Source organism: Saccharothrix australiensis, from assembly GCF_003634935.1.
GTDB lineage: Bacteria > Actinomycetota > Actinomycetes > Mycobacteriales > Pseudonocardiaceae > Actinosynnema > Actinosynnema australiense.
The window spans coordinates 790,631-846,342 of sequence record NZ_RBXO01000001.1; the positions used below are offsets into that span (position 1 = coordinate 790,631).

58 protein-coding genes, 2 pseudogenes and 1 riboswitch (2 of these 61 running past the window's edge) are annotated in these 55,712 nt (G+C 73.3%); of the genes and pseudogenes, 34 read left to right on the plus strand and 26 right to left on the minus strand.

Features of this window, described 5'->3' with window-relative positions:
* Both thiD and thiC read right to left on the minus strand, forming a co-directional pair.
* On the minus strand, positions 1-726 hold the 5' portion of the coding sequence (gene thiD / locus C8E97_RS03830; RefSeq protein ID WP_121001684.1) for a bifunctional hydroxymethylpyrimidine kinase/phosphomethylpyrimidine kinase. 159 nt of this gene lie to the left of the window's left edge; only the first 726 of its 885 coding nucleotides appear in the window; its start codon is at positions 724-726; its stop codon lies off the left edge, out of view.
* Positions 726-2,375 carry a phosphomethylpyrimidine synthase ThiC gene (gene thiC, locus C8E97_RS03835; RefSeq protein WP_121001686.1) on the minus strand — a complete coding sequence of 550 codons (1,650 nt, stop codon included), beginning with the start codon at positions 2,373-2,375 and terminating at the stop codon, positions 726-728. The genes thiD and thiC overlap by 1 nt, the downstream gene beginning before the upstream one ends.
* Positions 2,365-2,487: riboswitch (TPP riboswitch) on the minus strand. (Overlaps the previous gene by 11 nt.)
* A 70-nt stretch (positions 2,488-2,557) precedes the next feature.
* Between thiC and C8E97_RS03840 the strand changes: the two genes are divergently transcribed.
* Positions 2,558-3,310 (plus strand): hypothetical protein, encoded by a 753-nt coding sequence (locus C8E97_RS03840; RefSeq protein WP_211346904.1) that lies wholly within the window; start codon positions 2,558-2,560, stop codon positions 3,308-3,310.
* Here the strand turns inward: C8E97_RS03840 and C8E97_RS35760 are convergent.
* From C8E97_RS35760 to C8E97_RS03850, 3 genes and pseudogenes are all read right to left on the minus strand, one after another.
* Positions 3,269-3,424, minus strand: a pseudogene (locus C8E97_RS35760) (LysE family translocator); the annotation flags it as partial. The gene C8E97_RS03840 and the pseudogene C8E97_RS35760 sit on opposite strands and share 42 nt — an antisense overlap.
* 76 nt (positions 3,425-3,500) lie before the next feature.
* A pseudogene (locus C8E97_RS35765) lies at positions 3,501-3,797 on the minus strand (LysE family translocator); the annotation flags it as partial.
* 117 nt (positions 3,798-3,914) lie between these two features.
* Complete coding sequence (locus C8E97_RS03850) at positions 3,915-4,490, minus strand: peptide deformylase (protein WP_121001688.1); 576 nt, start codon at positions 4,488-4,490, stop codon at positions 3,915-3,917.
* A 112-nt stretch (positions 4,491-4,602) separates the two neighbouring features.
* On the opposite strand from C8E97_RS03850, the gene C8E97_RS03855 reads away from it, so the two are divergent.
* Both C8E97_RS03855 and C8E97_RS03860 read left to right on the plus strand, forming a co-directional pair.
* Positions 4,603-4,899: a DUF3263 domain-containing protein gene (locus C8E97_RS03855; protein ID WP_121001691.1), complete on the plus strand. Its 297-nt coding sequence runs from the start codon at positions 4,603-4,605 to the stop codon at positions 4,897-4,899.
* Positions 4,896-5,540 (plus strand): LytR C-terminal domain-containing protein, encoded by a 645-nt coding sequence (locus tag C8E97_RS03860; RefSeq protein WP_121001693.1) that lies wholly within the window; start codon positions 4,896-4,898, stop codon positions 5,538-5,540. The genes C8E97_RS03855 and C8E97_RS03860 overlap by 4 nt, the downstream gene beginning before the upstream one ends.
* Before the next feature lie 331 nt (positions 5,541-5,871).
* Here the strand turns inward: C8E97_RS03860 and C8E97_RS03865 are convergent, their stop codons facing one another.
* From C8E97_RS03865 to moeA, 4 genes are all read right to left on the minus strand, one after another.
* The gene (locus tag C8E97_RS03865; protein ID WP_121001695.1) at positions 5,872-8,073 is read right to left on the minus strand and encodes an AAA family ATPase; all 2,202 of its coding nucleotides are present in this window, start codon (positions 8,071-8,073) and stop codon (positions 5,872-5,874) included.
* Between the two features lie 347 nt (positions 8,074-8,420).
* Positions 8,421-9,392 carry a CDP-diacylglycerol--serine O-phosphatidyltransferase gene (gene pssA, locus C8E97_RS03870; RefSeq protein ID WP_121001697.1) on the minus strand — a complete coding sequence of 324 codons (972 nt, stop codon included), beginning with the start codon at positions 9,390-9,392 and terminating at the stop codon, positions 8,421-8,423.
* Between the two features lie 4 nt (positions 9,393-9,396).
* Entirely contained in the window at positions 9,397-10,107 is a 711-nt protein-coding gene (locus C8E97_RS03875) for a phosphatidylserine decarboxylase (protein ID WP_121001699.1), read from the minus strand.
* A gap of 225 nt (positions 10,108-10,332) precedes the next feature.
* On the minus strand, positions 10,333-11,541 hold the full coding sequence (gene moeA / locus C8E97_RS03880) for a molybdopterin molybdotransferase MoeA (protein ID WP_121001701.1): 1,209 nt from the start codon (positions 11,539-11,541) through the stop codon (positions 10,333-10,335).
* A 67-nt stretch (positions 11,542-11,608) separates the two neighbouring features.
* Between moeA and C8E97_RS03885 the strand changes: the two genes are divergently transcribed.
* From C8E97_RS03885 to groL, 4 genes are all read left to right on the plus strand, one after another.
* Positions 11,609-12,253 carry an AIM24 family protein gene (locus tag C8E97_RS03885; RefSeq protein ID WP_121001703.1) on the plus strand — a complete coding sequence of 215 codons (645 nt, stop codon included), beginning with the start codon at positions 11,609-11,611 and terminating at the stop codon, positions 12,251-12,253.
* 79 nt (positions 12,254-12,332) lie between these two features.
* Positions 12,333-12,539 carry a cold-shock protein gene (locus C8E97_RS03890; protein WP_121010718.1) on the plus strand — a complete coding sequence of 69 codons (207 nt, stop codon included), beginning with the start codon at positions 12,333-12,335 and terminating at the stop codon, positions 12,537-12,539.
* A gap of 159 nt (positions 12,540-12,698) precedes the next feature.
* Positions 12,699-13,979 carry a serine/threonine-protein kinase gene (locus C8E97_RS03895; protein WP_121001705.1) on the plus strand — a complete coding sequence of 427 codons (1,281 nt, stop codon included), beginning with the start codon at positions 12,699-12,701 and terminating at the stop codon, positions 13,977-13,979.
* Positions 13,980-14,196: 217 nt separating this feature from the next.
* A complete protein-coding gene (gene groL, locus C8E97_RS03900) occupies positions 14,197-15,819 on the plus strand; it encodes a chaperonin GroEL (protein ID WP_121001707.1) in 1,623 nt (540 codons plus the stop codon).
* 561 nt (positions 15,820-16,380) lie between these two features.
* Here groL and C8E97_RS03910 read toward each other — a convergent pair.
* Entirely contained in the window at positions 16,381-16,803 is a 423-nt protein-coding gene (locus tag C8E97_RS03910) for a carboxypeptidase regulatory-like domain-containing protein (protein ID WP_425470656.1), read from the minus strand.
* A 59-nt stretch (positions 16,804-16,862) separates the two neighbouring features.
* A complete protein-coding gene (locus C8E97_RS03915; RefSeq protein WP_121001713.1) occupies positions 16,863-17,468 on the minus strand; it encodes an RNA polymerase sigma factor in 606 nt (201 codons plus the stop codon).
* A 763-nt stretch (positions 17,469-18,231) separates the two neighbouring features.
* Here C8E97_RS03915 and C8E97_RS03920 point away from each other — a divergent pair.
* The 5 genes from C8E97_RS03920 to C8E97_RS03940 all read left to right on the plus strand — a co-directional run bounded on the left by C8E97_RS03920 (position 18,232) and on the right by C8E97_RS03940 (position 23,350).
* A complete protein-coding gene (locus C8E97_RS03920; RefSeq protein WP_246018660.1) occupies positions 18,232-18,885 on the plus strand; it encodes a copper homeostasis protein CutC in 654 nt (217 codons plus the stop codon).
* A gap of 118 nt (positions 18,886-19,003) precedes the next feature.
* A complete protein-coding gene (locus C8E97_RS03925; RefSeq protein ID WP_425470464.1) occupies positions 19,004-20,281 on the plus strand; it encodes an extracellular solute-binding protein in 1,278 nt (425 codons plus the stop codon).
* Positions 20,278-21,168, plus strand: a complete 891-nt coding sequence (locus C8E97_RS03930; protein ID WP_121001718.1) for a carbohydrate ABC transporter permease — start codon at positions 20,278-20,280, stop codon at positions 21,166-21,168. Before C8E97_RS03925 ends, C8E97_RS03930 begins: the two co-directional genes overlap by 4 nt.
* Entirely contained in the window at positions 21,165-21,995 is an 831-nt protein-coding gene (locus tag C8E97_RS03935) for a carbohydrate ABC transporter permease (RefSeq protein WP_121001720.1), read from the plus strand. The genes C8E97_RS03930 and C8E97_RS03935 overlap by 4 nt, the downstream gene beginning before the upstream one ends.
* A complete protein-coding gene (locus C8E97_RS03940) occupies positions 21,995-23,350 on the plus strand; it encodes a beta-N-acetylhexosaminidase (RefSeq protein WP_121001722.1) in 1,356 nt (451 codons plus the stop codon). Before C8E97_RS03935 ends, C8E97_RS03940 begins: the two co-directional genes overlap by 1 nt.
* Positions 23,351-23,384: 34 nt before the next feature.
* Here the strand turns inward: C8E97_RS03940 and C8E97_RS03945 are convergent, their stop codons facing one another.
* Positions 23,385-23,606, minus strand: coding sequence for a PspC domain-containing protein (locus C8E97_RS03945; protein ID WP_121001724.1), 222 nt, complete (start codon positions 23,604-23,606; stop codon positions 23,385-23,387).
* Positions 23,607-23,770: 164 nt separating this feature from the next.
* On the opposite strand from C8E97_RS03945, the gene C8E97_RS03955 reads away from it, so the two are divergent.
* The 5 genes from C8E97_RS03955 (at position 23,771) to C8E97_RS03970 (ending at position 27,604) form a co-directional block, all read left to right on the plus strand.
* Positions 23,771-24,883, plus strand: coding sequence for an XdhC family protein (locus tag C8E97_RS03955; RefSeq protein WP_121001729.1), 1,113 nt, complete (start codon positions 23,771-23,773; stop codon positions 24,881-24,883).
* 178 nt (positions 24,884-25,061) lie between these two features.
* Entirely contained in the window at positions 25,062-25,226 is a 165-nt protein-coding gene (locus tag C8E97_RS34270; RefSeq protein WP_170211608.1) for a hypothetical protein, read from the plus strand.
* Complete coding sequence (locus C8E97_RS03960) at positions 25,223-26,323, plus strand: CapA family protein (protein ID WP_121001731.1); 1,101 nt, start codon at positions 25,223-25,225, stop codon at positions 26,321-26,323. The genes C8E97_RS34270 and C8E97_RS03960 overlap by 4 nt, the downstream gene beginning before the upstream one ends.
* Before the next feature lie 101 nt (positions 26,324-26,424).
* Positions 26,425-26,664: a hypothetical protein gene (locus tag C8E97_RS35770; protein WP_246018661.1), complete on the plus strand. Its 240-nt coding sequence runs from the start codon at positions 26,425-26,427 to the stop codon at positions 26,662-26,664.
* Positions 26,665-26,926: 262 nt separating this feature from the next.
* A complete protein-coding gene (locus C8E97_RS03970; RefSeq protein ID WP_121001733.1) occupies positions 26,927-27,604 on the plus strand; it encodes a type 1 glutamine amidotransferase domain-containing protein in 678 nt (225 codons plus the stop codon).
* 98 nt (positions 27,605-27,702) lie between these two features.
* Here the strand turns inward: C8E97_RS03970 and C8E97_RS03975 are convergent, their stop codons facing one another.
* The 3 genes from C8E97_RS03975 to C8E97_RS03985 form a co-directional block, all read right to left on the minus strand.
* Positions 27,703-28,644, minus strand: a complete 942-nt coding sequence (locus tag C8E97_RS03975; protein ID WP_121001736.1) for an o-succinylbenzoate synthase — start codon at positions 28,642-28,644, stop codon at positions 27,703-27,705.
* A 9-nt stretch (positions 28,645-28,653) separates the two neighbouring features.
* Positions 28,654-29,298, minus strand: a complete 645-nt coding sequence (locus C8E97_RS03980) for a hypothetical protein (RefSeq protein WP_147454989.1) — start codon at positions 29,296-29,298, stop codon at positions 28,654-28,656.
* A 137-nt stretch (positions 29,299-29,435) separates the two neighbouring features.
* Positions 29,436-31,097: a DNA repair helicase XPB gene (locus C8E97_RS03985; protein ID WP_121001739.1), complete on the minus strand. Its 1,662-nt coding sequence runs from the start codon at positions 31,095-31,097 to the stop codon at positions 29,436-29,438.
* 241 nt (positions 31,098-31,338) lie between these two features.
* Between C8E97_RS03985 and C8E97_RS03990 the strand changes: the two genes are divergently transcribed.
* The 3 genes from C8E97_RS03990 (at position 31,339) to C8E97_RS33945 (ending at position 33,811) form a co-directional block, all read left to right on the plus strand.
* Complete coding sequence (locus tag C8E97_RS03990; RefSeq protein ID WP_121001741.1) at positions 31,339-32,274, plus strand: LppU/SCO3897 family protein; 936 nt, start codon at positions 31,339-31,341, stop codon at positions 32,272-32,274.
* 162 nt (positions 32,275-32,436) lie between these two features.
* Positions 32,437-32,901 carry an LppU/SCO3897 family protein gene (locus C8E97_RS03995; RefSeq protein ID WP_121001743.1) on the plus strand — a complete coding sequence of 155 codons (465 nt, stop codon included), beginning with the start codon at positions 32,437-32,439 and terminating at the stop codon, positions 32,899-32,901.
* Between the two features lie 97 nt (positions 32,902-32,998).
* Positions 32,999-33,811: an LppU/SCO3897 family protein gene (locus C8E97_RS33945; RefSeq protein ID WP_147454990.1), complete on the plus strand. Its 813-nt coding sequence runs from the start codon at positions 32,999-33,001 to the stop codon at positions 33,809-33,811.
* 98 nt (positions 33,812-33,909) lie between these two features.
* Here C8E97_RS33945 and C8E97_RS04005 read toward each other — a convergent pair whose 3' ends face one another.
* Positions 33,910-34,848, minus strand: a complete 939-nt coding sequence (locus C8E97_RS04005) for an ABC transporter substrate-binding protein (protein ID WP_246018662.1) — start codon at positions 34,846-34,848, stop codon at positions 33,910-33,912.
* A gap of 484 nt (positions 34,849-35,332) precedes the next feature.
* On the opposite strand from C8E97_RS04005, the gene C8E97_RS04010 reads away from it, so the two are divergent.
* The 4 genes from C8E97_RS04010 to C8E97_RS04025 are packed head-to-tail and all read left to right on the plus strand — an operon-like array spanning position 35,333 to position 40,487.
* The gene (locus C8E97_RS04010; protein ID WP_246018664.1) at positions 35,333-38,704 is read left to right on the plus strand and encodes a sensor histidine kinase; all 3,372 of its coding nucleotides are present in this window, start codon (positions 35,333-35,335) and stop codon (positions 38,702-38,704) included.
* Positions 38,701-39,120, plus strand: a complete 420-nt coding sequence (locus tag C8E97_RS04015) for a roadblock/LC7 domain-containing protein (protein WP_033442969.1) — start codon at positions 38,701-38,703, stop codon at positions 39,118-39,120. Before C8E97_RS04010 ends, C8E97_RS04015 begins: the two co-directional genes overlap by 4 nt.
* 31 nt (positions 39,121-39,151) lie before the next feature.
* On the plus strand, positions 39,152-39,901 hold the full coding sequence (locus C8E97_RS04020) for a DUF742 domain-containing protein (RefSeq protein WP_121001751.1): 750 nt from the start codon (positions 39,152-39,154) through the stop codon (positions 39,899-39,901).
* Positions 39,882-40,487, plus strand: a complete 606-nt coding sequence (locus C8E97_RS04025; RefSeq protein WP_121001753.1) for a GTP-binding protein — start codon at positions 39,882-39,884, stop codon at positions 40,485-40,487. Before C8E97_RS04020 ends, C8E97_RS04025 begins: the two co-directional genes overlap by 20 nt.
* Positions 40,488-40,554: 67 nt before the next feature.
* Here C8E97_RS04025 and C8E97_RS04030 read toward each other — a convergent pair whose 3' ends face one another.
* Positions 40,555-42,798 carry a helicase-associated domain-containing protein gene (locus tag C8E97_RS04030; protein ID WP_121001755.1) on the minus strand — a complete coding sequence of 748 codons (2,244 nt, stop codon included), beginning with the start codon at positions 42,796-42,798 and terminating at the stop codon, positions 40,555-40,557.
* Positions 42,799-42,882: 84 nt separating this feature from the next.
* Here C8E97_RS04030 and C8E97_RS04035 point away from each other — a divergent pair, with 84 nt between their 5' ends.
* The 5 genes from C8E97_RS04035 (at position 42,883) to C8E97_RS04055 (ending at position 46,320) form a co-directional block, all read left to right on the plus strand.
* A complete protein-coding gene (locus C8E97_RS04035; protein ID WP_121001757.1) occupies positions 42,883-43,068 on the plus strand; it encodes a hypothetical protein in 186 nt (61 codons plus the stop codon).
* A gap of 400 nt (positions 43,069-43,468) precedes the next feature.
* On the plus strand, positions 43,469-44,851 hold the full coding sequence (locus tag C8E97_RS04040) for an NAD-dependent malic enzyme (protein WP_121001759.1): 1,383 nt from the start codon (positions 43,469-43,471) through the stop codon (positions 44,849-44,851).
* 88 nt (positions 44,852-44,939) lie between these two features.
* On the plus strand, positions 44,940-45,413 hold the full coding sequence (moaC, locus tag C8E97_RS04045; RefSeq protein ID WP_121001761.1) for a cyclic pyranopterin monophosphate synthase MoaC: 474 nt from the start codon (positions 44,940-44,942) through the stop codon (positions 45,411-45,413).
* Entirely contained in the window at positions 45,410-45,883 is a 474-nt protein-coding gene (locus C8E97_RS04050) for a MogA/MoaB family molybdenum cofactor biosynthesis protein (protein WP_121010727.1), read from the plus strand. Before moaC ends, C8E97_RS04050 begins: the two co-directional genes overlap by 4 nt.
* Positions 45,880-46,320 (plus strand): molybdenum cofactor biosynthesis protein MoaE, encoded by a 441-nt coding sequence (locus tag C8E97_RS04055; protein WP_281275309.1) that lies wholly within the window; start codon positions 45,880-45,882, stop codon positions 46,318-46,320. The genes C8E97_RS04050 and C8E97_RS04055 overlap by 4 nt, the downstream gene beginning before the upstream one ends.
* Before the next feature lie 546 nt (positions 46,321-46,866).
* On the opposite strand, the gene C8E97_RS04060 is transcribed toward C8E97_RS04055, so the two are convergent.
* From C8E97_RS04060 to moaA, 3 genes are all read right to left on the minus strand, one after another.
* A complete protein-coding gene (locus C8E97_RS04060; protein WP_121001763.1) occupies positions 46,867-47,556 on the minus strand; it encodes a LysM peptidoglycan-binding domain-containing protein in 690 nt (229 codons plus the stop codon).
* Between the two features lie 531 nt (positions 47,557-48,087).
* Entirely contained in the window at positions 48,088-48,342 is a 255-nt protein-coding gene (locus C8E97_RS04065; protein ID WP_121001765.1) for a MoaD/ThiS family protein, read from the minus strand.
* 1 nt (position 48,343) lies between these two features.
* Positions 48,344-49,402 (minus strand): GTP 3',8-cyclase MoaA, encoded by a 1,059-nt coding sequence (gene moaA, locus C8E97_RS04070; protein WP_170211610.1) that lies wholly within the window; start codon positions 49,400-49,402, stop codon positions 48,344-48,346.
* Between the two features lie 153 nt (positions 49,403-49,555).
* Here moaA and C8E97_RS04075 point away from each other — a divergent pair, with 153 nt between their 5' ends.
* Positions 49,556-50,017, plus strand: a complete 462-nt coding sequence (locus C8E97_RS04075) for a MarR family winged helix-turn-helix transcriptional regulator (RefSeq protein WP_121001769.1) — start codon at positions 49,556-49,558, stop codon at positions 50,015-50,017.
* Positions 50,018-50,035: 18 nt separating this feature from the next.
* Positions 50,036-50,830 (plus strand): HAD-IIA family hydrolase, encoded by a 795-nt coding sequence (locus C8E97_RS04080; RefSeq protein WP_425470469.1) that lies wholly within the window; start codon positions 50,036-50,038, stop codon positions 50,828-50,830.
* A gap of 46 nt (positions 50,831-50,876) precedes the next feature.
* On the opposite strand, the gene C8E97_RS04085 is transcribed toward C8E97_RS04080, so the two are convergent.
* Complete coding sequence (locus C8E97_RS04085) at positions 50,877-51,215, minus strand: hypothetical protein (protein WP_147454991.1); 339 nt, start codon at positions 51,213-51,215, stop codon at positions 50,877-50,879.
* 166 nt (positions 51,216-51,381) lie between these two features.
* Between C8E97_RS04085 and C8E97_RS04090 the strand changes: the two genes are divergently transcribed.
* Positions 51,382-52,164, plus strand: coding sequence for a metallophosphoesterase (locus C8E97_RS04090; protein WP_121001775.1), 783 nt, complete (start codon positions 51,382-51,384; stop codon positions 52,162-52,164).
* A 21-nt stretch (positions 52,165-52,185) separates the two neighbouring features.
* Here C8E97_RS04090 and C8E97_RS04095 read toward each other — a convergent pair whose 3' ends face one another.
* Positions 52,186-52,560 (minus strand): YccF domain-containing protein, encoded by a 375-nt coding sequence (locus tag C8E97_RS04095; RefSeq protein WP_121001777.1) that lies wholly within the window; start codon positions 52,558-52,560, stop codon positions 52,186-52,188.
* Between the two features lie 95 nt (positions 52,561-52,655).
* Positions 52,656-53,198, minus strand: a complete 543-nt coding sequence (locus tag C8E97_RS04100; RefSeq protein ID WP_170211612.1) for a TetR/AcrR family transcriptional regulator — start codon at positions 53,196-53,198, stop codon at positions 52,656-52,658.
* Between the two features lie 52 nt (positions 53,199-53,250).
* Here C8E97_RS04100 and C8E97_RS04105 point away from each other — a divergent pair, with 52 nt between their 5' ends.
* A complete protein-coding gene (locus C8E97_RS04105; protein WP_121001781.1) occupies positions 53,251-53,889 on the plus strand; it encodes an HAD family hydrolase in 639 nt (212 codons plus the stop codon).
* On the opposite strand, the gene C8E97_RS33950 is transcribed toward C8E97_RS04105, so the two are convergent.
* Positions 53,855-54,046: a hypothetical protein gene (locus tag C8E97_RS33950; RefSeq protein WP_147454992.1), complete on the minus strand. Its 192-nt coding sequence runs from the start codon at positions 54,044-54,046 to the stop codon at positions 53,855-53,857. The genes C8E97_RS04105 and C8E97_RS33950 overlap by 35 nt on opposite strands.
* 137 nt (positions 54,047-54,183) lie before the next feature.
* Here C8E97_RS33950 and C8E97_RS04110 point away from each other — a divergent pair, with 137 nt between their 5' ends.
* Complete coding sequence (locus C8E97_RS04110) at positions 54,184-54,570, plus strand: cold-shock protein (RefSeq protein WP_121010730.1); 387 nt, start codon at positions 54,184-54,186, stop codon at positions 54,568-54,570.
* A gap of 190 nt (positions 54,571-54,760) precedes the next feature.
* On the opposite strand, the gene C8E97_RS04115 is transcribed toward C8E97_RS04110, so the two are convergent.
* Both C8E97_RS04115 and C8E97_RS04120 read right to left on the minus strand, forming a co-directional pair.
* The gene (locus C8E97_RS04115; RefSeq protein ID WP_121001783.1) at positions 54,761-55,234 is read right to left on the minus strand and encodes a DUF2771 family protein; all 474 of its coding nucleotides are present in this window, start codon (positions 55,232-55,234) and stop codon (positions 54,761-54,763) included.
* 11 nt (positions 55,235-55,245) lie between these two features.
* On the minus strand, positions 55,246-55,712 hold the end of the coding sequence (locus tag C8E97_RS04120) for an MFS transporter (RefSeq protein WP_121001786.1). The gene runs 1,015 nt beyond the window's last position; the window shows 467 of its 1,482 coding nt (coding positions 1,016-1,482); its start codon lies beyond the right edge, outside the window; its stop codon occupies positions 55,246-55,248.

Consider the following 55,712-nt stretch of genomic DNA (forward strand, 5'->3'; position numbering starts at 1 on the left):
CTTCCCGAACCGGACCGCCGTGGGCACGTCCTCCCCGCGCGCGAGCCGGGAGGCGATCGCCGACGCCAGCGTGTCACCGCTGCCGTGCGTGTCCTTCACGTCGTACCGAGGGCCGGGGTACTCGATGAACTCCGAGCCGTTGTAGAGCACGTCCAGGCACCCCGGGTCGTCCCACAGGTGCCCGCCCTTGACCAGCACCCACTCCGGGCCGTACTCGTGCAGCGCCTCGGCGGCCTTCCGCTGGTCCGCGTGGTCGCGCACGTCGATCCCGGTGAGCAGCCGCACCTCGTCCAGGTTCGGCGTGATCAGCGTCGCGCGCGGGAAGAGCAGGCCCCGCAACGCGTCCAGCGCCGAATCGGCCAGCAGTTGCTGGCCGTGCATCGACGCCGCCACCGGGTCCACCACGAACGGGATCGCCCGTCCGATGTGGACCCGGTCGCAGGCGAGCGCCACGGCCTCGATGATCGCCGCCGACGCGAGCATCCCGGTCTTCGCCGCGTCCACGCCGATGTCGGTCGCGACCGCCTCGATCTGGCCGGCCACGACCTCGGGCGGGATCTCGGTGTACCCCGTGACGCCCAGCGAGTTCTGCACGGTCACCGCGGTCACGGCGGTCATCCCGTGCACGCCGCAGGCGAACAGCGCGCGCAGGTCGGCCTGGAGGCCCGCACCACCGCCGGAGTCCGATCCGGCGATGGTGAGGACCTTGGGTGGTGCGACGGCCATCAGTCGACCACCGGGAGGTAGACCTTGTTGCCGTGGTCGCTGAACTCGTGCGACTTCTCCGACATGCCGGCCTCGATCGCCTCCACGGTCGACAGCCCGCGCTCCTCCGCGTACCGGCGCACGTCCTGGGTGATCTTCATGGAGCAGAACTTCGGCCCGCACATGGAGCAGAAGTGCGCGGTCTTGGCCGGTTCCGCGGGCAGCGTCTCGTCGTGGAACGACCGGGCCGTGTCCGGGTCGAGCGACAGGTTGAACTGGTCCTCCCACCGGAACTCGAAGCGCGCCTTGGACAGCGCGTCGTCCCAGTCCTGCGCGCCGGGGTGGCCCTTGGCCAGGTCGGCCGAGTGCGCCGCGATCTTGTACGTGATCACGCCGGTCTTCACGTCGTCCCGGTTCGGCAGGCCCAGGTGCTCCTTCGGCGTGACGTAGCACAGCATCGCGGTGCCCAGCCAGCCGATCTGCGCCGCGCCGATCGCCGACGTGATGTGGTCGTACGCGGGCGCGATGTCCGTCGCCAGCGGCCCGAGGGTGTAGAACGGCGCCTCGCCGCACCACTCCTCCTCCAGCCGCACGTTCTCCGCGATCTTGTGCATCGGCACGTGGCCGGGCCCCTCGATCATCACCTGCACGTCGTGCGACCGGGCGATGTGCGTCAGCTCGCCCAGCGTCCGCAGCTCGGCGAACTGGGCCTCGTCGTTGGCGTCCGCGATGGAACCCGGCCGCAGGCCGTCACCCAGCGAGAACGTCACGTCGTACGCGCGCAGGATCTCGCACAGCTCCTCGAAGTGCGTGTAGAGGAAGCTCTCCTTGTGGTGCGCGAGGCACCACGCCGCCATGATCGACCCACCGCGCGAGACGATGCCCGTGACGCGGCGCGCGGTCAGCGGCACGTACCGCAGCAGCACGCCCGCGTGCACCGTCATGTAGTCGACGCCCTGCTCGGCCTGCTCGACCACGGTGTCCCGGTAGACCTCCCAGGACAGCCTGGCCGGGTCGCCGTTCACCTTCTCCAGCGCCTGGTAGATCGGCACGGTGCCGACCGGGACCGGCGAGTTGCGCATGATCCACTCGCGCGTCTCGTGGATCCGCTTGCCGGTCGACAGGTCCATGATCGTGTCGGCGCCCCAGCGCGACGCCCACACCATCTTCTCCACCTCCTCCTCGATCGAGGAGGACACCGCCGAGTTGCCGATGTTCGCGTTGATCTTCACGAGGAACTTCTTGCCGATGATCATCGGCTCGGCCTCGGGGTGCCGCCGGTTCAGCGGGATGACGGCGCGGCCGACGGCGACCTCGTCCCGCACGAACTCGGGGCTCATGTTCTCGCGCGCCGCGATGAAGGCCATCTCGGGCGTGACGATCCCGGCCTTGGCGTACGCGAGCTGGGTCACCGCGCCGTTGATCGGCTCCCGCGCGGCGATCCAGTCCGCCCGCAGCGCGGGAAGTCCACTGTGGACGTCGATGGTCGCGTCGGTGTCGGTATACGGACCGGAAGTGTCGTAGAGGTCGACGTGCTCGCCGTTGGTCAGCTCCACCCTGCGGAAGGGCACGCGCACACCGTCGGCCACCTCGCGGTAGACCTTGCGCGAGCCGGAGATCGGCCCGGTGGTGACGCTGGGCTTCACCGAACGGTCGTCAAGTGCCGTCACGACATTCCTCCCTACGCCGGCATTACCCGGTCAGGTTCAGGCGGTCGGCGGCGCCGGATCGCTCCAGCCGCCCTCTCAGCCCGCTGTGGCGCGAGCTCCCGCGATGTTGAGTTGTCCGACCGACCATAGCCAGGCGGCGCCGTGGATGCCAAGGGGACCGGTTTGCGCGTACCTTTCTCCGCGTGGCTGATCACCAGCCGTTCCCGCCCGGCGCGCGGCGCGTGGCCCGCCCCGCTGCCGTCTCGCCGTGCCCGTCGTGCGGCGACCTCGCGGGACGGGGCTATCCGGGCTGCCGCTTCTGCGCCGAGCTGGTGGACCAGTACTGGCTGTTCGACTGGCAGGAGCTGCTGGCCGCCGAGCAGCTCGCCGAGGGCGGCGCGGGCGAGCGCGAGCTGGCCGAGCTGGTCCTCGCCGACGAGGTGGGCAGGCACCCGTGGACGTGCACCGACTGGGCGATGACGCTGGTCCCGTGCTCGGAGTGCGGCGCGGAGCCGGGCGCCGGACCGCTGGACTGCGTCCGGTGCGCGGCGGCCGAGGAGTTGCGCTGGTCGTGGGACCACGCGGCCTACCCGGACACCATGACGGCGGGCGAGCACGCGCTGCGGGTGGCGCGGGCCGTGCTGCGCGCACCCCACCGACGACGGCCGGCCGTGGTGCGGGCGTGGCGGCTGCTGCTGCCGTTCCTGCTGGTCGGCGAGCTGCCGACGGTGGGCCAGGTGCAGCGCATCCGCGCCCACGTCCTCGCGGGCGGGTACGCCGACCTGGCCGCCTGCACGTCGCACGTCGAGCTGACCGGGCTGCCCGAGCTGCCGTGGCGGCGGTCAGCGCGGGTCGAACACCAGCCGAAGGCCCAGCGCGACCAGGACGCCGCCGGACACGCGCTCCAGCGCCCGGCGCACCCGCGGCCGGGCCAGCCGGCCGCGGACCCGGTCTAGGGCACCCACCACGACGAGGTACCACAGCGCGTCCACGGCCACCCAGACCAGCGCGAACAGCAGCAGCGCGCCCCGACCCGCGCCCGCCGGCGGGAACTGCGGCAGGAACGAGATCGCGAAGACCCCCGAGCGTCGGGTTGGCCAGGTTGACCAACAGGCCCGCGCGGAACGCGCGCCCCGCCGGCGGCGGTGCCTCCGGGAGCGGTGCGCTCGCCGAGCGGATCGCCCGCACGCCCAGGTGGACCAGGAACAGCGCGCCCGCGACGCGGAGCGCGTGGTAGGCCACCTCGGACGCGGTGAGCAGCACCGACAGGCCGAGCGCGGCGGCCACCGCCCAGACCGCGACGGCGACCTCCATGCCGAACACCGCGGCCAGCGCGCTCGCGCGTCCCCGGACCGACTGCCGCAGCACCAGCGCCGTGCCGGGCCCGGGTGACAGCGCGACCAGGAAGGACGCCGCGACGCACGCGGCGAGGTTGCTCGACATGTGGCCATCGTCACCCGGTCGTCCAGCGGGTTTCCCCGCCGGGCGGGTCACCGCGGCGACGCCCTCCCCGGAGCGGCGGGTGCGGGGCCACCCGGCACGCGATCGGCCCCTGGCCGGTCAGTCGTCCGCGAACGGGTCCTCGGAGTTCGCCGGGTCCCAGGTCAGCCCCGGCACGCCCCAGCCGTTCGCCTTGAGCATCTTCTTCGCCGCGCGCTTGTGCCGCCCCACCAGCCGGTCGAGGTAGAGGTACCCGTCCAGGTGATCGGTCTCGTGCTGGAGGCAGCGCGCGAAGAAGCCGGTGCCCTCGACCTCGACGGGCTTGCCGTCGCCGTCGAACCCGGTCACCTTGGCCCACGACGCGCGGCCCGTCGGGTAGGTCTCGCCGGGCGCGGACAGGCAGCCCTCGAAGTCGTCGTCCGGGTCCGGCATGCCCAGCGGCACCTCGGAGGTCTCCAGCACCGGGTTCACCACGACGCCGCGGAAGCGGTTGCCCTCGTCGTCGGGGCAGTCGTACACGAACAGGCGCTGGTCGACGCCGATCTGGTTGGCCGCGAGGCCGACGCCGTGGGCCGCCGCCATCGTCTCGAACATGTCGTCGATCAGCGCGCGCAACGCGTCGTCGAACACCTCGACCGGGCGGGTCGGGCGGTGGAGCACGGGTTCGCCGGCGATGACGATGGGGTGAACTGCCATGTCACCAAGCCTATCCGGCGAACCGCGGGTGACGCGCCGACCGATGAACCGACCCGGACCAAGATCACGTGATGTAATGGCCTCCACGCACAGGCACGGCTGAGGAGCCAGAGTGGACGCCGCAGAGGCACTGGTGCCCGCGGAGGGGCCGGACGACGGTTTGCACGACCGGGAGCGCGAGATCCTCGCCTTCGAACGCCAGTGGTGGAAGTACGCGGGCGCCAAGGAGCAGGCGATCAAGGAGCTGTTCGACCTGTCGCCCACCCGGTACTACCAATTGCTCAACGCGTTGCTGGAGAAGGAAGAGGCGTTGGCTGCCGATCCCATGCTGGTCAAGCGGCTGAGGCGGTCGCGCTCGGGCAGGGCGAGGGCCAGGGCGGCGAAGCGGCTGGGTGTCGAGCGCCGATGACCAACCCCGAGCCCCCAGGTACCGCGCGCCCGGCCCGCGCCGCGGGTTACGCGCTGCTCGGCGTCGCCGTCGTGGCGCTGGTGATCGGCGTGGTGAGCCTCTTCACCGGCGGCGACGGCGGTGACGTCGGCGCGCAGACCGGCACGCCGACGTCCGGCGAGTCGGCCGCGCCACCGTCCGGCCAGTCGCCGAACCCCCCGTCCGACCAGTCGCAGGCCACCACGGGGACGTCACCGGACCCCGGTTCGACGACGACCCGGAGCTCGACGGCGCCGACCACGTCCACCGCACCGGCCGGCTCGCCCTCGACGACGGGCGCGCCCCCGCCGGTGACGGTGCCCGCCAGACCGCAGGTGCGCGTCTACAACAACAGCACCATCGGCGGGCTGGCGGCCAAGGCGTCGGACGACGTCCGCCGGGCGGGCTGGGAGGTGGCCGAGGTCGGGAACTACCCGCAGGGCCAGATCCCGACGACCACCGTCTACTTCCGCCCCGGCACGGAGGAGGAGGCGTCCGCGCAGCTGTTGGCGCAGGCGTTGAGGGCCGAGGTCAAGCCCCGGTTCGAGGGGATCGAGGACGCCCACGCGGGCATCATCGTGATCGTGACGAACGACTACCGGGGGCCCGGCGGCAAGGTGTGACCCGCCGGTCGGCTCGACGGCCGCCGGGCGTGGCGGGTCGGGCGTGGCGGGTCGGGCGTGACCCACCGGTCGGCTTGGCGACCGGCGCCACGGGCCGGCTGCCGGCGTCGGCCACGGCCTCCCGCCCCGCCCGTCGGCCGCGCTGATCACGGCCGCACGCGCCCCCGATCACCCGTCCGGGCAGCGCCGCCACCGCTCGCCCCGCGCCCCGACGGTCCATCGGCCGCGTGCAGGGGGTGCCCCGGAGCCCGCCGGGACCTCGCGCTCCCGACCGGGTGCCGGCGCGGCCGGTCAAGACCTCGCGCCACGACCGGGGGCCACGGCGCGCCCCTCAGGAGCGCCGCGTCTCCGCGTACGCGGCCAGGGCCGCCAGTTGCGCCGGGTCGAGGGAGGGGCGCACCGCCTTCCGCGCCGCCGCCAGGTGGGCGCTCGTCACCTCGGCCGCCGCGAGCGACTCCCGCATCGCCGTCAACGCCGCCTCGCGCACGAGCGCCGCGCAGTCCGCCGCCGAGTAGCCCTCCAGCTCGCCCGCGAGCGCCGTCAGGTCGACGTCCTCGCCCAGCGGCGTGTTCCGCGCCGCCGCCCGCAGGATCTCCGCCCGCGCCGCGCCGTCCGGCGGCGGCACGTAGACCAGGCGCTCCAGGCGGCCGGGGCGCAGCAGGGCCGGGTCGACGAGTTCCGGGCGGTTGGTGGCGCCCAGGACGACCACGTCCCGCAGGGGTTCCACGCCGTCCAGCTCGGTGAGCAGCGCCGCCACCACCCGGTCGGCCACGCCCGAGTCGGCGGACTGGCCTCGGCGGGGCGCGAGGGCGTCCACCTCGTCCAGGAAGACCAGCGCCGGCGCGGCCTCCGCGGCGCGGCGGAACAGCTCGCGGACCGCGCGCTCGGACTCGCCGACGAACTTGTCCATCAGCTCCGCGCCCTTGACCGAGAGCACGTTCAGCCGCCCGCTGCCCGCCAGCGCGCGCACGAGGAACGTCTTGCCGCACCCCGGCGGCCCGTACAGCAGCAGGCCGCGCGGCGGGGCGACCCCGAGCCGCGCGAACGAGTCCGGGTACTGCAACGGCCACAGCGCGGCCTCGGTGAGCGCCTGCTTCACCTCGGCCATGTCGCCGACGTCGTCCAGCGTCAGGCCGCCCGTGCGCAGGGTGTCCGAAGTGGACATCGAGATCGGGCGCACGGTCTCCAGCGCGCCGAGCAGGTCCTGCTGCGCCACGCGCGGCTCGGCCGCGTCCCGCTGCCGCAGCGCCGACCGCACGGCCGCCTCGCGGCGCAGCGCGACCAGGTCGGCCGCGACGAAACCGGGCGTCCGCTCGGCGACCGCGCCCAGGTCGACGTCCGGCTCCAGCGGCACGTCGCGCAGCAGCACGCGCAGCAGGTCGGTCCGCGCCGCGCCGTCCGGCAGCGGCAGCACCAGCTCGCGGTCCACCAGCTCGGGCGCGCGCAGGCGCGGGTCGATCGCCTCCGGGTGCGCGCTGGTCACGACGAGCGCGAAACCGGGGCGTCGCGCCGCCGCCCGCAGCGCGTCGAGCACCACCGTCGCGACCGGCGGCGGGTCGCTCGCGGGCAGCAGCGCCTCGACGTCGGTCAGCAGCAGCACGGTGGGCGAGTCGGTGGCCGCGAGGGCGTCGGCCAGCCGCTCGGCCGCCGCGTTGGCCTCCAGCGCCGCGACGCTCGGCGCGGCGAGTTCGACCACCCGCGCGCCCGCGTGGTGCGCGACGGCCCGGACCAGCGTCGCCTTGCCGACCCCTTCCGGGCCGCTGACCAGCGCGGCGAGCCGGGGCGCCGCACCGAGGCGGCTCAGCAGCTCCGGGTGGCTGAAGGTGAGGTCGAACCACTCGCCGAGGCGGCGGGCGGCGTCCTTCCGGCCCACCAGGTCGGCGATCGGCACCGGTTCCGCCGCCGTCGCCCCGGCGGCGGTCGGCGCGTCGGGCTCGGCACGGGTGCCCGGCGCGACCTGCGCGGGCGCGTCACCGGTGCGCGCGCCGTCCCGCCAGCCCACGACCGTGGACGGCTGGACGGCGACCGGACCGCCACCCGGCTCGACGTGGGTGACCGTCAGCAGTTCGTTGGTCCACGTCATGCCGATCGCGTTGGACAGCTTCCGGCGGGTGGCGCTGACGTCCGCGCCCGGCGGCGGCGCGAGGTCCTGGGGCAGCAGCGACACCGCGTCGCCGACGGTGAGCACCTTGCCGGTCAGCGCCATGCGCAGCGTCTCGGGCGTCAGCGAGGTGGCGGCCAGCCGCGACCCGGCGACGGTGACCGTCCGCGCGCCGGACACCTCGACCGGCGCGACGACGACCTCCGAGCCCTCGGTGACGCCGAGGTTGGACAGCGTGACGTCGTCCACGAGGACCACGCCGGGCGGGCCGTCGCCGGCGGCGGCCAGCGCGGAGCTGACCCTGGCGCCGGTCATCCGCACCGCGTCCCACGCCCGGAGCCCCAGCGCGTCCAACACCTCGGGGTGCAGCCGGACGACGCCGCGACGGGTGTCGAGGGCCGAGGGGGAGAGGCGGGCGGTCAGCGTGATCACAAGGCGAGCCTAGGCCACGGCGGCGGCCACCCGCCGCGTCCCGGCCACCGCCCCGTCGGGGCGGTGACGACGGGGACGCGCGCGGCACCGGGCCACGGGGCGGCCGACCGCCCGTGCCACCCGCACCACCGGGGTGCGGGTGGCACGGGCGGGCGCGCACCACCGGTGGAGCGGATCGCCGAGGCGCGCTGGTCGCCGGGCTGCTGGTCGCCCTGGCGCGAGTCGGCGGGCTGCGGATCAGCGGGGTGCGCGCGTGCCGGTGGCACGGGGCTCCGGGTCCGCGGGTCGGGCACGTGCGGGGGCAGGGCGGGGGCAGGGTCGCCGGGCCGCGAGCCGCCCCGCACGGGTCACGGCCGGTGGTGCCGGCGCAGCCCGATCTGCCGCCACCCGCGGCGCTTGCCCGCACCCGGCTGGCCGTTCGCCTCGGCGGCCACCTGGGTCGGGTCGACGGTGCGGCGCGGCCGGCGGACGGCCCGCATCGCCGCGCCCGCCACGCGCCCGCCCAGCGGACGCCGCAGGCCCAGCCGCCGCGCGGCCACCCCGTGCGCGCGCTTGATGGCGCGTCGGTCGGCGGCCGGCACGGACCACGCCTCCGGGTGCTTCGCCAGCCACCGGTAGCGGCGGACCGAGTACGGCAGGTGCGCCAGGTACAGGATCATCGCCGAGCTGAGCGCCACCAGCGGGAACGTGATGACCGCCGCCGCCAGCAGGCCCACCAGGACCAGCAGCGGCGCGACGGCGCGCGGCGACACCTTGATCGTCTTCACGGACAGCGTCGGCACCCGGCTGACCAGCAGGAGCGCGATGCCCACCGTCCAGACCGCCACCACCCACGGCGCGGACCACCAGCCGGACCGGCCCATCTGCTCGTCCAGGATCAGCGGCAGGAGCAGCAGCAGGCCGCCCGCGGGCGCGGGCACGCCGACGAAGAACTCCTTGGCGAACGGCGGCTGCTCGACGTCCAGCAGGGTGTTGAAGCGGGCCAGGCGGAGCACCATGCAGACGGCGAAGATCAGCGCCACCACCCAGCCCTCGCGGTCCGGCTGGAACTTCCACACGTAGACGACCAGGGCGGGCGCGACGCCGAACGACACCGCGTCGGCGAGCGAGTCCAGTTCCGCGCCCATCTTGCTGGTCGCGTCGAGCAGCCGCGCGATGCGGCCGTCCAGGCCGTCGAACACCGCCGCCATCGCGATGGACGCGATCGCCGCGCCGTAGCGCCCGCTGACCGCGAAGTGCACGGCGGACAGGCCCGCGCACATCGCCAGCACGGTGATCGCGTTGGGCAGCAGCCGGACGCCTGGCCCGCTGGGCGCCATCGGGTCAGACCTCCGGCAGCTCGGCGAGGACGGTCTCCGCGCCGATCGTGCGCTGGCCCGCCTCGACCAGCACGCGGCTCGCGCGCGGCACGTACAGGTCGACCCGCGAGCCGAACCGGATCAGGCCGTAGGTCTGCCCGGCGGCCACCTCGTCGCCCTCGGCCACGTCGCACACGATGCGCCGCGCCACCAGGCCGGCGATCTGCACGACGACGACGTCGTGGCCCTCGGACGAGGTCAGCCACACGGCGTTGCGCTCGTTGTCGTCGCTGGCCTTGTCCAGGTCGGCGGACAGGAACTTGCCCGGCCGGTACGCCACGCGGCGGACCGCGCCGGTCACCGGCACGCGCTGCACGTGCACGTCGAACACCGACAGGAACACGCTGATCCGGGTCATCGGCACGTCGCCGAGGCCCAGCTCGGCGGGCGGCACGGCCTCCACGACGTGGGACACGGTGCCGTCGGCGGGCGCCACAGCGACGCCGCGCCGGGCGGGGGTGGTGCGCTTGGGTTCCCGGAAGAACCACGCCACCCACGCGGTCAGCAGGCCGCCGACCACACCGCCGCGCCGGGAGAACCGGCGCAGCAGGAGGGTCGCGACGGCCGCGCCCGCCACGAAGGGGCGGCCGGCGGGGTGCATCGGGGGGACGATCCCCCGCGCCAGGTCCAGGAAGTGGGCTACGACACCACTGTGCTTGTCGCGATCGACGCTCATGGCTCTTCCGTGTCGGGGCGGTGCTTCGGCCGGCCACACGCTACGCCGGCGGCGCGCCCGACCCCGCCCGGTGTGCCCGTGCGTCCCCCGACGAACGCACGGGCACACCGGGCGAGGGGTACCGGCAGTGTAATCCAGGTCACATGGCGTAATCAATGGCGGTGCGTGAGTACCGAATGACGCTGTGTGCTCAACCGATTCCGGACGTCGGATTGTTCAACGATCCTACTGGAGGAACCGCACGGTGACCTCCGCGCCCGCCGCGAGTTCCGTCACGTCCTCGGGCACCTCGATCAGGCAGTCGCTCACCGCCAGCGCCGACAGCAGGTGCGAGCCCGGACCGCCGACCGGCGTCACCACGCGGCCCGACGCCGGGTCGTACCGGCCGCGGCGGAACTGCGTGCGGCCCGCCGGCGACGTGAGCGGCGCGCTCAGCCGGGCCCGAGCCGTCCGGCGCTCGACGTCCGGCAGGCCCATCGCCGCCCGCAGCGCGGGCCGGATGAACACCTCGAACGACACGTGCGCGCTCACCGGGTTGCCCGGCAGCGTCGCCACCGGCACCCCCAGGTACCGGCCCGCGCCCTGCGGTCCGCCGGGCTGCATGGCGACCCTGGTGAACTCCACGCCCCGCCCGGTGAAGGCGTCCTTCACCACCTCGTACGCGCCCGCGCTCACCCCGCCGGAGGTCAGCAGCAGGTCGAACCCGGCCAGCCGCGCGCCGACCGCCGCGTGGAACGCGGCCACGTCGTCGGGCACGAACCGCAGCAGCTCCGCCTCGCCGCCCGCCTCCCGCACGGCCGCCGCCAGCATCACGCCGTTCGACTCGTAGATCCGGCCCGGCCCCAGCGGCTCGCCCGGCCCGACCAGCTCCGACCCCGTCGACAGCACCAGCACGCGCGGTCGCCTGCGCACCGGCAGCGCGCCGAGGCCGAGCGCCGCCGCCAGCCCCAGCTGCGCGGGCCCGAGCAGCGTGCCCGAGGGCAGCACCGTCGCGCCCACCGCCACGTCTTCCGCCGCCCGCCGCACGTTCGCGCCCGCCGCGACACCGCGGTCCACCCGCACCGCCGACGTGCCGCCGTCGGTCCACTCCACCTGCACCACCGCGTCCGCGCCCGCGGGCAGCGGCGCGCCGGTCATGATCCGCTGCGCCGTGCCGGGCCGGAACAGCGTCGACGACGTGCTGCCCGCCGGGATGTCGTCGACCACCGGCAGCACCACCGGCGTGGTCGCCACGTCCGCCGCCCGCACCGCGTACCCGTCCATCGCCGAGTTGTCGAACGGGGGCAGCGCGACCGGGGCGACGAGGTCCTCCGCGAGCGCGAGGCCGAGGCAGTCCGCCGTCGGCAGCGGCACCACCGGCATCGCGCCGACCAGCCCGGCGATCCGCTCCCGGTGGTCCGCCACGCGGGTCATGGGGTTCGACACGGCCACCATCCTGCCGCGCGCGTGCGAAACTGCTGCGACCGGCCGCCACGCGCGACACCAGAGGGGGACTCGTCCGGTGCAGGTCCGCACGCGACACACGCCGACGTTCGGGGTGGCCAGGCTGGTCCTCGCGCCCGCCGAACCCGTCCTCGTCGAACGCTCCTCGCTGTTCGCGACCAGCTACGGGGTCAACCACGACACCAAGGGCAAGGCGCCCGGCGTCAAGGCCGCGCTGTGCACGGCGGGACCCGAGGGCGGGTGGGTCGACGTCGCGCCGCCGCTGCCCGGCGACCTGCACGTGCTGGAACTCGACGGCGCGACCGGCTGGTGCGTCGCCCGCAACAGCTGGCTCGCCGCGTCCGGCTCGGTCGTCCTGGACCCCGCCGCGCGGCCGGTGCGCGCCCTGCACGGCGGCGACAGCGGCTTCCTGACCTACGTCTACGGCGCCGGCTCGGTCGTGCTGGCCTGCTACGGCACCCTGGACGTCGTCACGCTCGACGCGGGCGAACTGGTCACCCTGGACAGCGGCCACGTCATCGGATTCGCCGACACCCTCCAGTGCCGGTTGCGCGCCGTTTCCCCCGAAGCGCCCCAATCGGTCCGCAATGGCGAGGGCCTGGTCCTCGACTTCGCCGGTCCCGGCCTCGTGCTGACCCGGACGCGCAGTCCGCGCGGACTGGTCAGTTGGTTGCGCGACAACGGATTCAGCGTGCGCGCATGACTCCATAAGGAGGTATCGGCGGACCCCCTCGTGCCTCTAGCGTGGCGGTTTGCTCAGGTATTTCTCAAAGGAGGACGTCTTGACTGTCGGCACGGTCAAGTGGTTCAACTCGGAGAAGGGGTACGGCTTCATCGCCGCCGACGGCGGGCCCGATGTCTTCGTGCACTACTCGGCCATCCAAATGGAAGGCTTCCGCACGTTGGCGGAAGGGGACCGCGTGGAGTTCGAGATCCAGGCCGGTCGGGACGGCCGCAACCAGGCGTCGGACGTCCGGAAGGCATCGTGAACCCCGCCCGGCCCGCCGGCCCGGCGGGTCGGGCCGCCCCACCGGGGACCGCGCGGTCGCCGGAACGGCCCGGCCGGGCCGCGCCACCTGCGGTCGCGCCGCCCGCTCTTACCCGGAACCCGGCGCGCACCGGTCCGCGCGGGCGTTAGGCTGCGCTGCGTGTCGGAGGACCTGAGCGGGCGACGGCTGGGCCACTACCGGATCGACGGGGTGCTCGGCCGCGGTGGCATGAGCGTGACCTACAAGGCCACGGACGTCCGGCTCGGCCGCAAGGTGGCGCTCAAGGTCATCGGCGAGCACCTCACCGCCGACGCCGAGTTCCGCGAGCGGTTCGTCGACGAGGCGCGCAACACCTCGGCGATCGACCACGCGAACATCGTGCCGCTGTACGACTTCGACGAGGTCGACGGCCTGCTCTACATCGCCATGCGGCTGGTCGACGGGCAGGACCTGGCCGGCCACATCAAGGACGGCCCGATCTCGCCCGCCCGCACCCTCACGCTGCTCGGCCAGGTCGCCGAGGCGCTGGACATGCTGCACGGCAAGGGCCTGGTGCACCTGGACGTGAAACCGGCGAACGTGCTGGTCACCACCAAGGAAGCGGCCCGCGAGCACGTCTACCTCGCCGACTTCGGCCTGACCAGGCGCGGCGCGACCGGGCACCGCACCCGCACCGGGGACTTCCTCGGCTCGCCCACCTACGCCGCGCCCGAGCACCTGCGCGGCGAGCCGCTCGACGGCCGCACCGACCAGTACGCGCTCGCGTGCATGGTGTTCGCGTGCCTGTCGGGCCGCCCGCCGTTCCAGGGCGGCGTGCAGGACGTCATCCAGGGCCACCTCGCCTCCGAGATCCCCGCGCTGACGTCGCTGGTCGCACTCCCGCCGGGCATCGACGACGTGCTGCGCAAGGGCACCGCGAAGGACCCCGACCAGCGGTTCGGCTCGTGCCAGGAGCTGATCTCCGCAGCGCGCACCGCGCTGGGCGGCGCGGCCACCGTGACCACGCCGCCGCGCCGCACCGACGCGCCCGTGACGGGACCGACGCCCGCGCCCGGACCGCAGACCGGCGGGGTGGCCGCGCAGCAGCCGGGGCGCTTCCCGCCGTCCGCGCAGGGCAGGCCGCAGGGCACCCCGTCCGGCGGGTTCGCCCAGCAGCCGGGCTTCCTCGCCGACCCGGTGCGGCTGCGCCCGCCCGCGCAGGTGGGCGGCGCGTCGGCGTTCACCGCCACCGCGAAGACCCGGCCCGCCTGGGTCGCGCCGGTCGCCGTCGGCGTGGTGGCGATCATCGCGGTCGTCGTCCTCGTCCTGATCCTCACGCCCAAGTCCGAGGAGCCGCGCCCGCCCGCCACCACCTCATCGGGTCAATCCATCAAGGTCGGCGACGGCGACGACGGCCGGAAACCGCTGCCCACCAGCATCCCCGTGAAGTCGACGCGCTGACCTGGGGTTCTTGCACTCGCCGGGCTTGAGTGCTAAACACGGTGTTGGCACTCGGACCCCCTGAGTGCCAGCACGCAGGCTGGGACGGTGAGGCAGGCCCCGGTTCGGGGCAGGTCGTCCGTCGCGGGCACCGAGCCTGGCCAAGCACCGTGTTCCGCTGCGGGCGCGAGTCCGCAGTGGCCCCATAAGTCGTTCACAGGCGGAGGAACACACCGCAATGGCCAAGATGATCGCGTTCGACGAGGACGCCCGCCGTGGTCTTGAGCGCGGCATGAACACCCTCGCGGATGCCGTCAAGGTGACGCTCGGCCCGAAGGGCCGCAACGTCGTGCTCGAGAAGAAGTGGGGCGCGCCGACCATCACCAACGACGGCGTCTCCATCGCCAAGGAGATCGAGCTCGAGGACCCGTGGGAGAAGATCGGGGCCGAGCTGGTCAAGGAAGTCGCGAAGAAGACCGACGACGTCGCCGGTGACGGCACGACGACCGCCACCGTGCTCGCCCAGGCCCTGGTCCGCGAGGGCCTCCGCAACGTGGCCGCGGGCGCGAACCCGCTCGGCCTCAAGCGCGGCATCGAGCAGGCCGTCGAGGCCGTGACCGAGCAGCTGCTGAAGACCGCCAAGGAGGTCGAGACCAAGGAGCAGATCGCCGCCACGGCGTCCATCTCCGCGGGCGACTCGACCATCGGCGAGCTGATCGCCGAGGCGATGGACAAGGTCGGCAAGGAAGGCGTCATCACCGTCGAGGAGAGCAACGCGCTCGGCCTCGAACTCGAGCTGACCGAGGGCATGCGCTTCGACAAGGGCTACATCTCGGGCTACTTCGTGACCGACCCGGAGCGTCAGGAAGCGGTCCTGGAGGACCCCTACATCCTGCTCTACGGCTCCAAGATCTCGTCGGTGAAGGACCTGCTCCCGCTGCTGGAGAAGGTCATGCAGGGCGGCAAGCCGCTGCTGATCATCTCCGAGGACGTCGAGGGCGAGGCCCTGGCGACCCTGGTGGTCAACAAGATCCGCGGCACGTTCAAGTCGGTCGCGGTCAAGGCCCCCGGCTTCGGTGACCGCCGCAAGGCGATCCTCCAGGACATCGCGATCCTGACCGGCGGCCAGGTCATCACCGAGGACGTCGGCCTCAAGCTGGAGAACGCCGACCTGTCGCTGCTGGGCAAGGCGCGCAAGGTCGTCGTCACCAAGGACGAGACCACGGTCGTCGAGGGCGCGGGCGACGCGGAGCAGATCCAGGGCCGCGTCAACCAGATCCGGGCCGAGATCGAGAAGTCCGACTCCGACTACGACCGCGAGAAGCTCCAGGAGCGCCTGGCCAAGCTCGCGGGTGGTGTCGCGGTCATCAAGGCCGGCGCGGCCACCGAGGTCGAGCTGAAGGAGCGCAAGCACCGCATCGAGGACGCGGTGCGCAACGCCAAGGCCGCCGTGGAAGAGGGCATCGTCGCCGGCGGTGGCGTGGCCCTGCTCCAGGCCGCCGAGGCCGCGTTCGCGGGCCTGAAGCTGGAGGGTGACGAGGCGACCGGCGCGAACATCGTCAAGGTCGCCGTCGAGGCCCCGCTGAAGCAGATCGCCGTCAACGCCGGCCTTGAGGGCGGCGTCGTGGTGGAGAAGGTCAAGGGCCTGCCCGTCGGCCACGGCCTCAACGCCGCGACCGGCGCCTACGAGGACCTGCTCGCCGCCGGCGTGCCGGACCCGACCAAGGTGACCCGCTCGGCGCTCCAGAACGCCGCGTCGATCGCCGCCCTGTTCCTGACCACCGAGGCCGTCGTGGCCGACAAGCCGGAGAAGGCGGGCGCTGCTCCCGCCGTCCCGGACGCCGGTGGCATGGACTTCTGACAGTCGCACCACCACACCTGGAGGCCCGGTCCGCTGCGGACCGGGCCTTCCGGCTGTCCGGGGTCCTCCCGGACCTCGTGGCCGCGCCTCCGGGCCCGGTGTTCCGGGTGGCCTGGTGGGGCCGGGCGGCCAGGTCGAACGGCTCGGCCGGGCCAGGCCGGGCGGCTTGATCGGGTGGCTCGGTCGGGCCGGGCCGGGCGGCTCGGTCGGGCGGCTTGGCCGGACTCGGCCGGGCGGCCCGCTCATCAGGGCTGTGCGCACTGGCGGGCCGGCGTGACCCGGTCGGTTGGAACCGCTCGGTCGCGCCGGGAGGGCAAGAGCGGTTCACCCGACGGGCGGACCGGGCGGTCGGTGGCCGCCGCGGGCGGGGTCCGCGAACGGAAGCGAGGCCCCGCGCCCCCTCGACCGGCCTGCGGAGTGGCCGGAACGGGAGGGCTCGGGGCCTCGCCTCGGGTACGTGCCGCGGTGCGGATCACCGGTGGGCGCGCGAGCCTGGGTCAGCGCGGTCGGGCGCTGGTCGGTCGGCGTCGGACGGTCCACGGTCGGACGCCGGGGTGCGCGCTACAGCATGATCGTCGGTGTCACCACGGTGCGTCCGGGTTCGCCGCGGGAGTTCACCAGGTGCACCACGATCTGCGTGGTGCCCGTGGGCACGTCCGCCAGCACGAACCGACCGCCGTCGTCGGCCTTCGTGGTGCTCGACTCGTGCTCGGCCACCCGCACCTCGACGGTGTGCTCGCCGGCGGGCACCAGCCAGCCGTCGATGCGGTGCCGCGCGCCGCTCGGGGTGAAGTTGACCATCAGGGTCAGGTTGTCCACCGTGAACGTGATGGTGCCGGGGTTGCCGCCGCGCACGCCGGCGAACGAGCCCGCCCGTTCCCAGCGGGCCACCTCCACGTCCAGGTTCTCCAGGGCCACCGCGAACTGGATGCGTTCGACCAGCCCCACCGGCGGCGCGTCCAGTTCGTACACCAACCGGTTCAGCTCGGTGAGGACAGCGGTGTCCTCTTGGCCTCTGCGGTCATCGCGCGGGTCGATGTCGTTCACCGCGATCCTCCTTCCGCGTCGAGATGCGTGCGCAGCATGGTCAGGCACCGGCCCCTGGTCGGGCCGATGCTGCCGCGTGGCATGGACAGTGCTTCGGCGACCGCGCGGTACTCCGCCCGCCCGGCCAGCACGGTGAGTCGCAGGAGCTCCTGGCACTTCTGCGACAGGCGGCCGAAGGCCCGCCACAACCGGTGGTCCCGGTCGTCGACCAGGGCGGCGTCCTCGGGCAACCCGTACTCGCTCTCCAACTGCTCCGCCAGTTCGTCGGACAGCGCTGCTTCCCGACGGGCGGGTGTCCAGGTGCGCTGGGCTTCGCGGCGCGTCGCCACGACGAGCCACCCCGCCAGCGCGCGGGGTTCGATCAGGCGGTCGAGGTGGCGCAGCAGGGCGAGCCAGACCGTCTGCACCACGTCCTCCGCGGTGCTGCGGTCCAGCCCGTGCCCCCTGGCCACGTGCCACACCAGGGGCGTCAGATCCGCCACCAGCACGTCCAGCGCCCTGCGGTCGCCGTCGCGGGCGGCGACGACGCAGGCCGCGTGCCGATCCGTCCCGTCCAGGCCCTCCCACGGTGGGCGCTCACCGGCCGTGCGCAGATCTCCCACGTCGTCACCTCCTCCTCGACTTCCCCCAGCCGTAGCTGATCGTCACACACCATCGTCCGCCCCGCGGCGGCGGTCCGCGATGCCCCCCTCGCATCGCGGACCGCCCTTCCTTCACCACGGGCGGCGACCGATCGACACCCCTCGAAGCCGACCGGGCACCGCCCCCTCCCCCGAAGTGGTCAGTGGGACGACGGTGTGCGGTGGTCGTCGGTGTGCTCCGGCTCGGCTCTCACGAGTCCTCCTGGGTCGAGGTCCGGTCATGAGTTAAGGAGCGGGTAGTTCCGCGGTGGATACACACCCCGTCGTTAACAGTTCACCGTCCGCGAAGAAGTGGGGTGTTCCCGCAGCTCACGGTGCCTGTTGTGGATCACGTTCACAGAGGTCGGCGGTGTCGCGCGAGCGGGTGGGCGAGGTCGCTCGCCCGGTTCCCGGCCGGCCGCTCGGCCGTGCGGTCGCCCGGCACCGCGCCGGTCGAGCCACGGCCGGGTCCGGTCGCCGGCGTCGTCGGGTCCGGCCCGCGACCGCTCGCCGACCCGGTGCACCGCCGTCCGCCGGTGTCGCGGCGCGTGGTCGATCGAGCGCGCCACGTGCGGTGCCCGTGTCGCCGCGCGACCGGCCGATCGAGGGGCGTCGGGTGGCGGCCGGGCCCGCCGGTGGGCGCACCGCGAGGTTCGTCGCGTTCGCGGCGGGTCCCGCGCGGGACGCCGGGGCGTGGGCACGTGGCCGGCGGACCGGGACGAGCCGGGCCGTTATGGTCCGGGCCATGCTTGAGGTCATCGCTCTCGACGCGGACGACGCCGTCGCCGCCCAGGCCGGTGGAGCGCACCGGCTCGAACTCGTCACCGACATGGCCGCCGACGGCCTGACGCCCCCGCCCGCGCTCGTGCGCGACGTGCTGGGCGCCACCGACCTGCCGGTCCGCGTGATGCTGCGCGACGCGCCGGGGTTCGCGCCCGGCTCGCTCGACGGCCTGCGCCGGGACGCGGCGGCGCTGCGCGAGGCGGGCGCGTCGGAGTTCGTGCTGGGCTTCCTGGACGCGGACGACTGGGTCGACGAGGCCGCGTGCCGCGCCGTGCTGGCCGAGCTGGACGGCTGCCGCTGGACCTTCCACCGCGCGCTGGACCACTCCGCCGACCCCGAAGCGGCGTGGGGCGTGGTCGCGGGGCTGGGCTGCGACACGGTGCTCGCGTCCGGCTCACCGCGCGGTGTCGCGGACGGCTTCGCCGTGCTGGAGCGGCTCGCGGCCCGGCAGGACGAGGTGGCGCTCCTGGTCGGCGGCGGCCTGAAGCCGGAGCAGGTGGCACCGCTGAAGGCCGTCGGGGTGACCGGCTTCCACGTCGGGAGCGCGGTTCGACCCGGCGGGTGGGACGCTCCACTCTCCGTCGAAGCGGTCCAGACCTGGGCGAATCTGGTCTAGACCGGTTGGCGATTCGGACACTAGCATCCCCGTTGCTTCCCATGAAATAGCCGTTGCATAAGACGCAACATTGCTGGAGGGGGTTCGGAAGATGCGGGTATCCAAGAGGGTGGCCTCCGTGGCGGCTGGCCTTGCCGTCACGGTGGTCGCCGGGGCCGGGCTTTCCGGGTGCGCCCCGGTCCAGTCCGGTCCCGCCGCGACCGGTGCCGATCAGCAGACCGGGCAATTGCGGGTCTGGCTGTTCGACGAGGTCAACCGGGGCCCCAAGGAAGCCGTCGTCAAGGAAGCGGTCACCGAGTTCGAGAAGGCCCACCAGGGCGTGACGGTGGACGTGCAGTACATCCAGGTGCAGACGCGCGCGGAGCGGTTCAAGGCCGCCTTCAGCGACCCGAAGAGCGCGCCGGACGTCGCCGAGTTCGGCAACACCGACCTCGCGGGCTACGTCGCGGGCGGCGGGTTCGCCGAGCTGGACCTCGGCTCGTGGGCCGAGGGGAAGGACCTGCTGCCGAGCGTGCTGGACACCGCCAAGGTGGACGGCAAGACCTACGGCGTGCCGTGGTACGTCGGCATCCGCGCGCTCTACTACCGCACGGACGTGTTCGCCGAACTCGGCCTGAAGCCCCCGACGACGCTCGACGAGATCGCGCCGCTCGCGCGGCAGATCCGCGCCGCCAAGCCGGACCTCCTCGGCATCTCCGCCGGCGGCAAGTACACCTACGGCGCGCTGCCGTTCGTGTGGGCCAACGGCGGCGACATCGCGCGCAAGGACGGCGACAAGTACGTCTCCGCCATCGAGACCGCCGAGGCGAAGAACGGCCTGCGCCAGTACACGGAACTGATCGCGGACGACATCTGCCCGCCGGCGCAGTGCGCGGCCAACGGCGGTGACGCGAGCGTCGAGGCGTTCCGCGCGGGCAAGGCCGCGATGACCATCGGCGGCGACTTCAACCGCAAGTCGGTCGACGCCTCCACGGCCGCCGGCAAGTACGGCATCGTCCCGCTGCCCGGCAAGACCGCCGGCTCGGTCGCGCCCGCGTTCGCCGGCGGCAACCTGCTCGGCGTGCTGAAGGGCACGGAGCGCAAGACGCTGGCCAACGACTTCCTCAAGCTGCTCGGCGGCAAGCAGTACCAGCGCAAGATGTTCGACGCGATGGGCAACATGCCGGTCTTCAGCGACGTGCAGGCCGACGTCGCCAAGTCCACCCCGGCCGTCGAGCCGTTCATCAAGACGCTCGAAGCGGGCACCAAGTTCGTGCCGGTGACGCCGAACTGGGCGAAGGTCGACGCGCAGGGCGTGCTGCCGAACCTCCTCCAGGAGGTCGCGGCGGGCGGCAGCGACCTGGACGCCGCGGCCAAGAAGGCGGCCGATGCGATGAATGCGGCGTTCGCTTCATGATGCGTGCCACCAAGGGTGACGGGCGGATCGCCTACGCCTACCTCGCCCCGGCGCTGCTGGTGCTCGTCGGCCTCATGGGCTACCCGATCTACCAGCTCGTGCTGATCTCCCTGTACGACTACGGCCAGGAGCAGGTCAGCGGCGGCGCGCCGCTGACCTTCCTGGGTTTGCAGAACTACGCGACCCTGCTGTCGGACGCCAAGTTCTGGACGGTGCTCGGGCAGACCGTCGGGTTCGCCGCGGTGTGCGTGCTCGGGACCCTGCTGGTCGGCGGCGCGCTCGCCGTGCTGGCCACCAGGGTCCGCACCTGGGCGCGGACGCTGCTGTTCCTGGCCGCGCTCGGCGCCTGGGCCACCCCGACGGTCGCCGGGTCCACCATCTGGCTGTTCCTGTTCGACGCGAACTTCGGGTTCGTCAACGAGCTGCTCGGCAGCACCGGGTTCTCCTGGACCTACGACCGGTGGCTGGCGTTCGGGCTCGTGGCGGCGCAGGTGATCTGGTGCTCGTTCCCGTTCGTCATGGTGACGCTCTACGCGGGCATCAAGGCGATTCCGGGCGAGGTGCTGGAGGCCGCCGCGCTGGACGGCGCGTCCGCGCTGCGCACCGCGCGGTCGGTGATCCTGCCGCTGCTGCGGCCCCTGCTGATCGTCGTGACCATCCAGTCGATCATCTGGGACTTCAAGGTGTTCACCCAGATCTACATCATGACCAACGGCGGCGGCATCGCCGGGCGGAACCTCGTGCTGAACGTCTACGCGTACCAGCAGGCGTTCGCCGCCTCGGAGTACGGGTTGGGCGCGACGATCGGCGTGGTGATGACGGCGCTGCTGCTGGTCATCACGCTCGGGTACCTCCGCGCGCTGCGCAAGTCGGGGGAGGCGCTGTGAGGCGGCGTATCGCCGAGGTCGTCACCGTGCTGATCGCCGGTGTGGTGGCGTTCCCGCTGTACTGGATGGTGCTGACGGCGCTGAAGCCCGAGTCCGAGGTCATCTCCGCGGATCCCCGGCCCTGGACGCTCGCGCCGACGCTCGACAGCTTCGTGCGCGCGCTGACCGTGCAGAGCTTCGGCCGGTACCTGGTGAACAGCCTCGTGGTGGCGGTCATCGTGGTGCTGTTCAGCATGGTGATCTCGTTCCTGGCGGCCACCGCGCTGACCAGGTTCCGGTTCCGCAGCCGGACCACGCTGCTGATCATGCTGCTGATCGTGCAGATGGTGCCGGTGGAGGCGCTGACGATCCCGCTGTTCTTCATGATGAAGTCGGTGCGGGACGTCGTGCCGGTGTTCGGCCTGAACCACCTGGGCTCGCTGGTGCTGGTGCACCTGGCGTTCAGCCTGCCGTTCGCCATCTGGATGCTGCGCGGGTTCGTCGCCGCCGTGCCGGTGGAGCTGGAGGAGGCCGCGACGCTCGACGGCGCGTCCCGCTTCCGGTTCCTGTGGCAGGTGCTGTTCCCGCTCGTGGCGCCCGGCCTGGTGGCGACCAGCGTCCTGTCGTTCATCCACGCGTGGAACGACTTCCTGTTCGCCAAGACGTTCATCATCTCGGCGGCGGAGAACCAGACGCTGCCCCTGGCGCTACAGGTGTTCGTCAAGCCCGACCAGAACGACTGGGGCGCGATCATGGCGGGGTCGACGCTGATGACGATCCCGGTGCTGGTGTTCTTCATCCTGGTACAGCGGCGTCTCGTCGCGGGACTTGCGGGAGCGGTGAAGTAGTGATTCTGCCCAAGCCGGTGTCGTTCACCCGGGGTGACGGCGAGATCGAGTGGGACGGCGCGGTGGACGGCCGGCTGACGCTGGACGGCCCCCCGGGGTCGTACCGGCTGACCGTCGGCCCCGGCGTGACCGTCGAGGCCGCCGACGAGGCGGGCCTGTTCTACGCCCGCCAGACGGTGCGCCAGCTGGCCGGCCCGGACGCGTTCCGGGCCGCGCCCATCCACGACGGACCGGTGCGGCTGCCGGTGTGCGTGGTCGAGGACGCGCCCAGGTTCGCCTGGCGCGGCCTGATGCTGGACGTGGCGCGGCACTTCCTGCCCAAGCACGAGGTGCTGCGGTACGTCGACCTGCTGGCCGCGCACAAGCTCAACGTGCTGCACCTGCACCTGACCGACGACCAGGGCTGGCGGTTCGAGTCCCGCAGGTTCCCCCGCCTGCACGAGGTCGGCGGGTGGCGGCCGTCGTCGCGGTACGGCGACCGGCGCAGCGGCGGCCAGACCGGGCGACCGCACGGCGGCTACTACACGCAGGACGACCTGCGAGAGGTGGTGGCGTACGCGGCGGCCCGGCACGTCACGGTCGTGCCGGAGATCGACATCCCCGGCCACAGCCAGGCGGCGATCGCGGCCTACCCGGAGCTCGGGGTGTCCGGCGGCGGCGTGTGGACCGACTGGGGCGTGAACCCCAACGTCCTCAAGGCCGACGAGGTCACCGTCGACTTCTACCGGCAGGTGTTCGACGAGCTGCTCGACGTCTTCCCGTCCGAGGTCATCGGCCTGGGCGGGGACGAGGCGGAGAACGGCGACGGGCGGTTCGTGCGGCGGATCGCGCAGCACCTGGTGGACCGGGGCCGGCGACCGCACGGCTGGGACGAGGTCCTGGCCGCCGGACCGCTGCCGAGCAGCACGGTCATCGCGTCCTGGCGCGGCGAGGAGGGCGGCCTGGCCGCCCTGGACCGCGGCCACGACGTCGTCATGTGCCCGGACCGGCACGTCTACCTGGACTACCGCCAGGCCGACGGCCCGGACGAGCCCATCCCGGTCGGGACCGTGCTCAGGTGGGAGGACGTCTACGCCTACGAGCCGGCGGCGGCGGACCGGGTGCTCGGCGCGCAGGCCAACCTGTGGTCGGAGCACCTCGACTCGCCGCGGCGGGTGGACTACGCGGTCTTCCCCCGGCTGTGCGCCTTGGCCGAGGTGGCCTGGAGCACCGGCCCCCGTGACGTCGAGGAGTTCCGGACCCGGCTGACCGAGCACCACCTGCCGAGGCTGGACGCCCTGGGCGTCGAGTACCGGCCCCTGTCCGGTCCCCACCCCTGGCAGAAGCTACCCGGCGTGCCCGGTTTCCCCCGCTAGGCCGGACAGCGCGGGACGCGGCCCGGTGCGGGCCTCAGTCCTCCTCGGGCATGAGGATCCACGCCGCGAGGTAGAGGAGCGCACCGGCGCCGAACCCGAACAGGGTCGCGGCGACCAGCAGGATGCGCAGCAGCGCGGCGTCCACGCCGAGGAGCTTGGCGACGCCGCCGCACACGCCCGCGACCATCCGGTCGTCCCGGCTGCGGCGGAGCTTCTTGACCTTGTCGGTGGCCTGGTTGAGCACGTCGTTCGTCATGGCTCAATGGTGCTGGTCAGGGCGGCGCGGCACATCGGGGACCGACCCTGAAACCGCCCTCAGGGTCCGTCCCCGAGGCGCCGCCGTCCCACCGGGGCCGGCCGGCGCGGTGCACAATCGCGGGACGACCGGCGTGGGCCGGCGCCGGACCGAGGGGGTGCGCGGTGCGCGACGTGCTCGCCGAACTCGCCCGCCGCGTCGCGTCCGGTGAGACGGTCGGCGTCGGCACGGTCGTCGCGACGTTCCGCTCCGCGCCCCGGCCGCCCGGCGCGGCGATGCTCGTCGGCGCGGACGGCGCGGTGGTGGGCTCGGTGTCCGGCGGTTGCGTGGAGGGCGCGGTCCACGACCTCGCGCGGCAGGTCGTCGCGTCCGGCGCGCCGGTGCTCCAGCGGTACGGCGTGAGCGACGACGACGCGTTCGCGATCGGCCTCACCTGCGGCGGGATCATCGACGTCTTCGTGGAGGCGGTGGACCGGGCGTCCTTCCCCGAGCTGCCCGACGTGCTGGCGGCGGTGCGGGCGGGCGAACCGGTCGCGGTCGCCACGGTCGTCGAGCACCCCGCGTGGGTCGGCAGGCGGCTCGTGGTGTGGCCGGACCGGGTGGCCGGCGGCGTGCCGTCGGCGCGGGCGCGGGACGCGATCACCGACGACGCGCGTGGCCTGCTGGCCGCCGGGCGGAGCGCGACGCTGCACTACGGCCCGGACGGGCAGCGGCGGGGCGAGGGCATGGCGGTGTTCGTGCACTCCTTCGAGCCGCCGCCCCGGCTGCTGGTGTTCGGCGCGATCGACTTCGCGGCGGCGATGGCGCGGCTGGGCGCGTTCCTCGGCTACCGCGTGACGGTGTGCGACGCGCGGCCGGTGTTCGCGACCCGCGCCCGGTTCCCGGAGGCGGACGAGGTGGTCGTGGACTGGCCCCACCGGTACCTCCGGGCGCAGGCCGAGGCCGGGCGGGTGGACGGGCGCACGGCCGTCGCGGTGCTCACCCACGACCCGAAGTTCGACGTGCCGCTGCTGGAGGTCGCGCTGCGGCTCGACCTCGGCTACGTCGGCGCGATGGGCTCGCGCCGCACGCACGCCGACCGGCTGCGCAGGCTGCGCGAGGCGGGGCTGACCGAGGCGGAGCTCGCGCGGCTCGCCTCGCCGATCGGCCTGGACCTCGGCGCGCGCACGCCCGAGGAGACCGCCGTGTCGATCGCCGCGGAGATCATCGCGTTGCGCTGGGGTGGTGGCGGTGAGCGCCTCACGCGCACGGACGGCGCCATCCACCGCGACGGCTGAGCCGCCGGACCGTGCCGTCCGCCGCGTCCGCCGTGCCCGCTGTCGTGCGCGTCGCCGTGTCCGTCGTCACGGTGCGGACGGGGTGGGCCGCCCGACCAGCGCGTGATCACCGGCCCGTCCGCGCGCGAGTACGCCGGATCACTTGGCGACCGCGCCCGCGACGGGGGAGGCTGAGGAGGTGACTTCTCCCGAACCCTCGGCCCGCCCGCGGCTGCGGGCCGTGCCCGACGAGCCGATCGACCAGGTGGAGCCGGCGCGCCCGCCGGTGCTCAAGCGCGTGCTGCCGATCGCGGTGGTGCTGATCGCGCTGGTGCTGCTGCTGCGCCGCAGGCGGCACCGCTGAACAGGCGTGGCGGGCGGTGGGCGTGCCTCGCGCTGGCCGCCTGCCTCACCGCGGCCTGCACCGGGTCGCCCGTGGTGATCACGTCGTCCCGGCTGCCGCCGCCACCGCCGTCGTCCGCTCCGCCGCCACCGCCGTCGTTCACGCTCGCGGCGGGCGGCGACATCCTCGTCCACCCGGCGCTGACCGAGCAGGCGGACCAGGACGGCGACCGCGACTTCGGCCCGCTGCTGGAGGGCCTGCGGCCGGCGATCGACGCGGACCTGTCGATCTGCCACCTGGAGACGCCGCTGTCCGCGCCGGGCGCGCCGACCTACGGCTACCCGGCGTTCAGCGCGCCGCCCGAGGTCGCGACCGCGCTGAAGAACCTCGGGTACGACAGCTGCTCGACGGCGTCCAACCACACGCTGGACCGCGGTTCCGGTGCGATCAGGACGACGCTGGACGTGCTGGACGCGGCCGGCCTGCGCCACACCGGCTCGTTCCGCTCGCCGGAGGAGTCCTCGACACCGCTGCTGCTGGACGCGAACGGCGTGAAGGTGGGGCACATCGCGTTCACGTACGGGTTCAACGGCATCCCGTTGCCACAGCCGTGGATGGCGAACGAGCTGTCGGTCGAGGGCGTGCTGGCGGCGGCCCGCGCGGCGAAGGCGGCGGGCGCGGAGGTCGTGGTGGCCAGCCTGCACTGGGGGGCCGAGTACCGGCACGAGCCGACGGCCGAGCAGCGCGAGATGGCGGCGGCGGTGCTCGCCGACCCGGCCGTGGACCTGATCATCGGGACGCACGTGCACGCCGTGCAGCCGATCGACCGGGTGAACGGCAAGTGGGTGGTGTACGGGATGGGCAACGAGGTGGCGCGCCACTCCGAGCCGCAGGGGATCACGGAGGAGGGCATCGTCACGCGGTTCAAGTTCGTCAAGGGCGACGGCGGCTGGGCGGTGGAGCGCGCGGAGTACGTGCCGACCCTGGTCGAGTTCGGCCCGCCGATCCGGGTGGTCGACCTGACCCGGTCCCCGGCGACGCCGCGCCGGACCGAGGCGCTGGAGCGGACGGACGGGGTGGTGCGCAGCCTGGGTGTCGAAGGGCTGGGTCGACCATGATCACCGGTTCGAGTGATGAATTCGAACGTGTGGACGTGGGAGGATCGAATTCGACGTGAGGAGGTGACCGCTGTTTCTTGAAGATGCTTCATGCTCTCGGATTGTCGGCGCATCTGCTGACGGTGTCCGAGTGCGCGGAAATCGGCGAGATCGAGTCCGGGTGCTCGGAGTCGCGGGAAGGCCGTGTGCTGACGTCGCCGAGCCCGACGACCGAGCACGACCTGGCGTCCCTGGAGCCGGCGGTCCCGCTGCGCGCCCAGCGAGCGGCGGAGCTGCTGGTGACCCGGCCGTCGACGTGGACCTGGAGCCGGCGGGCTCGCGTCGGACCGACTACGTCGTGAAGCGCGAGGAATACGCCGACGCCGGTATCCCGCACTGCTGGATCGGCGACCTCGCCGAGCCGGTGTCCCTGGTCGACCGCCACCTCGCGGGGAATTCGGTTATCAGGAGTCCTCGGCGGTGACGGACGAATCCGTGACCACCGTGCCGTGCCCGATAACCGTGGTGGTGGACGCGCTGTCCTGACCCTTTCCCCGTCGCTCCCGGTGGGTCGCCGCCAAGACCATTGGGCGGGTCGTGAAATGGCGGCCTAGGGTCGGTGGCATGGCGAAGATCCTGATGGTGCTGTCCGGCGCGGACCACTGGACCCTGAACGACGGCTCCCGGCACCCGACCGGGTACTGGGCCGAGGAGTTCACCGCCCCGTACGAGCTGTTCAAGGCCGCCGGGCACGAGGTCGTCGTCGCCACGCCCGGCGGCGTGGAGCCGACCGTCGACCGGGGCAGCCTGACCGCGGACGCCAACGGCGGCCAGGAGCGGGCGGACGCCGTCGCCGCCGTGCTGCGGGACGCGGCCGAACTGCGGTCGCCCGTCGAGCTGGCGCGGGTCGACCCGGCCGACTACGCCGCCGTGTTCTACCCCGGCGGCCACGGTCCGATGGAGGACCTGGCGGTGGACGCCGACTCGGGGCGGCTGCTGGCGCGGGTGCTGGCGTCCGGCGCGCCGCTGGGCGTGGTGTGCCACGCGCCGGCCGCGCTGCTGGCGGCCGGTGACGCGTTCGCGGGCTACCGGCTGACCGGGTTCACCAACGAGGAGGAGCGCCAGGCGGGCCTCGCCGACAAGGCGCCGTGGCTGCTCCAGGACCGGCTGGTGGCGCTCGGGGCGGACTTCGTCGAGGGCGCGCCGTGGCAACCGCACGTCGTCGTGGACCGCAACCTCCACACGGGACAGAACCCGGCGTCCTCCGGGCCGCTGGCCGCCGAACTGCTCAAGGCGCTCTGACGTCCGCGCACCACGGGCGGTCGACCCGATCCGGCCCGCCGGGCGCGGCGGTCACGCGGGCGAGGCGGCGGTTACGCGGGACGGCTCGGGCGCGATGGTCACGCGGGCGAGGCGGCGGTCACGCGGGCGACGCGCTGCTCCCACCGGAGCCTCGTCGCCGGGGCCGCCGCGAACTCCGCGAACCGGTCCGGCTCCGGTGCCCGCGCGGGCACCGGCAGCCAGCCGTCCACCGGTCGCAGCGACGCGCCCGCCACGTCACCGTCCAGCAGCGACAGCGTCCCGAGCCCGCACGCGAAGTCCAGCTCGGGCAGCGCGCCGGCCAGCGCCAGGCCCGCCGCCATGCCGACGGACGTCTCCACCGCCGACGACACGACGCACGGCAGCCCGCACGCCTCGGCGACCTCCAGCGCGCGCCGCACGCCGCCCAGCGGCGCGACCTTGATCACCGCCACGTCCGCCGCGCCCGCGACCGCCACCGCCAGCGGGTCCTCGGCCCGCCGGATCGACTCGTCGGCTGCGATCCGCACGTCCACCCGCCGCCGCACGGCCGCCAGCTCCGGGATCGTCGGGCACGGCTGCTCCACGTACTCCAGCCCGCCCGCCGCCCGGTCCAGCTCGCGGATCGCCCGCACCGCCGTGTCGACGTCCCACGCGGTGTTCGCGTCCACCCGCACCGCGCCGGACGGCCCGAGGGCGTCGCGCACCGCCGCGACCCGGTCGAGGTCGTCCGACAGCGCGGAGCCGGGGTCGGCCACCTTCACCTTCGCCGTCGAGCACCCGGACTCGGCGACGATCCGGTAAGCCCGCTCGGGCGACACCACGGGCACCGTGCAGTTGACCGGGACGCGGTCGCGCACCGGCGCGGGCCACCCCTCGGTCGCCGACTCCAGCGCGCACGCCAGCCACGGCACGCACTCGGCGTCGGAGTAGTCGAGGAACGCGCAGAACTCACCCCACCCGCGCGGCCCCTCCACCAGCACGCCCTCCCGGACGGTGATGCCGCGGAACCGGTTGCGCATCGGGATCGAGTAGACGAACACGCCGGAAGCCTAGATCGGGTCCAGCGCGGCGACGCGGCGGAGCGCGCTCGCCGCGAGTCGCGGCTCCTCCTCCTCGACCGCGATGCGCAGCGCGGCGGCGAACCCGTCCACCCGCCGGTCCAGCTCGGCCAGGCCCCGGGTCGACTCGGCCAGGTCGGCGGCCAGGCCGGGTCGGTTGCCCGCCGCGCCCAGCGCGTCCCGCAGCGCCAGGCTGTCCCGCAGCGCGACCAGCGCCTGCCACAGCAGCGCCTCGACGCGGTCGCGCCGCGCCGGGTCGACGTCCACCCGCAGCGCCAGGAAGTCCTCGCAGAGCCGCCGCGCCCGCCGCCGCTGCCCGACGTCCGCGAACCGCTCGCTGTGCACGACGTCCCGCTCGGCCGCGGCCGACACCACGTCCCACTCCGCGACCCGCGGCGGCAGCAGCGCGAGCGCCCCGGCGACCAGGAACGGCACGGGCGCGAACGCCACCGCCGACCACAGCGCGGGCGCGAGCAGCACCACCGCGCACGCCACCGGCACGGCGACGACGAGCAGCACCCGCGACCGGGCCCGCCGTGCCCGCCGCCGGGCCAGGCGCACCGCGGGCACCCGGTCGGCCCCTGGGCGCCACACCCACCAGCGCGGTGCCGGCCGGAGCCGCACGACCACAGTCATGTCCCACCCGATCGTCGGGCCGAAGTCCGGCGATCAACCTAGCGCGGTGGGCGAGCGGGTCGAAATCAGCCGATCCAGGGGACTTCCGGCTCCACCCGTCCCCCGGCCGCGTTCACCCACCGCTCCGGGGGATCGCTTCAGCCGACCTCGGGCAGCTCGGGTCCGAGCAGGTCGTCGGCGTCGACGATGCGGTAGGCGTAGCCCTGCTCGGCGAGGAAGCGTTGCCGGTGGGCGGCGTAGTCGGTGTCGAGGGTGTCGCGCGAGACCACGGAGTAGAAGTGCGCCTGGCGGCCGTCGCCCTTGGGGCGCAGGAGCCGGCCCAGGCGCTGCGCCTCCTCCTGCCGCGACCCGAACGTCCCCGACACCTGCACCGCGACCGACGCCTCGGGCAGGTCGATGGAGAAGTTCGCCACCTTCGACACCACCAGGGTGCGCAGCTCGCCGCGCCGGAACGCGTCGAACAGCTGCTCGCGCTCCTTGTTCTTCGTCGAGCCCTGGATGACCGGGGCGTCCAACGCCTCGCCCAGCGACTCCAACTGGTCGAGGTACGCGCCGATCACCAGCGTCGGCTCGCCGGCGTGGCGGTCCAGGATCGCGCGCACCACCGGCAGCTTGGTCCGCGCCGTGGAGCACAGCTTGTAGCGCTCCTCCGGCTCGGCGGTCGCGTACTCCAGGCGCTCGTTGTCGGTCAGCGTCACCCGGACCTCGGTGCAGTCCGCAGGCGCGATCCACCCCTGCGCCTCGATGTCGCGCCACGGCACGTCGTACCGCTTGGGCCCGATCAACGAGAAGACGTCGCCCTCCTGGCCGTCCTCGCGCACGAGCGTCGCGGTCAGGCCCAGCCTCCGCCGGGACTGGAGGTCGGCCGTCATCCGGAACACCGGCGCGGGCAGCAGGTGCACCTCGTCGTACACGATGAGGCCCCAGTCGCGGGAGTCGAACAGCTCCAGGTGCTTGTACTCGCCCTTCGACTTGCGGGTGATCACCTGGTAGGTGGCGATGGTGACCGGGCGGATCTCCTTGCGCTCGCCCGAGTACTCGCCGACCTCCTCCTCGGTCAGCGACGTGCGCGCCACCAGCTCGCGCTTCCACTGCCTGCCCGCGACGGTGTTCGTCACCAGGATCAGCGTCGTCGCGCCCGCCTCGGCCATCGCCGCCGCGCCGACCAGCGTCTTGCCCGCGCCGCACGGCAGCACGACGACGCCCGAGCCGCCCGCCCGGAACGCCTGCGCCGCGAGCCGCTGGTAGTCGCGCAGCTGCCAGCCGTCCTCCACCAGCTCGATGGGGTGGGCCTCGCCGTCGACGTAGCCGGCGAGGTCCTCGGCGGGCCACCCGATCTTGAGCAGCAGCTGCTTGAGCCGGCCGCGCTCGCTCGGGTGGACGACCACCGTGTCGTCGTCGATGCGGGCGCCCAGCATCGGCTTGACCTTCTTGTGCCGCAGCACCTCCTCCAGCACCGCGCGGTCCGACGAGCCGAGCACCAGGCCGTGCGCGGGGTGGTTGGCGAGCTGGAGCCGGCCGAACCTGCCCATCGTGTCCACCACGTCGACCAGCAGCGGCTGCGGCACGGGGTAGCGGGAGAACCGGACCAGCGCGTCGACCACCTGCTCGGCGTCGTGCCCGGCGGCTCGCGCGTTCCACAGGGCGAGCGGCGTGACGCGGTAGGTGTGGACGTGCTCGGGGGCGCGCTCCAGCTCGGCGAACGGCGCGATGGCGGTGCGCGCCTCGTCCGCCAGCGGGTGGTCGACCTCCAGCAGCAGGGTCTTGTCCGACTGGACGATCAAAGGGCCGTCGGTCACGAGAACGCACTCCTGTCGTTGGCGTACTCCCAGTGTTCCAACCGGGTGCAAGTCGGTCGCGGCCGGTGGCAGGCCGCGCACGGACCGCGCACGGACGCCGCCGCGCGGGCCGCCGGGCGCGGCGGAAGGCGGGGCGTTCCCCGGTCCGGGGGCGTTCCGCCGTGAGCGCCTCAGCGTGGTGACGGGTGTGCGGGCCGCTACCTTCTGGGACGTCACGCGCACCCGTCCAGCGAGGATGATGATGAGCAACGAGCCGAGCAAGCCCGCTTCCGACGTGCCCCGGACCAGCGCGGACGCACCGCAAGCCGCCGACGATGCGCCCAAGCCCGACACCGCGGCACCCGAACCCGGCACCGCACCGGAACCCGGCACCGCGGCCGAACCCGGCACCGCGGCCGAACCCAGGGCCGACGAGCCCGCGACGGGGAAGCCCGCGACCGACCCGGCCGCCGCCGGCGAACCCGCCGCCGAGCCCGCCGAGCCCGGCGCGTCCGCCGAGCCCGCCGAGGGCGGCGCGACGCTCGCGACGCCGACCGCAGAGGAGTCCGACCCGCCCGCCGCACCGCCCGCGCCGACGCCCGGCGACGGCGCACCGGTCGGCCTCACCGACCAGGTCGAGCCGCAGCGCTACCTGGTCACCCCCGACGACGAGGAGCGCGACGAGCCGGCGCGGCCGGGCGGCCCGGCCAAGAAGATCCTGATCGCCGCCCTGGCCGTGCTCGTCGCCGTCGGCGGTTTCTTCGCCGTCCGCTACTTCGTGACCGCCAACTCGGCCGCGGCGGCGGGCGACTGCGTGAGCCTCAGCGGCGAGGCCGAGGACCGCGCCGACGTGAAGACGCTCGACTGCGACGACGACAAGGCCGGGTACAAGGTCGGCAAGGTGCTGACCAAGGGCGAGGACCTGTGCCCCGAGGAAGGTCTCTACACGGACGTGACCGCGAAGTCGGGCGCCAACGAGGGCGACCGGCTGTGCCTGCTGCCGAACATGGTCGAGGGCAGCTGCTACCAGCCGGGCGAGGGCACCGGGTTCGTGAAGGGCGAGTGCGTCGGCCCCGACGCGATCAGGGTGACCAAGGTCATCAAGGACGTCGCCGACCTGGACCGGTGCCCGGACAGCTCCGGCGTGGCCTACCCGGAGCCCGCCCTCACGTACTGCCTGGAACCGGCCGAGCTGTGACCCGCGAGCCGGCGACCGCCCGTCCGGTGGTCACGCCCCGTGACCACCGTCGGTGATCACCGCCCGTGACCGGCGCGCCCGGGGCCGCCGGCGACGACCGGTCCATCACCACATGCGGTGAAATCGCTCGATCCGGCGCGCGGCCGTGCCGATGACCCGTCCATGCGGAAGTTGGTGTGGGTCATCGGCGCGGCCGTCGTCGTGCTGGGCGGTGTCGTGCCGGGCGCGGTGGGCGGCGGCGCGCAGCCCGCGCCGGGCGAGTGCGCCAGCGTCTCCAGGCAGGCCGAACTGGCCCGCTACGAGCCCCTGCCCTGCGCGGCGGAGGAGGCCAACGTGAAGGTCGCCAAGGTGGTGGCGGAGACGGAACCGTGCCCGAGGGGCGGTTCGCCGTACACGACCTACACGTCGTCGGCGCGGGTGTGCCTGATCCCGAACTTCGTCGAGGGCGTCTGCTACCGGCACGACCGCCAGTCCGGGATGCGCCGGGTGGATTGCGCCACCACCGAGTCGCTCAAGGTGCGCAAGGTCGCGCGGGGCGCGGCGGAGTGCGGTGACGACCGGAAGGTCGCCTACCCGGAGCCGCCGGTGACGTTCTGCCTCGTCTCCCACGCCCCCTGGCTCCGCTGACGCCGGTCCCGACTGGTCGCCGGGATGCGTCGAATCGACTGCGCCCGCCCGCTCCGCGGCGGTACGTTCCGCTCGTCCGACCCGAGAGGAACGCAGCGTGACCACGCCTCCCGACCCGTCGCCCCACCACCCCCCGCCCGGTGGCCAACCGCCACCGCAGCCGGGGTGGGGCCAAGCCTCCCCGCCGCACGGCCACCCGGCCCAGCCCGGACCGCGGCAGGGCCACCCGCCGCCCTACCAGGGGCCGGACCAGGGTTACCCCCAGCAACCGGGCTACCCGCCGCAAGCCGGCCAGGGCTACCCGCAGCAGGGCTACCCGCAGGCAGGCCACCCGCCCCCCGCCGGGCCGCCCGGCTTCCCCGGTCCGCAGCCGGGCTACCCGGCCCCGCCGGCGAAGAAGAGGACACCCGGCGGCGCGAAGGCGCTGATCGGCGTCGTCGGCCTACTCATCGTGGGCATAGTCGTGGCCGGGCTGATCGCGGGCGTCGGCAGCCCGGGGCGCGCGGCGGTCGGCGACTGCATCAAGGTGAAGTCGGCGAGCAGCACCAACGCGGACGTGGAGACGGTCGACTGCGCGTCGCCCGACGCGGCGTTCAAGGTGGCCGCCAACCTCGGCAGCAGCACCGACGCGTGCCCCTCCGGCGACTACTCCGAGTACCGGGACCGGGGTGGCCGGCGCAGCAACGGCTTCAAGCTCTGCCTCGTGTTCAACGCGAAGGAGGGCGACTGCTTCAAGCAGGAGGGCACGATTGTCGCGGGCAAAACCACCAAGGTGACCTGCGATTCGTCGGCCACCCACAAGGTGACCAAGGTGGTGGGGACCCAGGACGAGAACGCGTGCGCGGCAGGCGAGACCGTGTTCGTTTACTCACAGCCCGCCACCACCATCTGCATGGTCAAGACCGAATGACAAAACAGGGGTCTTCCGCGGCCACCGCGGAAGACCCCTGGAAACAATCACCGCCGGCGACGAACCGGTCGCGCACCGTTCGTTCCGGGCGCGCCCCGCTAGTTCGTCGTGCCGGGCGGGAGCAGCGCCTGGACGTCCAATCGACCCGGCAGCACGTCCTCGGTGTCCATCATGTCCGCGACCCGCTGGAGCCGGACCTGGTTGAGCGACAGCGGGAACGTGCCCACCGACACCAGCGCGGCGGTCTGCTGGTCCACGTCGACGTAGCCGGTCAGCGCGTCCTGGACGGACAGCTTGTCGTTCGTCGCGGCCTGCTGCGCGTCCCGCAGGACGTCCCGGAACAGGGCCAGCGCCTTGGGGTTGGCGTCGGCGAACTTCTTGCTCGACGCGTACCCCGACATGGGGAAGTCCTTGGTCGGGCCGATCGCCGTGTCGGTGACGATGCGGGCGCCGAGGTCCTTCTGCGCCCTGGTGATGAACGGCTCGGTCATCCACGCCGCGTCGACGTCCTTGGCCTTCATCGCGTCCATCATCTGCTCGAACGGCATCACCCGCAGGCCGATCCGCTGCTTCTCGACGCCCGCGGTGTCCAGCACGGCCTTGGTGGTCAGCGCGCCGACGTCGGTCTCGCTGTTCACGGCGATGCGCGGCGAGGACAGCTTGGCCGGCCCGTCGTAGTTGGCGTCGGTCGTGACCAGCGCCATCGTGTTCACGCCCGCCTGGTACGCCTCGCCCTGGAGCTGGAGCTGGGTGCCGTCGGCGACCGCGCGGAACAGGTTGACGTGGCTCGCCCAGGTGATGTCCAGCGTGGTGTCGAGCTGCTTGATGCCCTCGGCCTCGCTGCTCAGCGTCACGAGCTGCACGGACAGCCCGGACTTCTCGAACAGCTTCTGGTTGATGGCCAGCTTGAGCGGCGCGACGTCGACCACCGGCAGGACGCCGATGCGGAGCGTGCTGCGCTCCACATCCGGCCGGTCCGCGTCCTTGGTGCCCGGCAGCAGGCCGCACGCCGTGAGGGTCGCGGCACACGCGAACAACGCTGCCGCACGTCGCAGAACACGCGCTGGGGTTGGCATGGCACCTCTCGCCGCGTCGACCTCTTGAGCGGGGTCTTTTTGATCAACCTAATTCTCGACCTAGTTGTCGATGCCGGGATGGTAACCACCCGGAGGTGTGAAACGACAGCCCCGGCCGATACTGTGAGTGCTTCCAGAGGCTTCCCCGCGGCCGGGGTGCGGCACTACGCTCCCGGCCGGGTGGCACAAGGTCCGAGTGGAGGCGTTGTGTCCCTGCGCGGAGGTGGGGTGCCTAGCCGGCGCTACCACCCCTGTGCTGCAATTCGGCCCGATTTTCCAGTCCATGCTTCGGTCCGGGGGAGAGGCCGGGGAACACTGCTGCCGGAAGAGGAAGCCCAGGGTGGCCCGACGAGAGAGAGGTCCCAGCCAGTCAGGGGTGGGGAATCCACCGCGCTCCGAGAGCCCCGATTCGGGTGACGGACTGGCTGCGCTGCGTGATGGAACTGTGACCGAGTCAACGGGCGCCGGGCCGACAACCGAGGTGCGCACCAAGCAGGACGCCGGTACCGCCGCGTGGCGGCTCCGCAACTGGCGCCTGCCCGCGAAGCTGGCCGCCGTGCTGCTGATCCCGGCCGTGGCGGCGCTCGCCCTCGGCGGGTTGCGCGTGCAGTCCGACCTCGGTGACGCGACCGAGTTCAACCGGCTCGCGAACCAGATCCAGCTGGAGGCCGCGGTCGCGGACCTCGTGCAGCAACTGCAACGCGAGCGAGACCTGAGCGCGAGCCACGTGGCGTCGGGCAAGACGCTCGACCGCGTCGTGCTCGACCGCCAGCTGCGCCGCGTCAACGACATGATCGACGCGCTGAACACCAAGATCGGCGAGCTGCGCGGCGACCTCGACGACGACGTCGTCGCCCGGTTCGTCCGCGCGGCCGAGCAGCTCAAGCGGCTCAACAGCCTCCGCAACGCCGTCCGGGACACCGCGTACCCGTCGGACGCCGTGCTGCGCACCTACTCCGAGTCCGTGGAGAGCCTCCTCGACCTCGGTGAGCAGGCCATCGCGGGCATCAACCACCCGGAGCTGGTGCGGCTGCACCTGGCCACCAACGCGATCGGCCGCATCAAGGAGCAGGAGTCGCAGAAGCGCGGCATCCTGCTCGACGTCTTCCAGCGCGGCGGTTTCGGCCCCGGCCAGCAACGCGCGCTGCTCGCCGCGAACGCGGAGCTGGACGCGGCCCGCAACGACTTCCGCAAGTCCGCGACGCCCGACCAGGCCAAGATCTACGACGACACCGTCACCGGTCTGATCGTCGACACCGCGAACGACATGCAGGAGTCGGCGCTGAACCTGGCCGCCGCGAACAAGGGCCTGTCGACGCTGCGGCCGGAGAAGTGGGACATCGCGGCCACGCTGACCGTGAACCTCACGCGCGACGTGGAGAACCTGCTGCTGGAGCAGCTCCAGAACCGCACCGACGAGCTGACCGGCCAGGCCCGCACGTCGGCGCTGCGCGACTCGGGCATCGTGCTCGGCGCGCTGCTGCTGGCGTTCCTGATGGCGGCGATCGTGTCGCGGTCGATCCTCACCCCGCTGCGCACGCTGCGCCGCACCGCCCTGGAGGTCGCGGACCACGGCCTGCCGGACGCGGTCAGCCGCATCCTGGTGGACCCGAACCCGCAGGAGGCGGCGAAGACCGCCATCGAACCGGTGCCGATCACCACCAAGGAGGAGGTCGGCCAGGTCGCGCGGGCCTTCGACGCGGTGCACGGCGAGGCGGTCCGGCTGGCCGCCGAGCAGGCGCTGCTGCGGGACAACGTCAACGCGATGTTCGTCAACCTGTCCCGCCGGTCGCAGGCGCTGGTCGAGCGCCAGCTGAACCTGATCGACCGGCTGGAGCAGGACGAGCAGGACCCGGACCAGCTGGCCAGCCTGTTCGAGCTGGACCACCTGGCGACCCGGATGCGCCGCAACTCGGAGAACCTGCTGGTCCTCTCCGGCACCGACCTGTCCCGCCGGCTCACCCGCCCGGTGCCGGCCGCCGAGGTGCTCGGCGCGGCGGTGTCCGAGGTCGAGCAGTACGCCCGCGTGCAGGTGGGCCCGACGCCGGAGCTGACCGTCCAGGGCCGCGCGGTCAACGACCTCGTGCACCTGATCGCGGAGCTGCTGGACAACGCCACGGCGTTCTCCGACCCGGTCACCAAGGTCACCGTGCGCACGGCGCGCACCCGCAAGGGCGAGCTGGCGATCGAGATCCAGGACCGCGGCGTGGGCATGACCGAGCAGGAGGTCGCCGACGCCAACGAGCGGCTGGCCGAGCCGCCGGACGTGGACGTCGCCGTGTCGCGCCGCATGGGCCTGTACGTGGTCGCGCGGCTGGCCAAGCGGCACGACATCAAGGTCCGGCTGCGCTCCAACGAGGACATCGAGGGCGGCACCACCGCGGTCGTCGTCGTGCCCGAGACGCTGGTCGCCTCGTCCGGCGGGGTGGGCGCGCCGGCCGCCGCCGAGTCGGTGTTCGGCACCCCGGCCGGCTACCAGGCGTCGAGCCAGGCGCCCAACCAGGCGGAGCGCGCGAGCGGCATCGCGGGCGCGTTCACCGGCTCCATGCCGCGCCTGGAGGAGGAGCCGGGCCACGGCAGCTCGCCGCGCCTGGAGGACGAGCCGGGCTTCCCGGTGAGCTTCGTGCGCAGCGACGGCGAGCCGGACGCGGCGGGGCTGCCGATGTTCGGCGAGGTGCCCGCGGAGCGCTCCGGCGAGATCTCGCAGCCGTGGCTGCCGGTGGCCGACGAGAGCGCGCGGGACGTCGAGCACGAACCCTCGGGCTCGTTCGGCGAGCCGACGCTGTTCACCGCCTACGAGGACCGGCACGGCGACGACGACCCGGACCAGCACGGTTTCCAGACGACCCAGTTCGCGCCCGCGATCGAGAGCAGGCTCGCGGGTGAGCCGTTCGCCGACCCGGCGCCGTTCGCGGAGCCCGCGCCGTTCGCCGACTCCGCGTCGGCCGCGGAGCACGAGCGGGCCGCCGAGCCGGACCCGTTCGCCGACCCGTTCGCGGCACCGCCGTCGGACGAGCCGGAACCGGTGCGGCGCAACGGCTTCACGCCGCACGTGCCGTCCGCCGCGCGGGCGGCCGACCCCGACCTGGACGCGCCGACCGAGCGGCTGCCGATCTACGAGGCGGTCCTGTCCCAGTGGTTCCAGGCCGTGGGCAGCGAGACCTCGGCGGCGTCCGCCCAGGCGGTGCCACCCGCGCCCGAGGCCCGACCGGAGCCCGCCGCGCGCGAGGAGGCGGTCCTGCCGACCCGCAGGCGCCAGCCCGTGCCACCGGCGGAGGACGGCCCGGCGAGCGCGCCGCGCGAGGCGGACGGCGGTTTCACGTCGGCGCCGCACCGCGAGGTCGACGAGGGCCGGCCGGTCACCGAGGGCGGCCTGCCCAAGCGGCGGCCCGGCTCGCCCGACAACCTGCCCAAGCGCGCTCCGGAGGTGCACCGCGTGACCGAGCCCGAGCCGGTCGCCGAGGCTCGGCCCGGCGCGCACGGCGACCTGGAACCGCCCGCCGAGCCCGCCTGGCACTCGCCCGCCGACGAAGGTTGGCAGGCGGCCCAGTCGCTGCTCGGCAAGGCGCCCGAGACCACGACACAGGCGGGGTTGCCCAAGCGGGTGCCCAAGGCTCAGCTTGTGCCGGGATCCGCCGCTCCCAAGCCGCAGGCGGCGGAGCGGCAACCGCAGCGGCCCCCGCTGCCACCACGATCGGCTGACGCGATCCGTGGACGCATGTCGAGTCTTCAGCAGGGCGTCCGCCGAGGGCGACACGCTTTGATCGACGCTTACGCTGGTGACATGTCGAGCCGGCAAGACGAGGAGCAGGAGTGACGACCGCAGCTCAGCCAGGCAGCTTTGGTTGGCTTATCACCGACTTCGTGCGCAGGGTTCCCGGTGTGGCACATTCCGTGGTCGTGTCGGCGGACGGGCTGTTGCTCGCCGGCTCGCAGGGGCTGCCCCGCGACCGTGCCGAACAGCTCTCCGCGGTGGCGTCCGGCCTGGTGAGCCTCACGGCCGGCGCCGCGCGGTGCTTCGAGGCGGGCACCGTGAACCAGACCGTGGTCGAGATGGAGCGGGGCTACCTGTTCCTGATGTCGATCAGCGACGGGTCGTGCCTCGCGGTGCTCGCGGCCCCGAACTGCGACATCGGCCTCGTCGCGTACGAGATGACCCTCCTGGTCGAGCGCGTCGGCCAGCAGCTGACCCCGGAGCTGCGCGCGCAGCTCCAGGGCGTGGTCCGGCGGTAGATCCTCATGAGATCGTGGGGGTGAGCGGTAAATGGCTGAACGATCTGGCGCCGGCGGTCGTCGCTTCGGTAGGAACTTCAACTACCAGGAGTGGGCGGTCGGGGGCTTCCGGTTCGCGGAGCCGGATGCCGACCCCTCAGCAGACGAGGAAGCCGAGGACGCACCCAACTCGTGGGCCGGTCGGGCGGCCGGGCCTCCACGAGTCGAAGGCACAGGGCAGGGGCTAGGCGATATGTCTCAGCGTGAGGTTGACGACTCGTCGTACGACTACGACGACGTCCCCAACCGGTTCGACATCGACGGGTACGGCAGCGGGCTGTTCGGGGGTCCGGGCGCAGACCTGTTCGGGGCCCACGGCTTGCCCGACGCCGTGCCGGAGCAGCTCCCGTACACGACCGGTCCGCAGCCGGTCGTCCGGCGGGAGGAGAACCCGGCGGCCGAATCCGGCTCGCTGGTCCGCCCGTACACCCGGACCGGCGGTCGCACCCGGCCGGACTACGACCTCGCGATCGAGGCGCTGGTGTCCACCAGCGAGCGCGGGCAGGAGCGGGACGCGGCGGTGCTGCCCGAGCACCGGTCGATCTGCGGGCTGTGCCGCGACACGAGGTCGGTGGCGGAGGTGGCCGCGCACCTGCGGCTGCCGCTGGGCGTCGTCCGGGTGCTGATCGGCGACATGGCGAGCATGGGTTTGGTTTTGATTCACCAGGGCGGCTTGGTCGTGGGGGACCGGCCTTCCATTGAATTCCTTGAGAGGGTGCTCAGTGGGCTTCGCAGGCTCTAGCCCCAGCGCGGACGAAGGCGCACGGAAGCCGACGACCTCCGCCAAGATCGTGGTGGCCGGTGGGTTCGGCGTGGGCAAGACGACGTTCGTCGGCTCCGTGTCGGAGATCGTGCCGCTGACCACCGAAGCGGTGATGACCGAGGCGAGCGCGGGGGTCGACGACCTCTCCGCGACGCCGAACAAGGTCACGACCACGGTGGCGATGGACTTCGGCCGGGTCTCGCTCGACCAGGACCTGATCCTGTACCTGTTCGGTACGCCGGGTCAGCACCGGTTCTGGTTCATGTGGGACGACCTGGTGCGCGGCGCGATCGGCGCGATCGTGCTGGTGGACACCCGGCGGTTGGCGGACGCGTTCGCGTCCATCGACTTCTTCGACGACCGGCAGCTGCCGTACGTCGTGGGCGTGAACTGCTTCGACGGTCTGCTGCACCACCGGATCGAGGACGTCCGCGAGGCGTTGACGATCGACCAGTCGGTGCCGATCGTCACGTGCGACGCCCGGAACCGCCAGTCGACCAAGCAGACCCTGATCACACTGGTGGAGCACGCGATGCGCCAGTGGATGTCGGTCCGCGCGGGCTGAGCGGTCCCACCACGCCGAAGAGGGCGGCCACCCACCGGGAGGCCGCCCTTCGAGCCGCGCACCGGGATCAGCCGGCGTCGTGCTCGACCAGCGCGGCCGACGTGATGCGGTGCAGCGGGAACCGGCGCACCTCGCCGTAGCTGACGTCCACGCCCTCCAGCACCCCGCCGCCGACGACCTGCGGCGTGATGACGCGCCGCGCCGCCGTGCCGTGCCCGTCGACGAAGTCCACGAGCACGCTGCGCCCCTCCCGCGCCGCCCGCTGCAACAGGGCCAGCGTCGCCGACGGCCCCGCGCCGAGGTTGCCCGGCACCGACACCCGCGCCCCGCCGGCGGTCGTCGCCGCCTGGTCGCCCGCGCGGACCAGCCGCACCAGCTCGCCCAGCTGTTCGTCCGACGGCGGTGCCGGCGCCGGTGACCTGCGCCGACCCTTGGGCGCGATCCGCCGACCACCGGCCCGCAGGTCCAGCACCCGCCCGTCGGGGCCCTCGGCGGCGGGCGCGAACCCGGCGGCCCGCAAGCCGTCCAGCACCTCGGCCAGCGGGTACGGGCTGACCAGGACGGTGGGCGCGATCTTGCGCAGCTCCAGCCGCTCGGCGGCGGGGTGCACGGCGACCTCGGTGACCAGCACGGGGTCGTCGCACCGCAGGAACGACCCGGCCGCGCCGCCGCGCAGGCGGCCGTGCTTGCGCGCCGCGTCGTCGATCAGGTACGCCAGGGACTGCGGCACGGGCGTCCGCGACCGCGCGCGGAACAGCTCGTGCAGGTCGGCGGCGGTGCGCCCGGCGTCGAACGCCCGCCGGACCGAGCCCTCGTGCACCCGGTACACGGTCGCGCCGCCCGCGGACTCGACGTCCGCGACCAGGGCGATGTCCTCGGCGAGGTCGGGCTCCAGGCGTCCCGGCGCGACCACCGTCAGGTCCGCCTGCACCAGCACGTGGTCGACCGGCGGTGGCAGCGCGTCACCGAGCCGCTTGGCCGCCGGGCCGGGCCCCTCGCTCAGCAGCGTCCGGCCCTGCGCGGTGAGGGCGTCCAACGCCAGCACACCGACCGCCGTGCCCTCCTGGAGCGTCCAGCGGACCAACTGGTCCCGCAGCCGTCCGCCGCGGCGGGGAGCCCGCCACGCCAGCACCGCGGCCAGCTCGTCGACGTCGGGCACGGCCGTCCCGTGCGGGAGGGCGGCGAACGCCTCCAGGACGCGCCGGCGGTCCCGCGGCGCGCCGGGCCGGTTCAGCTCCGGCGCGAGCGGGTTCAGCAGCCGGTCGCGGTCGTCGCGCTGCCCGATCAGGCCCGGCAGCCGGGGCAGCTCCACCCACGCCTGGGCGAGCGTCGCCCAGCGGTGCTCGGGCGCGGCGGCGAGCCACGTGTCGGCCTGGGTGGTCGGCACCCACTCCGGTTCGGCGCCCTCGCTGTCGGCCACCAGCCCGGCGTTGACGACCAGCTCGACCAGCAGGGCGGCGCGCCGCTCGTCGACGTCCAGCTCCTTCGCGAGCCTGCGCAGCTCGCGCACACCGACCCCGCCCGACCGGAGCACGGCGGGCGGCTCCTCCGACCAGCCGGTCAGCAGCGCCTCGACGTGGCGGGACAGCTCCAGCGCCTCGCCCGCGCCCGTGCTGTCGACCGTGGCCGGATCGCGGTCGAGGATCGACAGGGCCGGCTCGGACGTCCGCACGTCGCCCAGCGGTCGGTCGCCGCGCACCTTGAGGCCGACCTCGCGCGGCAGCTCGACGGTCGACGAGTCCCGTCGCACCAGCAGGCCCCTGGCGAGCAGCTTCTGGATCGGCGTGCGGGCGTTGGCCGACGACACGACGTGCGCGGCGTCCTTGGTCTGGCCGATCGGAGGTCCCACGGCCAACGCCCCGAGCACCCGCCGCTCGTCCTCGCCGAGCGCACCGAGGTCGACGTCGGCCAACCCCGGCACGGACCGCCCGAGGCCGCAGGGGAACGGGCTGACGGCGTCCCGCGCGGCGGGCGGCGTCGACAGGGCGGCGTCGTCGCCCCACACGAGCGCGCGGGCGCGCAGGACGTCGACCGCCGGCCGGACGTCGACGTCGAACAACCGCCGGACCTCCTCGACCGCGACCGGGCGCTGATCGGCGTCGAGGACCAGCAACGCCTCCAGCACGGTCAACGTCAGCGTGTCGAGGTCCTCGCAGGCCCGAGCCACCGACGCCCGCGAGCCGACCCGCGTCGCCAGCACCGCCGTGTCGGCGGGCGGCGGGGTCGCCAGGTCGGGACGCGCACGCAACAACGCCACGAGCGCGGCGTCGTCCCGCGCGCGCAGCCACTCGGCCAATGTGGTGCCGGACATCCCCACCACGGTATAGGGCCGCACGCGGGCACGACCCGGTGAGGCACACTTGACGACGACGTGCAGCACCACCGAGGAGGAATCGTGGCCAAGGCCCGCCCCGAGCGCATCGACCCCCACTGGCCGGAGCCGCCCGCGGACGGCAAGTACGCGGTGAGCGAACTCGCCAGCGACGTCCAGGGCGCCCTGTCCCCGTTCGGCAAGGTCACCTTCCCCCTGCCGGTGGAAGACCTCGGTTACTACCACCCGGTGACCGAGATCAACCGCTGATCCGGCGACCCACGCGCAAGGCACCGCGCCACGCGCACACCTCACCCGAGCGTGTCATCCCCGTATGGCCTGCCCGCAGGGCAACCACGCCGGTCAGGCCAGGTCAAGCACGCTTCACCGCTTGACCTGGCCTGACCGGCGTGGTGGTCTTTGACCAGGCCATACGGGGATGACACGCTCAGCACTGCTTCAAGCGAAGCTTGGAGCAGTGCCCCATCCTCGGTGGCCGGCCCGTCCGGCGAGGACGCTTTTCAAGCTTTGATCTTTCAGCTTCGACCCGAACCCCGCACCGCACCACCTCGCGACCCAGCACCAACCCGCACCCCCGAGCCGCCCGCGTTCCGCTAATCCGACCGGACTAGGCTCGTACCCGCGAGAGCGTGCCGTTCTGGGAGGTTCGATGCCGGTCCCCGGCCCTGGTTACTCCATCACCGTCCGCCTTGAGGCGCCGCCGTCGGCGAGCGCGGCAGGCGACCTGACCTCGGCCGTGGGCCGGGCGGGCGGCGTGATCACGGCCTTCGACGTGGTCGAGTCGCACACCGACCGGGTGATCATCGACCTCACCTGCAACGCGCTCTCCGCGAACCACGCGAAGGACATCACCGACACCCTGGGCCTGCTGCCGGGGATCGTGGTCCGCAAGGTCTCCGACCGCACCTTCCTGGTCCACTTGGGCGGCAAGATCGAGATCTCCTCCAAGGTGCCGCTGCGCAACCGCGACGACCTGTCCCGCGCGTACACGCCGGGCGTGGCGCGGGTCTGCCAGGCCATCGCGGAGAACCCGGACGACGCGCGGCGGCTGACGATCAAGCGCAACACCGTCGCCGTGGTCACCGACGGGTCGGCCGTGCTCGGCCTCGGCAACCTGGGCCCCGCGGCGGCGTTGCCGGTGATGGAGGGCAAGGCGGCGCTGTTCAAGAAGTTCGCCGGCGTCGACGCGTGGCCGGTGTGCCTGGACACCCAGGACACCGAGGAGATCATCCGCGCGGTGGAGCTGATCGCGCCCGTGTACGGCGGCATCAACCTGGAGGACATCGCCGCGCCGCGCTGCTTCGAGATCGAGGCGCGCCTGCGGGAGAAGCTGGACATCCCGGTCTTCCACGACGACCAGCACGGCACCGCCATCGTCGTCGTCGGCGCGCTGCGCAACGCCCTCCGGGTCGTGGGCAAGAAGCCGGAGGACTGCAAGATCGTGGTCTGCGGCGTGGGCGCGGCCGGTTCGGCCATCATCCGGCTGCTGCTCAAGCAGTCGCCGGCGGACGTGATCGCGGTCGACGTGGACGGCATCGTGCACCGCGACCGGCCCGGCCTGGACGACAACCTCAGGTCGATCGCCGCCGCCACCAACCGCGACAACGTGAGCGGGCGGCTCCACGACGCGCTGGTCGGCGCGGACGTGTTCATCGGGGTGTCGGCGCCGAACCTGTTCGGGGCGGAGCAGGTCGCCACCATGAACTCCGACGCGATCGTGTTCGCGCTGGCCAACCCCGACCCGGAGATCGACCCGATGGAGGCGCAGAAGCACGCCGCCGTCGTCGCGACCGGGCGGTCGGACTTCCCGAACCAGATCAACAACGTGCTGGCGTTCCCCGGCGTCTTCCGCGGCCTGCTCGACGCGCACGCGCGGACCATCACCGACTCGATGCTGCTCGCCGCGGCCAACGCCATCGCGGACGTGGTCGACGGGGAGAAGCTGAACGCGTCCTTCATCGTGCCGAGCGTGTTCGACACGTCCGTCGCGCCCGCCGTGGCCGAAGCGGTGCGCAAAGCCGCCCAAAACTGACCTGCACCGAACTGACCCGCACCGCACCGACCTGGACCGCCGCGCTGCTCGACTCGGTCGTGCTTCCGCACGGGCCTAGCATCGCGGTATGACCAAGCAGTTCACGCACTTGGACGGCCGTGGCGCGGCCCGCATGGTGGACGTGTCCGCCAAGGACCCGACCACGCGGACCGCGACCGCGTCCGGGGTGCTGCGCACCACCGAGGAGGTCGTGCGGTTGCTGGGCAGCGACGGCCTGCCCAAGGGCGACGCGCTGGCCACGGCGCGCGTCGCGGGCATCATGGCGGCCAAGCGCACCTGGGAGCTGGTGCCGCTGTGCCACCCGATCGCGCTGTCCGGCGTGGTGGTCGACCTCGAACCGGGCGCGGCGGAGGTGCGGATCACCGCCACCGTCCGGACCACCGACCGCACCGGCGTGGAGATGGAGGCGCTGACCGCCGTGTCCGTGGCCGGGCTGACGCTGCACGACATGGTGAAGGCGGTCGACCCGGCGGCGTCGCTGGACGCGGTGCGGGTCGAGCGCAAGGAGGGCGGCAAGACCGGCCTGTGGGAGCGCCCGTGACGCCGGCGCGGGTGATCACCGCGTCCAACCGGGCCGCCGCCGGGGTGTACGAGGACCGGAGCGGCCCGATCATCGTGTCGTGGCTGCGGGAGCGCGGGTTCGACGTGCCGGACGCCGTGGTCGTGCCGGACGGCGACCCGGTGGCGGAGGCGCTGCGGGCGGCGGTGGCCGACGGCGTGCCGGTGGTGATCACGACCGGCGGCACCGGGATCAGCCCGACCGACCGCACGCCGGAGGCGACGAGAGCGGTGCTCGACTTCGAGGTGCCGGGCGTGGCGGACGCGATCCGCCGGTCGGGCTGGCCACACGTGCCCACCGCCGTGCTGTCGCGCGGGGTGGCCGGGGTGGCGGGGCGGACGTTCGTGGTGAACCTGCCGGGCTCGACCGGCGGTGTCCGCGACGGGCTGGAGGTGCTCGGCGCGCTGCTGGAGCACGCGGTGGACCAGGTGACCGGAGGTGACCACGCATGACCGGGATGACGCGCGCGGCGATCGTGCGCGCGACCGTCAGCGACGAGCCGCTGTCGGTCGAGGAGCACGCCAAGTCGGTGGAGCACGCGGCGGCCGGTGCCGTGGTGACCTTCGCCGGGGTGGTGCGCGACCACGACCACGGGCGTTCGGTGCGCGAGCTGGAGTACGTCGGCCACCCGACCGCCGGTGACGTGGTGGCGGGGGTCGTCGCCGACGTGGTGGGTCGGTTCGCGGGTGTGCGGGCGGTGGCGGTGTCGCACCGGGTGGGACGGCTGGCGATCGGTGACGTGGCGCTGGCGGTCGCGGTGTCGGCCGAGCACCGGGCGGAGGGCTTCGCCGTGTGCTCCGAGCTGGTGGACGAGGTGAAGCGGCGGCTTCCGGTGTGGAAGCGGCAGGTGTTCGGTGACGGCAGTGACGAGTGGGTGAACTGCCCTTGACGGGGTGAGCCGACGCCGCGCTTCGATCCGGAGCAGGTCTCGACTTGGCGCGGGCTTCGACTTGGCGCGGGCCGCGAGCCGGAACGGGCCGCGAGCCGGAGCGGGTTGCGAGCCGGAGCGGGCTTCGACCCGGAGCGGGCTGCGAGCCGGAACGGCTTTCGGCCGGGAGCGGGTCTTGCCCCCGAGCCGGCTCCGACCCGGACGCGCACCGCGGCTGCCGGGCCGCTCCGGCCATCACGGCCGCTGAGCCGCTCCGGCCACCACGCCGGGACGACACGGGCCGTTGCCTCCGGCCCCCGTCTCGATCATCCCACGAGGCACCGACATTTCCCGGCCTCAGAGCTGAGAACCCGCACAGCTCACCGCCCCACACAGCTCACCGCCCCGCACGCCCCCGCCGAACCGGGCCGGCACACCCTCGCCGAACCGGGCCGGCACGCCCTCGCCGAACCGGCCGGCGCGAGCACCACGGGACGGCAGAGACCCCGCCGTCGGGGGGAACGGCGGGGTCTCTGGTCGTGCGGGCCGGTGGAACCGGCCCCGAGATCACTTGGTGGCGATCTTGTGCCCGGCGAGGATCAGGTCCGGGTTGGGGATGAACTCCTTGTTCAGCTCGTGGAGCTTCTCCCAGCCACCCTCGATCTTCAGCTCCGACGCGATCTTGGAGAGGCTGTCGCCCTCCTTGATCTCGTAGTCGCCGGCGGGGTTGTTGCTGGGCAGCGCCACGGGCGCGGGCGCGGGTGCCGGCGCCTGCTGCGGGGCGGGCGCGACCACTTCCTGCTGCGGCGCCTGCTGCTGCTGGACCGGAGCCTGGCGCGGCTGCGCCGGCGCGGGGGCGGCCGTGCGCTGCGGGGCGGGGGCGGCCGCACCGCCCAGGCCCTTCGGGCCGCACACGGGCCACGCGTTGATGCCCTGCGACGCGAGGACGTTCTCGGCGACGCGGATCTGCTCCTCGCGGGAAGCCTGGTGGGGCATGCCGGAGCCGCCGTTGGCCTGCCACGTGCTCGGCAGGAACTGCAACCCGCCGTAGTAGCCGTTGCCGGTGCTGATGCTCCAGTCACCGCCGCTCTCGCACGCGGCGACGGTGTCCCAGTTGACGCCGGAGCCCTGCGCGCTGGCGGTGCCGACGGCCAGGCTCAGCGGGGCACCGACCATGACACCGGCCACGGCGACCTTGGCAACGGTACGGGCGGTGGAGCTGATGGCCGGACGGTGCTTGCCTCGGTAAGAAGCCATTTGCCTTCCTGCCCACCACACCTGCACGACCGACTCGGGTTCGGGCCCGGTACGTCGATCAGTCCCTGTCCGGCGGATTTCTCTGGCTCGGGGTTGTTGCCGGGGCCGCTGGACAGGGCTCGGTGTGCGGCGTCCCGGATCATGCTCGTGGTCGGTCGGGGCCAACCGAAGAGCGACGGTACGTAACCGGGAGCGCGACGCCAAACGTTCCACATCGTGATGCACATCACTGTAACGCTGAGCGGTGATCCCGCGAGGGGGTCGTTTAGCCAGGTAGAAGCGTCGTTACCGTCCCGTTTCCGTTCCGAGACCTGCCGAGATGGATCACGTTCGGTGAGGTGTGGCTCACGTTGATAATCCACCCGTGTCACGCCTGGAGGGCCCCCGCGAGCGGCCTCGCCGACCACCTCGACGGCCCGGACCACCCGCCCCCGCCGACCGATCCGACCACACGACCCGACCGCGCCGCGACCACACGACCGACCGCGCCGCCGGACCGCCCGACCGGACCGCCCGACCGGACCGCCCGCCTCAACCCCCGGCGAACGGCGGCAGCACGTCCACCTGAGCCCCGGACGGCACCGCCACGCCGTGGTCGCGCACCGCCACGCCGTCCACCAGGAAGCTGCACGCGGCGAGCACGCGGGCCAGCCCGTCCCCGTGCCGCGCGCGCACCGCGTCGAGCACCTGCGCCACGGTCGGCGCGCCGGGCAGCTCCACGTCCTCGTCCGCCACCCCGGCCGCCGCCCGCGCGCCGGCGAAGTACCGCACCGTCAGTCGCACCACGTCATCCCCCGATCGCGCTCATCGGCCGGTCCGGCTGGTGGAACCCGGCGTCGTTGATCCCGTGCCCCGCCGCCTTCGCCCACGCGTTCGCCCGCCACCGCTCGGCGACCTCCTCGTCCGACGCCCCGCCGCGCAGCAGCGCGCGCAGGTCCGTCTCGGACCGGCTGAACAGGCAGTTGCGCACCTGGCCGTCGGCGGTCAGCCGCGTCCGGTCGCACGCCGCGCAGAACGGCCTGGTCACCGACGCGATCACGCCCACCACCGCGGGGCCGCCGTCGACCACCCAGCGCTCGGCGGGCGCGCCGCCGCGCTCGCCGGGCTCCGGGGTCAGCTCGAACTCCGCCCGCAGCGCGGCCAGGATCTCCCCGGCGGTGACCATGTCGGCCCGGTCCCACCCGTGCTGGGGGTCCAGCGGCATCTGCTCGATGAACCGGAGCTGGTAGCCGTGCGCCAGGCAGAACCGCAGCAGCGGCACGGCCTCGTCCTCGTTCACGCCCCGCATCAGCACCGAGTTGACCTTGACCGGCGTCAGGCCGGCCCCCCGCGCGGCGGACAGGCCCGCGAGCACGTCCGCCAACCGGTCGCGCCTGGTCAACGCGTGGAACCTGGCCGGGTCCAGGGTGTCCAGCGAGATGTTCACCCGGTCGAGCCCGGCCGCCGCCAGCCGCCGGGCGCGGCGGGCCAGGCCGACGCCGTTGGTCGTCATGGACAGGCGCGGGCGGGGCTCCAGCGCCGCCGTCGCCGCGAGCACGTCCGCCAAGCCGGGGCGCAGCAGCGGCTCGCCACCGGTGAACCGGACGTCCGTGACGCCCAGTCGGGTCACCGCGATCGCGATCAGCCGCGTCAGCTCGGCGTCGGTGAGCAGGTCCGGTTTCGGCAACCAGTCGAGACCTTCGGCGGGCATGCAGTAGGTGCACCGCAGGTTGCAGCGATCGGTCAGCGACACCCGCAGGTCCGTCGCCACCCGTCCGAGCCGGTCGACCAGCCGCGGGGAATCGGGCCGCGCGGACGTTTCGGGCGTTCCGCGCACAATGGGTAGTCCCAAGTCGACTGCCGTCACTCCTGCCAGGGTAATGCGCTGACACCGACGGGTACCGCTGCGAATGGGTCGATGTGCGCCCGGCGCGGGCGGTGAACGCGCCGCAAACCGGCACGCGGTGGACGGAACGGGCGAAATGCCGGGCGCGAGCACCCGGCGGCTAAATTATTTGACATGACGAGCGAGCACGACATCCCCGCCGACGTGTTGGAGCGGTTCAGCTTCTACGCCCGCGAGGTGAGCGCGCTCACCATCATGTTCCACAGCCGGGTGGCCGAGGAGATGGGCCTCTCGCCGACCGACGAGAAGTGCCTCGACCTGGCCCTGCGCTCGGACGGCCCCATCACCGCCGGCCGGATCGCCGAGCTGTCCGGGCTGTCCACGGGCGCGGTGACCGGCGTGATCGACCGCTTGGAGAAGGCCGGGTACGTGCGGCGGGTGCGCGACCCGCACGACCGCCGCAAGGTGCTCGTCGAGGTCACGCTGCCGGAGGAGCGGTTCGCCCACCTCTTCATCGGGGCGCAGCAGACGTTGCACGAGGTGTTGTCGCAGTTCACACCGGACGAGCGGGACGTGCTGGAGCGCTACCACCGGTCCCTGATCGAGGTCTTCCGCAGACGCGTGGTCAAGGGCTGAGCCGGCAGCATGGCGGTCATGGCCGAGCAGTGGAACTACCTGATGGACATGGACGGCGTGCTCGTGCACGAGGAGCACCCCATCCCCGGTTCGAGCGAGTTCGTGGCCGAGCTGACCGCGAACGGCATCCCGTTCCTCGTGCTCACCAACAACTCCATCTACACCCCGCGCGACCTGCGCGCCCGGCTGTCCCGCACCGGCCTGGAGGTGCCCGAGGCGGCGATCTGGACCTCGGCGCTGGCCACCGCGAAGTTCCTGGACTCGCAGCGGCCGGGCGGGTCGGCGTTCGTGATCGGCGAGGCGGGCCTGACCACGGCGCTGCACGAGGTCGGGTACGTGCTGACCGACCGCGACCCGGACTACGTGGTGCTCGGCGAGACCCGCACCTACAGCTTCACGGCCATCACCAAGGCCATCCGGCTGGTGGAGGAGGGCGCGAAGTTCATCGCGACCAACCCCGACGCGACCGGTCCGTCCCGCGAGGGCTCCCTGCCCGCGACCGGTTCCATAGCGGCCCTGATCGAGCGCGCCACCGGCCGCGAACCCTACTACGTGGGCAAGCCCAACCCGCTGATGATGAGGTCGGCGCTGCGGGCGCTGGGCGCGCACTCGGAGAGCACCCTGATGATCGGCGACCGGATGGACACCGACGTCCGGGCCGGGCTGGAGGCGGGCCTGCGCACGATCCTGGTGCTGACCGGGATCTCCGCCGAATCCACCGCCGAGCGCTACCCGTACCGGCCGACGCGGGTGGTGAAGTCCGTCGCCGAGCTGGTCGGCCACTCCGCCGACCCGTTCCCGGACGAGGGGTGAGAGCGGTGCCGGTGGCGCGCTGGTGAGGGGCACGGCGGAGCGGGGTCTACCGCTCCGGCGGCGGGTCGCCCCGGAACCCGTGGAGGTCGCCGGAGACCGTGCGGTGTTCGAGCAGGTCGTCGACCGGCCTGCCGTCGGCCGGCCCGGCCTCCACCGAGGGCACCCGGTTCAGGCGGTCGGCCATGCGCTCCGCCCGGTCGCGGACCAGCTCGCCGCGCCCGGACACGGCGCTGCCCGCGCCGGCGGCGGCTCCTAACCGGTCGAGCAGGTCGGCGTGCAGCCGCAGCCAGTCGACGTGCTGCCACGGCGTCATGACCCCGGTGGCGGCGGTCTCGCCCATCACCTCGTCCAGCACCACCGCGACCCGTTCCAAGTGCTCCCTCATGCCCGTGATGATGGGCAACGCGACCGCCGCATCACGCGAACGGCCCGGAGTTCACCCTGGAGGGGGAGGCCACCCGCACCAACCGCGGCGGCCCCGGCGCGGGCGAGCGGCCGAATGGTGATCCACTTCCGCGCACCGCGCGGCCACGTCGCTTATCGTCGCAACCGTGGACCGACCGCTGTTCGTGGTAGGCGACGTGCACGGGCACCTCGCCGAGCTGACCGCTGCCCTGCACTCCCGCGACCTGGTCGACGAGCACGGCGACTGGTCGGGCGGTGACGCGGAGCTGTGGTTCCTGGGCGACTTCGTCGACCGCGGCCCGGACGGCATCGGCGTCATCGAGTTCGTGATGCGCCTCGCCGAGCAGGCGGACGGGCAGGTGGACGCCCTGGTCGGCAACCACGAGGTGCTGCTGCTCGGGATGCACCGGTTCGGGGACGAGCACGTGCCCGACGCGCCCACCCCGCGCAGCTTCGCCCGGAGCTGGCTGCTCAACGGCGGCCTGCGCAGCGACCAGGACCGGCTGACCGACCGGCACATCGACTGGCTCACCACCCGGCCGGTGCTGCGCCTGGTGGACGACCACCTGCTGATGCACTCCGACACCCTGGCCTACCTGGAGTGGGGCTCTACGATCGACGAGGTCAACGACGCCGTGCGCGAGGTGCTGCGCGGCCACGACCTCGCCGCGTGGTGGGAGTGCTGGCGGAAGATGACCACCCGGTACGCGTTCCGGGGCCCCGACGGCGGGACCGTGGCCGCCGAGCTGCTGGACGCGCTGGGCGGGACCGAGGTCGTGCACGGGCACAGCGTGATCGCGGACCAGCTCGGCGTGCCGCCGCAGGAGATCGACGGGCCGCTGCGGTACGCGGACGGCCGGGTGCTGGCGGTGGACGCCGGGCTGTACAGCGGTGGGCCCTGCCTGGTGGTGCGGCTGGACGAGGTCTGACCGGGCCCCGCCGCCGGCCGGTCAGACCTCGCTGACGATCTCCTTGCCGAGGGGCATGAGCGACACCGGGACCATCTTGAAGTTCGCGATGCCCAGCGGGATGCCGATGATCGTCACGCACAGCAGCGCGCCGCTCACCAGGTGCCCGAGCGCGAGCCAGATCCCGGCCACCACGATCCAGATGACGTTGCCGATCAGGGACGGCGCGCCCGCGCCCGGCCGGTCGACCACGGTCCGGCCGAACGGCCACAGGGCGTAGTTGGCGATCCGGAACGCCGCCAGCCCCCACGGGATGGTGATGACGAGGATGCAGCAGATGATCCCGGTCACGACGTACCCGAGGGCGAGCCAGAACCCGCTCAGCACCAGCCATATCAGGTTCAGGATGATCCGCACCCCACCATCCTGCCCGAAGGCGCGGCGCGGTGCCGTCGGCGTTGAGCGCCGGCGCGGTGCCGTCGGCGTTGAGGGCGGGTGCGGTGCTGTCGCGTTCAGGGCAGCAGCGCGGTGGTCACGGCCATGACCGCGTCCACCCCGTGCCGGGTCGGGGTGAGGAGGTGGCTGATCGCCGTCCGCACGACGGTTTCCGCGATCAGCTCGGCGCGCTCGGCGGGCACCCGGGGCCAGTGCGCGCGGACGTGCTCCAGGAACACGGCCGTCGCCGCCGCCAGCACCGGGCCGCCCTTGGTGGTGACCAGCGGGAGGACGTCCTCCGCGCGCGTGCCGCCCGCCAGCACGGAGTTCGTCAGCGGGTCCTCCGCGGCCAGGCTGAACACGAACCGCATGGCCTCGCGGATGCCGTCCACCGGGTCGGGCGTCCCGGCCAGCCGTTCCCGCACGCCCGCCAGGAACTGCTCGGTCTTGTACCGGGCGACCGCGTCGACGATCCGCTCCTTGTTGCCGAACTCGTTGTAGACGGTCTGCCTGCTCACCCCCGCCCTGGTGGCCACGTCCGCCATGCGGAGGCCGCGGAAGCCGCGTGCCGCCAAGAGGTCCGCCGCGGCGTCGAGCAACGCACGGGTGAGCTGGGTCACGGCGTCCAGCTTCACACAGAGTGGGCTTTTGTAAACCCCGTAGAGTGCGGAGGTGCCGTTGACCGTGGGATTCGACCTGGACATGACGCTCATCGACCCCCGACCGGGCATGGCCGCGGTGATGGACGCGGTGGCGGTCGAGTCGGGGCACCCCCTCGACGGCGCGCACTTCGCGGCGAACCTCGGCCCGCCCCTGGACATGATCTACCGCGACTTCGGCGTGCCCGAGGAGGAGATCCCGGATCTGATCGCCCGGTTCCGGCAGCTCTACCCGGAGATCGTCATCCCGGCGACGGTCGCGCTGCCCGGCGCGCCGCAGTCGCTCGCGGCGGTGCGCGAGCTGGGCGGCAGCACGGTCGTCGTGACGGGGAAGTACCGCGCGAACGCGGCGCTGCACCTGGCCGCGTTCGGGTGGGAGGTGGATCACCTGTACGGGGAGCTGTGGTCGACGGGCAAGGCCGAGGCGCTGAAGGCGCTCGGCGCGGCGGTGTACGTGGGCGACCACGTCGGTGACGTGCGCGGCGCGCGTGCCGCGGGAGCGGTGGCGGTGGCCGTGGCCAGCGGGCCGTGCTCGGCCGCGGAACTCGCCGACGAGGGCGCGGACGTGGTGCTCCCGTCGCTGACCGGGTTCCCGGACTGGCTGCGGGAGAACGCGCCTAGGCTCGCCGACGGGAGTTCCGCACGGCGCTGAACACGCCGAGCGCCAACCCGGCGGGCGCGAGCAGCCACCCGGCGGCGAACACCCACGCCGGCAGGCCGCGGTCGCCGGCGACGAACATCGCCACGATCGCCACCACGCCCAGCGCGAACAGCACCACCGCCGCCGGCATCGCCTTGGAAGTCGACATGGGGTGAGGGTAACCGCGTCGGGGGTCGCGCGATCGGAGGTGCCCCGGCGGGGTAGTTCTGGATAGTCTGGTGGGACGCGTCCTGGGCACGCCCGGGGCGCGTTCGTCGTGTGGTTGCAGAGGGATTGGTGAGCGCGGTGCCGACCGGCAAGGTCAAGTGGTACGACTCGGAGAAGGGCTTCGGCTTCGTCACCCAGGATGGCGGCGAGGACGTCTACGTGCGGAAATCCGCCCTGCCTCCGGGCGTCGAGGGCCTCAAGGCCGGGCAGCGCATCGAGTTCGGCATGGCGGAGGGCCGGCGTGGTCCGCAGGCCCTGTCCGTGCGGTTGATCGATCCCGCGCCGTCGGTGGTGGAGGCCCGCCGCCGGCCTGCCGAGGAGCTGCACGGGTTGATCGAGGACATGATCAAGCTGCTGGAGCTGAAGGTGCAGCCGGAGCTGCGGCGCGGGCGGTACCCGGACCGCAAGAACACCAAGCTGATCGCGGACGTGGTGCGGGCGGTCGCCCGGGAGCTCGATCCGTAGGGATGGAGCGGAAAGCGTCCTCGCCGGACGGGTTGGCCACCGAGGACGACCTCTGGGCGCGACCTCGGCGCGGCGCGGTGCGGAAGGGCGAAAAGCGGGCGTGCCATCCCCGGTGGCCTGGTCTGCGGGCGGGCCACCCGGGGATGACACGCTCGGGTGAGGTGTGCGCTGGGCGCGTGTGGGCCGGTGGTCAGGTGCGGTCGTCCACCGAGAGGACCCAGGTCCCCCTCGCCACGAAGTCGAAGCTGCCGGTCGCGCCGGCCTCGATCCGCGAGCCGTACTGCTGCACCTCGACGCTCTCCAACTGGTCGTCCTTCTTCGGCAGGACCAGGGTGTAGGCGTACTTCGGGTCGCGCTCGGTGAAGAGCTTGCTGCGCAGCGGCTCCTGCGGCTCGCCCCGGGCGTTGCGATAGGTGAACTTGACCGACCAGGCGGATTTCGCCAGTTCGCCCGGCACCGAGATCTGCACGGGTTTGCCCGGTCGCACGCGCAGCACGCCGGCCGCCTCGGTGTCGATCGCGCAGTCCTCCGACGCGAGGTCGCAGTACTGGGTGGGCTTGACGTTGATCGTCCTGCCGTCCGCGTGGAAGGTGACCTCGGGGTCGCGGGGCGCGGCGCAGGCCGCCACCGGCAGGAGCAGCAGGACGGGCAGTACTCGGCGCACGGGGTGGGAGCCTACGGTGTCACCGGGGTCGCCCGGAGCGGGCGGTCGCCGCCCAGGCCGGGGATGAGGGTGCTGCCCCGCCTCGACAGGATCGTCTGGGCCAGGCCGCAGGCCAGCAGGCCGGACAGGACCGTGAAGCCGATCCAGTACTCGGTGGGCAGCAGGACGCCCAGCGCGCCGCCGAAGACCCAGCCGAGCTGGAGGATGGTCTCCGAGCGGCCGAACGCCGACGCCCTCGACTCCTCCGGCAGGTCGTCCTGGATGACGGCGTCGAGGCTCACCTTGGCCAGGGAGCTGGCGGTCGCGCCGATGAGGCCCACGGCCGCCGCCGTGAGCAGGCCCGGCAGGATCGCGGCCAAGACCGTCGTCGCCAGCGCCGCGCCCAGGCAGCCGATGACCACCTGGTCCGGCGCGCCGAAGTGCAGGCGTGCGCCCACCGCGTTGCCGAGGAAGCTGCCGACGCCCGCCGCGCCGGCGA

What these genes read in the sequence shown, in the direction of transcription:
- C8E97_RS03850 (WP_121001688.1), bottom strand. Translation starts at nt 4,490, where the DNA reads ATGGCAGTTCACCCCATCGTCATCGCCGGCGAACCCGTGCTCCACCGC.
- C8E97_RS03860 (WP_121001693.1), top strand. Translation starts at nt 4,896, where the DNA reads ATGACCAACCCCGAGCCCCCAGGTACCGCGCGCCCGGCCCGCGCCGCG.
- pssA (WP_121001697.1), bottom strand. Translation starts at nt 9,392, where the DNA reads ATGGCGCCCAGCGGGCCAGGCGTCCGGCTGCTGCCCAACGCGATCACC.
- C8E97_RS03875 (WP_121001699.1), bottom strand. Translation starts at nt 10,107, where the DNA reads ATGAGCGTCGATCGCGACAAGCACAGTGGTGTCGTAGCCCACTTCCTG.
- moeA (WP_121001701.1), bottom strand. Translation starts at nt 11,541, where the DNA reads ATGGTGGCCGTGTCGAACCCCATGACCCGCGTGGCGGACCACCGGGAG.
- groL (WP_121001707.1), top strand. Translation starts at nt 14,197, where the DNA reads ATGGCCAAGATGATCGCGTTCGACGAGGACGCCCGCCGTGGTCTTGAG.
- C8E97_RS03920 (WP_246018660.1), top strand. Translation starts at nt 18,232, where the DNA reads ATGCTTGAGGTCATCGCTCTCGACGCGGACGACGCCGTCGCCGCCCAG.
- C8E97_RS03930 (WP_121001718.1), top strand. Translation starts at nt 20,278, where the DNA reads ATGATGCGTGCCACCAAGGGTGACGGGCGGATCGCCTACGCCTACCTC.
- C8E97_RS03945 (WP_121001724.1), bottom strand. Translation starts at nt 23,606, where the DNA reads ATGACGAACGACGTGCTCAACCAGGCCACCGACAAGGTCAAGAAGCTC.
- C8E97_RS03970 (WP_121001733.1), top strand. Translation starts at nt 26,927, where the DNA reads ATGGCGAAGATCCTGATGGTGCTGTCCGGCGCGGACCACTGGACCCTG.
- C8E97_RS03980 (WP_147454989.1), bottom strand. Translation starts at nt 29,298, where the DNA reads ATGACTGTGGTCGTGCGGCTCCGGCCGGCACCGCGCTGGTGGGTGTGG.
- C8E97_RS03990 (WP_121001741.1), top strand. Translation starts at nt 31,339, where the DNA reads ATGAGCAACGAGCCGAGCAAGCCCGCTTCCGACGTGCCCCGGACCAGC.
- C8E97_RS03995 (WP_121001743.1), top strand. Translation starts at nt 32,437, where the DNA reads ATGCGGAAGTTGGTGTGGGTCATCGGCGCGGCCGTCGTCGTGCTGGGC.
- C8E97_RS04020 (WP_121001751.1), top strand. Translation starts at nt 39,152, where the DNA reads ATGGCTGAACGATCTGGCGCCGGCGGTCGTCGCTTCGGTAGGAACTTC.
- C8E97_RS04030 (WP_121001755.1), bottom strand. Translation starts at nt 42,798, where the DNA reads ATGTCCGGCACCACATTGGCCGAGTGGCTGCGCGCGCGGGACGACGCC.
- C8E97_RS04040 (WP_121001759.1), top strand. Translation starts at nt 43,469, where the DNA reads ATGCCGGTCCCCGGCCCTGGTTACTCCATCACCGTCCGCCTTGAGGCG.
- moaC (WP_121001761.1), top strand. Translation starts at nt 44,940, where the DNA reads ATGACCAAGCAGTTCACGCACTTGGACGGCCGTGGCGCGGCCCGCATG.
- C8E97_RS04055 (WP_281275309.1), top strand. Translation starts at nt 45,880, where the DNA reads ATGACCGGGATGACGCGCGCGGCGATCGTGCGCGCGACCGTCAGCGAC.
- C8E97_RS04060 (WP_121001763.1), bottom strand. Translation starts at nt 47,556, where the DNA reads ATGGCTTCTTACCGAGGCAAGCACCGTCCGGCCATCAGCTCCACCGCC.
- C8E97_RS04075 (WP_121001769.1), top strand. Translation starts at nt 49,556, where the DNA reads ATGACGAGCGAGCACGACATCCCCGCCGACGTGTTGGAGCGGTTCAGC.
- C8E97_RS04080 (WP_425470469.1), top strand. Translation starts at nt 50,036, where the DNA reads ATGGCCGAGCAGTGGAACTACCTGATGGACATGGACGGCGTGCTCGTG.
- C8E97_RS04085 (WP_147454991.1), bottom strand. Translation starts at nt 51,215, where the DNA reads ATGAGGGAGCACTTGGAACGGGTCGCGGTGGTGCTGGACGAGGTGATG.
- C8E97_RS33950 (WP_147454992.1), bottom strand. Translation starts at nt 54,046, where the DNA reads ATGTCGACTTCCAAGGCGATGCCGGCGGCGGTGGTGCTGTTCGCGCTG.